General features: G+C 69.9%; 48 protein-coding genes and 2 pseudogenes (2 of these 50 running past the window's edge). 23 read left to right on the top strand and 27 right to left on the bottom strand.

Annotation, left to right across the window (positions count from 1 at the left end):
* Positions 1-147, top strand: the end of a protein-coding gene (locus tag DJ017_RS06275; protein WP_111527903.1) for a PepSY domain-containing protein. The gene continues 576 nt to the left of window position 1, outside the view; 147 of the gene's 723 nt are visible here — the last part of the coding sequence; its start codon lies off the left edge, out of view; it ends in the stop codon at positions 145-147.
* Between the two features lie 100 nt (positions 148-247).
* Entirely contained in the window at positions 248-562 is a 315-nt protein-coding gene (locus DJ017_RS06270) for a copper-binding protein (protein WP_111527902.1), read from the top strand.
* On the opposite strand, the gene DJ017_RS06265 is transcribed toward DJ017_RS06270, so the two are convergent.
* Positions 555-956, bottom strand: a complete 402-nt coding sequence (locus DJ017_RS06265; protein ID WP_111527901.1) for a MerR family DNA-binding protein — start codon at positions 954-956, stop codon at positions 555-557. The two genes, DJ017_RS06270 and DJ017_RS06265, sit on opposite strands and share 8 nt — an antisense overlap.
* A 446-nt stretch (positions 957-1,402) precedes the next feature.
* Here DJ017_RS06265 and DJ017_RS21030 point away from each other — a divergent pair.
* The 4 genes and pseudogenes from DJ017_RS21030 to DJ017_RS06245 all read left to right on the top strand — a co-directional run.
* Positions 1,403-1,570 (top strand): annotated as a pseudogene (locus DJ017_RS21030) (DUF305 domain-containing protein); the annotation flags it as partial.
* Between the two features lie 72 nt (positions 1,571-1,642).
* On the top strand, positions 1,643-1,933 hold the full coding sequence (locus tag DJ017_RS06255) for a hypothetical protein (RefSeq protein WP_111527899.1): 291 nt from the start codon (positions 1,643-1,645) through the stop codon (positions 1,931-1,933).
* Positions 1,930-2,370 carry a Spy/CpxP family protein refolding chaperone gene (locus tag DJ017_RS06250; protein ID WP_111527898.1) on the top strand — a complete coding sequence of 147 codons (441 nt, stop codon included), beginning with the start codon at positions 1,930-1,932 and terminating at the stop codon, positions 2,368-2,370. Before DJ017_RS06255 ends, DJ017_RS06250 begins: the two co-directional genes overlap by 4 nt.
* Entirely contained in the window at positions 2,367-2,948 is a 582-nt protein-coding gene (locus DJ017_RS06245; protein WP_111527897.1) for an RNA polymerase sigma factor, read from the top strand. Before DJ017_RS06250 ends, DJ017_RS06245 begins: the two co-directional genes overlap by 4 nt.
* 42 nt (positions 2,949-2,990) lie before the next feature.
* Here DJ017_RS06245 and DJ017_RS06240 read toward each other — a convergent pair whose 3' ends face one another.
* Together DJ017_RS06240 and DJ017_RS06235 are read right to left on the bottom strand one after the other, a co-directional pair.
* A complete protein-coding gene (locus tag DJ017_RS06240; protein ID WP_111527896.1) occupies positions 2,991-3,347 on the bottom strand; it encodes a hypothetical protein in 357 nt (118 codons plus the stop codon).
* Positions 3,348-3,449: 102 nt separating this feature from the next.
* Complete coding sequence (locus tag DJ017_RS06235) at positions 3,450-3,725, bottom strand: metal-sensitive transcriptional regulator (RefSeq protein ID WP_111527895.1); 276 nt, start codon at positions 3,723-3,725, stop codon at positions 3,450-3,452.
* A 103-nt stretch (positions 3,726-3,828) separates the two neighbouring features.
* Here DJ017_RS06235 and DJ017_RS06230 point away from each other — a divergent pair, with 103 nt between their 5' ends.
* A complete protein-coding gene (locus DJ017_RS06230) occupies positions 3,829-6,198 on the top strand; it encodes a heavy metal translocating P-type ATPase (RefSeq protein WP_111527894.1) in 2,370 nt (789 codons plus the stop codon).
* A gap of 514 nt (positions 6,199-6,712) precedes the next feature.
* Here DJ017_RS06230 and DJ017_RS06220 read toward each other — a convergent pair.
* The 9 genes from DJ017_RS06220 to DJ017_RS06185 all read right to left on the bottom strand — a co-directional run bounded on the left by DJ017_RS06220 (position 6,713) and on the right by DJ017_RS06185 (position 14,332).
* On the bottom strand, positions 6,713-7,735 hold the full coding sequence (locus tag DJ017_RS06220) for a hydroxyacid dehydrogenase (protein WP_111527893.1): 1,023 nt from the start codon (positions 7,733-7,735) through the stop codon (positions 6,713-6,715).
* A 10-nt stretch (positions 7,736-7,745) separates the two neighbouring features.
* Positions 7,746-7,991 carry a hypothetical protein gene (locus DJ017_RS06215; protein WP_111527892.1) on the bottom strand — a complete coding sequence of 82 codons (246 nt, stop codon included), beginning with the start codon at positions 7,989-7,991 and terminating at the stop codon, positions 7,746-7,748.
* A 16-nt stretch (positions 7,992-8,007) separates the two neighbouring features.
* Entirely contained in the window at positions 8,008-8,457 is a 450-nt protein-coding gene (locus DJ017_RS06210; protein WP_111527891.1) for an MgtC/SapB family protein, read from the bottom strand.
* Positions 8,454-10,448: an ATP-dependent zinc metalloprotease FtsH gene (gene ftsH / locus DJ017_RS06205; protein WP_227000045.1), complete on the bottom strand. Its 1,995-nt coding sequence runs from the start codon at positions 10,446-10,448 to the stop codon at positions 8,454-8,456. Before ftsH (DJ017_RS06205) ends, DJ017_RS06210 begins: the two co-directional genes overlap by 4 nt.
* A gap of 137 nt (positions 10,449-10,585) precedes the next feature.
* The gene (locus DJ017_RS06200) at positions 10,586-11,935 is read right to left on the bottom strand and encodes an NRAMP family divalent metal transporter (RefSeq protein WP_111527890.1); all 1,350 of its coding nucleotides are present in this window, start codon (positions 11,933-11,935) and stop codon (positions 10,586-10,588) included.
* Entirely contained in the window at positions 11,932-12,243 is a 312-nt protein-coding gene (locus DJ017_RS20250; protein WP_165830541.1) for a hypothetical protein, read from the bottom strand. Before DJ017_RS20250 ends, DJ017_RS06200 begins: the two co-directional genes overlap by 4 nt.
* Positions 12,215-12,907 (bottom strand): TPM domain-containing protein, encoded by a 693-nt coding sequence (locus DJ017_RS06195; protein ID WP_111527889.1) that lies wholly within the window; start codon positions 12,905-12,907, stop codon positions 12,215-12,217. The genes DJ017_RS20250 and DJ017_RS06195 overlap by 29 nt, the downstream gene beginning before the upstream one ends.
* A 1-nt stretch (position 12,908) precedes the next feature.
* Entirely contained in the window at positions 12,909-13,691 is a 783-nt protein-coding gene (locus DJ017_RS06190) for a TPM domain-containing protein (protein ID WP_111527888.1), read from the bottom strand.
* Entirely contained in the window at positions 13,688-14,332 is a 645-nt protein-coding gene (locus tag DJ017_RS06185; protein ID WP_111529994.1) for a LemA family protein, read from the bottom strand. Before DJ017_RS06185 ends, DJ017_RS06190 begins: the two co-directional genes overlap by 4 nt.
* 246 nt (positions 14,333-14,578) lie before the next feature.
* Here DJ017_RS06185 and ppk2 point away from each other — a divergent pair.
* A pseudogene (gene ppk2 / locus DJ017_RS06180) lies at positions 14,579-15,357 on the top strand (polyphosphate kinase 2).
* Positions 15,358-15,476: 119 nt separating this feature from the next.
* On the top strand, positions 15,477-17,408 hold the full coding sequence (ftsH, locus tag DJ017_RS06175; protein ID WP_227000044.1) for an ATP-dependent zinc metalloprotease FtsH: 1,932 nt from the start codon (positions 15,477-15,479) through the stop codon (positions 17,406-17,408).
* A gap of 160 nt (positions 17,409-17,568) precedes the next feature.
* Here ftsH (DJ017_RS06175) and DJ017_RS06170 read toward each other — a convergent pair whose 3' ends face one another.
* Positions 17,569-18,297 carry a lysophospholipid acyltransferase family protein gene (locus DJ017_RS06170; RefSeq protein WP_165830540.1) on the bottom strand — a complete coding sequence of 243 codons (729 nt, stop codon included), beginning with the start codon at positions 18,295-18,297 and terminating at the stop codon, positions 17,569-17,571.
* Between the two features lie 227 nt (positions 18,298-18,524).
* On the opposite strand from DJ017_RS06170, the gene DJ017_RS06165 reads away from it, so the two are divergent.
* A complete protein-coding gene (locus DJ017_RS06165; RefSeq protein WP_111527886.1) occupies positions 18,525-20,189 on the top strand; it encodes an isovaleryl-CoA dehydrogenase in 1,665 nt (554 codons plus the stop codon).
* A gap of 24 nt (positions 20,190-20,213) precedes the next feature.
* Here the strand turns inward: DJ017_RS06165 and DJ017_RS06160 are convergent, their stop codons facing one another.
* The gene (locus tag DJ017_RS06160; RefSeq protein WP_111527885.1) at positions 20,214-21,236 is read right to left on the bottom strand and encodes a class I fructose-bisphosphate aldolase; all 1,023 of its coding nucleotides are present in this window, start codon (positions 21,234-21,236) and stop codon (positions 20,214-20,216) included.
* A 142-nt stretch (positions 21,237-21,378) separates the two neighbouring features.
* On the bottom strand, positions 21,379-21,813 hold the full coding sequence (locus tag DJ017_RS20030) for a hypothetical protein (protein ID WP_133255392.1): 435 nt from the start codon (positions 21,811-21,813) through the stop codon (positions 21,379-21,381).
* 238 nt (positions 21,814-22,051) lie between these two features.
* On the opposite strand from DJ017_RS20030, the gene DJ017_RS06150 reads away from it, so the two are divergent.
* The 7 genes from DJ017_RS06150 (at position 22,052) to DJ017_RS06115 (ending at position 29,484) form a co-directional block, all read left to right on the top strand.
* A complete protein-coding gene (locus DJ017_RS06150; RefSeq protein WP_227000043.1) occupies positions 22,052-23,614 on the top strand; it encodes an ABC1 kinase family protein in 1,563 nt (520 codons plus the stop codon).
* A 129-nt stretch (positions 23,615-23,743) separates the two neighbouring features.
* On the top strand, positions 23,744-24,370 hold the full coding sequence (locus tag DJ017_RS06145; RefSeq protein WP_111527882.1) for a c-type cytochrome: 627 nt from the start codon (positions 23,744-23,746) through the stop codon (positions 24,368-24,370).
* A 292-nt stretch (positions 24,371-24,662) separates the two neighbouring features.
* A complete protein-coding gene (locus DJ017_RS20245) occupies positions 24,663-24,890 on the top strand; it encodes a hypothetical protein (RefSeq protein WP_165830539.1) in 228 nt (75 codons plus the stop codon).
* Between the two features lie 134 nt (positions 24,891-25,024).
* A complete protein-coding gene (locus DJ017_RS06130; protein ID WP_165830538.1) occupies positions 25,025-26,254 on the top strand; it encodes an MFS transporter in 1,230 nt (409 codons plus the stop codon).
* A gap of 28 nt (positions 26,255-26,282) precedes the next feature.
* On the top strand, positions 26,283-27,674 hold the full coding sequence (locus DJ017_RS06125; RefSeq protein ID WP_319417941.1) for a cyclopropane-fatty-acyl-phospholipid synthase family protein: 1,392 nt from the start codon (positions 26,283-26,285) through the stop codon (positions 27,672-27,674).
* Complete coding sequence (locus DJ017_RS06120; protein ID WP_111527878.1) at positions 27,661-28,761, top strand: type II glyceraldehyde-3-phosphate dehydrogenase; 1,101 nt, start codon at positions 27,661-27,663, stop codon at positions 28,759-28,761. The genes DJ017_RS06125 and DJ017_RS06120 overlap by 14 nt, the downstream gene beginning before the upstream one ends.
* Before the next feature lie 42 nt (positions 28,762-28,803).
* A complete protein-coding gene (locus tag DJ017_RS06115; RefSeq protein WP_111527877.1) occupies positions 28,804-29,484 on the top strand; it encodes an RNA polymerase sigma factor in 681 nt (226 codons plus the stop codon).
* 466 nt (positions 29,485-29,950) lie between these two features.
* On the opposite strand, the gene cls is transcribed toward DJ017_RS06115, so the two are convergent.
* Positions 29,951-31,411: a cardiolipin synthase gene (cls, locus tag DJ017_RS06110; RefSeq protein ID WP_111527876.1), complete on the bottom strand. Its 1,461-nt coding sequence runs from the start codon at positions 31,409-31,411 to the stop codon at positions 29,951-29,953.
* Positions 31,412-31,488: 77 nt separating this feature from the next.
* Between cls and DJ017_RS06105 the strand changes: the two genes are divergently transcribed.
* Both DJ017_RS06105 and DJ017_RS06100 read left to right on the top strand, forming a co-directional pair.
* Positions 31,489-32,211: an endonuclease/exonuclease/phosphatase family protein gene (locus tag DJ017_RS06105; RefSeq protein ID WP_111527875.1), complete on the top strand. Its 723-nt coding sequence runs from the start codon at positions 31,489-31,491 to the stop codon at positions 32,209-32,211.
* 456 nt (positions 32,212-32,667) lie between these two features.
* Entirely contained in the window at positions 32,668-33,507 is an 840-nt protein-coding gene (locus DJ017_RS06100; protein ID WP_165830537.1) for a universal stress protein, read from the top strand.
* Positions 33,508-34,083: 576 nt separating this feature from the next.
* Here the strand turns inward: DJ017_RS06100 and DJ017_RS06095 are convergent.
* The 4 genes from DJ017_RS06095 to DJ017_RS20765 all read right to left on the bottom strand — a co-directional run bounded on the left by DJ017_RS06095 (position 34,084) and on the right by DJ017_RS20765 (position 44,464).
* Positions 34,084-34,299, bottom strand: coding sequence for a hypothetical protein (locus tag DJ017_RS06095; protein ID WP_111527873.1), 216 nt, complete (start codon positions 34,297-34,299; stop codon positions 34,084-34,086).
* A gap of 97 nt (positions 34,300-34,396) precedes the next feature.
* On the bottom strand, positions 34,397-36,061 hold the full coding sequence (pgm, locus tag DJ017_RS06090) for a phosphoglucomutase (alpha-D-glucose-1,6-bisphosphate-dependent) (RefSeq protein WP_111527872.1): 1,665 nt from the start codon (positions 36,059-36,061) through the stop codon (positions 34,397-34,399).
* A gap of 11 nt (positions 36,062-36,072) precedes the next feature.
* Complete coding sequence (locus DJ017_RS20770) at positions 36,073-40,815, bottom strand: GH36-type glycosyl hydrolase domain-containing protein (RefSeq protein ID WP_227000205.1); 4,743 nt, start codon at positions 40,813-40,815, stop codon at positions 36,073-36,075.
* A gap of 1,000 nt (positions 40,816-41,815) precedes the next feature.
* Positions 41,816-44,464 (bottom strand): hypothetical protein, encoded by a 2,649-nt coding sequence (locus DJ017_RS20765; protein WP_165830536.1) that lies wholly within the window; start codon positions 44,462-44,464, stop codon positions 41,816-41,818.
* 509 nt (positions 44,465-44,973) lie between these two features.
* Between DJ017_RS20765 and DJ017_RS06080 the strand changes: the two genes are divergently transcribed.
* From DJ017_RS06080 to DJ017_RS06070, 3 genes are all read left to right on the top strand, one after another.
* Entirely contained in the window at positions 44,974-45,186 is a 213-nt protein-coding gene (locus tag DJ017_RS06080; protein ID WP_111527871.1) for a hypothetical protein, read from the top strand.
* Between the two features lie 266 nt (positions 45,187-45,452).
* Positions 45,453-46,127, top strand: coding sequence for a methyltransferase family protein (locus DJ017_RS06075; protein WP_111527870.1), 675 nt, complete (start codon positions 45,453-45,455; stop codon positions 46,125-46,127).
* A gap of 119 nt (positions 46,128-46,246) precedes the next feature.
* Positions 46,247-47,305, top strand: a complete 1,059-nt coding sequence (locus DJ017_RS06070) for a ParB-like protein (RefSeq protein ID WP_165830535.1) — start codon at positions 46,247-46,249, stop codon at positions 47,303-47,305.
* Between the two features lie 279 nt (positions 47,306-47,584).
* Here DJ017_RS06070 and DJ017_RS06065 read toward each other — a convergent pair whose 3' ends face one another.
* Genes DJ017_RS06065 through DJ017_RS06050 form a run of 4 tightly spaced genes read right to left on the bottom strand, consistent with a single transcriptional unit; the run spans position 47,585 to position 52,456 of the window.
* Positions 47,585-48,688, bottom strand: a complete 1,104-nt coding sequence (locus DJ017_RS06065; protein WP_111527868.1) for an ABC transporter permease — start codon at positions 48,686-48,688, stop codon at positions 47,585-47,587.
* A 2-nt stretch (positions 48,689-48,690) separates the two neighbouring features.
* Entirely contained in the window at positions 48,691-49,788 is a 1,098-nt protein-coding gene (locus DJ017_RS06060) for an ABC transporter permease (RefSeq protein WP_111527867.1), read from the bottom strand.
* Positions 49,785-51,485, bottom strand: coding sequence for an ATP-binding cassette domain-containing protein (locus DJ017_RS06055; protein ID WP_111527866.1), 1,701 nt, complete (start codon positions 51,483-51,485; stop codon positions 49,785-49,787). Before DJ017_RS06055 ends, DJ017_RS06060 begins: the two co-directional genes overlap by 4 nt.
* A 5-nt stretch (positions 51,486-51,490) precedes the next feature.
* On the bottom strand, positions 51,491-52,456 hold the full coding sequence (locus DJ017_RS06050; protein ID WP_227000041.1) for an HlyD family secretion protein: 966 nt from the start codon (positions 52,454-52,456) through the stop codon (positions 51,491-51,493).
* Between the two features lie 294 nt (positions 52,457-52,750).
* Here DJ017_RS06050 and DJ017_RS06045 point away from each other — a divergent pair, with 294 nt between their 5' ends.
* The gene (locus DJ017_RS06045) at positions 52,751-54,250 is read left to right on the top strand and encodes an efflux transporter outer membrane subunit (protein ID WP_111527864.1); all 1,500 of its coding nucleotides are present in this window, start codon (positions 52,751-52,753) and stop codon (positions 54,248-54,250) included.
* Positions 54,251-54,460: 210 nt separating this feature from the next.
* Here DJ017_RS06045 and DJ017_RS06040 read toward each other — a convergent pair whose 3' ends face one another.
* The 3 genes in view from DJ017_RS06040 to DJ017_RS06030 are tightly spaced (at most 9 nt apart) and all read right to left on the bottom strand, a layout consistent with a single transcriptional unit that may run on beyond the window.
* Complete coding sequence (locus tag DJ017_RS06040; RefSeq protein ID WP_111527863.1) at positions 54,461-55,696, bottom strand: MFS transporter; 1,236 nt, start codon at positions 55,694-55,696, stop codon at positions 54,461-54,463.
* A 9-nt stretch (positions 55,697-55,705) separates the two neighbouring features.
* Complete coding sequence (locus tag DJ017_RS06035; protein ID WP_111527862.1) at positions 55,706-56,986, bottom strand: ATP-grasp domain-containing protein; 1,281 nt, start codon at positions 56,984-56,986, stop codon at positions 55,706-55,708.
* A protein-coding gene (locus tag DJ017_RS06030; RefSeq protein WP_111527861.1) for an acetate/propionate family kinase crosses the window boundary here: on the bottom strand, positions 56,983-57,039 show its 3' end. 1,155 nt of this gene lie beyond the right edge of the window; the window shows 57 of its 1,212 coding nt (coding positions 1,156-1,212); its start codon lies off the right edge, out of view; its stop codon occupies positions 56,983-56,985. The genes DJ017_RS06035 and DJ017_RS06030 overlap by 4 nt, the downstream gene beginning before the upstream one ends.

The raw sequence follows: 57,039 nt of genomic DNA, 5'->3' as shown, positions 1-57,039 counted from the left end.
GACTCGCGGACCTACAATCACCCGGTGATCGTGATCGCGGCCGGCCTGACGCTCGTGATCGTCCTCACGGGCGTCGTCCTGCTGTGGATCCGGCTCTCGCACGACGTCCGCCGTGTGCTTGGGCGACGCCCGACCACCAGCGGCTGAGACGGTCGTTTGGGCGGGCCGCCCTTCCGAGGGATTTCCGCGTCTGCGGCGTATACCATTTGACCCGCGCCAGCTTGGCGCGCTCGCGACCCGAGGCCCCATGAAACTCCTTGTCTCCCTGCTGACTGCGCTCTCATTGGCGACGCCGGCGCTGGCGCAGCATGCCGATCATGACCACGGCGCAGAGGCCGCCGCCGCGGCTCCGGCCGGCCCGCAAGGGACCGGCGTCGTCCAGGCCGTAGACGCCAAGGCCGGAACCGTCACTATCCATCATGGCCCGATCGCCGCCCTGAAGTGGCCCGCCATGACCATGACGTTCAAGGCGACGCCGGACCTGCTGAAGGACGTGAAGAAGGGCGCCACCGTGACCTTCACGCTGAACGCGGCCGGGGATCAGGTCCTGGCGATCAAGTAGCCGGTGGCCGGGGCGGCGACGGCCCGAGCACCGGGTGTTGCGGCCGCTCGCCCTGGGCGCAGGAGGCGGCCAGGGCGCGCAGCGCCTCGGCCATCTGCGTCATCCCGGCGGCGCGCTCCTCGAGCTGCTGGACCCGCGCATCGGCCATCGTGCGCACCGCCTCGGCGTCGCGGCTCGGATCGCGCCACAGGGACAGGAGTTCGGCGATTTCCGGCACGCTGAAGCCCAGGCTGCGCGCGACGCGGATGAACCGAAGCTCGTGGATGCTGCGTTCGTCGAAGTCGCGATAGTTCGCGGGCGTGCGTCCGGCCGGCCGCACGAGGCCGATCTCCTCGTAATAGCGGATCAACTTGGCGGTGACGCCTGAGGCGGCGGCCGCCCGGCCGATATTCATCCGATCCTGTCCCCGTCTCCTCCTGGCAATACGGACGAGGTGGCGCTCTTCCCTCAACTTGTTGCGTCGGGCCTGTCTGCCGACAGGGCAGGCAACACTCCGGCGGCTGGAAGGCAGTCGATTTTCCGGAGCTGTTCCGCAACTATCAACGGGCTCAACGCTTAAGAACACACCTGGGCCGCCTCCGGCGGGTCCTGCTCAACCAGTTGAGGATTTCAGAAGATGAGGCCGACTTTGACTGCACTCGGCATGGCCTCGGCGCTGTGCGCAGGCGTCGGAGCGGCGTCCGCGCAGCCGCCGATGGATCACAGCAGGATGAGCGGCGCGCACGCCATGAAGGGCATGGGCGGCTCGCCCATGGCGATGGCCGACAAGGACTTCATGGCGTCGATGCAGAAGATGAACACGGAGATGATGAGCGCCAAGGGGGGAGCGTCGACGCGACCTTCGCCAAGAAGATGATCGCCCACCATGAGGGCGCCATCGAGATGGCGAGAACGGTGCTGCAGCATGGAGCCGACGCCCAGGCCAAGCAGATGGCTCAGAAGACCATCGAGGAGAACACGAAGGGTATCCAGGACTTGCGCGACTGGTTGCGACAACACGGCGGCTAGCGGCTCGCCGTCGCAGTTGCGGGAATTCTCCGCGCGCCGCGTATAAGCAAGAGGCAAGGCGCGAGGAACGCGATGTCGGACGACCTGGACCATCTGCTTGGACGGCTATCAGCGGCTGAGGTCTCCATACCTCCGGGCTTCGCTCGGACGGTGCTCGCAGGGATTGCGACCCAGCGCGAGGAAAGTCGCCGGTCCAGAACCTTGGCGCCGGTCCGCCTCGCCTCCGTGAGCTTTGCGGTGGCCATCGGCCTCACCGCCGGCGGCATGGCGGCCGTGACCGCCGCTGCGGAGCCGCGCCAGTTCAGCACCTTCTCCGCCGCCCCGCATCTTGCCCCATCGACGCTGCTCGAGGGGCGCGGGTGAGCCTCGCCCGCAGCCTCGTCCTCACGATCGTCCTCTCCGCCCTCGCCGCCGGGGCCGGCGCATTCGGGGCGGCCAAGTACGTGACGGCGCGGATGCACCCCGCGCCGCCCCTGCACCAGCTGATCCACGACAAGCTCGACCTCACGGCCGAGCAGAAGCAGCGCATCTCCGGGCTTGAACAGACCTACGCCGTGCGGCGAAAGGCGCTGGAGGCCGAGATGCGGGCCGCGAACGCCGATCTGGCGCGCGCCATCCAGCAGAGTCACGCTTATTCGCCTGACGTTCAGCGGGCGATCGACCGCTTTCACTACGCCATGGGCGAGCTGCAGAAGGAGAGCATCCTGCACGTGCTCGCCATGCGGCAGGTGCTGACGCCGACGCAGGCGGCGGTGTTCGACGACACCGTGTCAAGGGCGCTGACCGAAGACCCGTCGTGAAGCCGGCGGGCGACCGTACGGATCCCGAGCTCGCGCGGCTGGCGGCGGACGGCGACGATCGTGCGTTCGCAGAACTGGTGCGGCGCCACCAGGAACCGCTGTTTCGGCTGTTGCGGCGCTACCTGGGCAGCGCCGACGAGGCGCAGGAGGCCGCGCACGAGGCCTTTGTGGCCGCCTGGGGCGCGCTGCGCCGATATGATCCCGAGCGACCGTTCGGCGCCTGGCTGCGCACGATCGCCATCAACAAGGCGCGGGACCGCGGACGCCGGATCGCGCTGCGGCGGCGGCTGTTCGGGGAATCCCTGCAGGAGCAGGCGGCCGAGCCGACCTGGCGCGACCCGGCGCCGCTCTCCGACGACGCGCTCATCGAACGGGAAACGCTGGCGATCCTCGACCAGGCGATCGCGCAGCTCCCGCGGAGCCTGAAGGAACCGCTGCTGCTCACCGTGATCGAGGGCCTGTCGCACAAGGAAGCCGCCGATGTTCTGGGCCTGTCGGCCAAAAGCATCGAAACCCGCGTCTATCGGGCGCGCAGGCGCCTGGCCGAACAACTCTCGCGCCAGGCCGACAATCGCTGAACCCCCGCGCGAGGGCCTGGAGGCCCCGCGCTCCCGATCGGCCTACTTGGGCGGCGCGGCCGCGTGCTCGTCTGACATCATGGCCGCGCACTTCTCATGCATCGCAGCCATTTCATCCTTCGACAGCGGCTTGCCGTTCGGCCCCATGGCCATGCCGCTCTTTTCACCGCTGTGCTCGTGGACCGCCTTAGGCGCCATGTCCTTGCCCATCATGCCCATGCACATCTTGTGCATGTCGGCCTGGCTCATGCCCGCCATGCCGCCGCCCGGAGCGGGCGCTGCCGCGGCGGGCTTCGCGTCCGTGGCGGGGTGGTGGGCGTCATGGTCTGGCTGGGCGAAGCCCGGGCCGGCGACAAGGGCCGCGGCGGCGGCCAGGGCGACGAAAACAGTAGGGCGCATATCCAGATCTCCAAGAGAAAAGTGATGGTGCAGAAGGAATGACGCGCGCGCCCGACAACATTACGGCGAGACGACAAAGTCCCGCTCCATCACCGCCTGCGGCTAGGTCAGCGCCCGGTCCAGCACGGCGATGAGCTCTGCGGCCTTGGCTCGGCGCTCTGCCTCGTCGCCATCCACCAGCGCGCCGGTCACGCAGTGGTCCAGGTGGTCCTTGAGGACTTCGGCCTCCACCCGCCGCAGCGCGGCGCGGACGGCCTGAAGCTGGGTGAGCACGTCGATGCAGTAGCGGTCCTCGTCGACCATGCGGGCGACGCCCCGCACCTGCCCTTCAATGCGGCTGAGGCGATTGAGCAGCTTCGGCTTATCGTTGTGGTCCAAGCGCGGCCTCCCTCGTGGGCGGGATTATACCCTCCTCCGGGTATTTGACAATATGCCCTGAGGGGGTATACCTGACGCCACTCGTTGCGGAGCACCTGCGGCCATGCCGAACACCCCTTCCTCGCACCCCGCTCATGGCCACGGCCACCATCATCCTGCGGCCGACGACCACGCCCCTCAGACTGGCAAGGTCCTCGACCCGGTTTGCGGCATGACGGTGGACCCGGGAACGACGCCACACCGCGCCGAGTTCGGCGGCGCACCCTACTTCTTCTGTTCCGCCGGCTGCCGCACGAAGTTCGTGGCCGAGCCCGCGAAGTATCTCGCCAAGGACAAGGCACCCGCGGCGCCTGCCCCGGCCGGGACCATCTACACCTGTCCCATGCACCCCCAGGTCCGCCAGGTCGGACCGGGGTCGTGCCCGATCTGCGGCATGGCCCTCGAGCCCGAGCTGGTGACGGCGGAGCACACGCCAAACCCGGAGCTGACCGACTTCACGCGAAGGTTCTGGGTCGGTCTCGTCCTGGCGGCGCCAGTGCTCGCCCTCGAAATGGGCGGGCACCTGACCGGCCTGATGATGCGCCTGAGCGGCCAGACCTCCGCCTGGATCCAGTTCGCGCTCGCCACGCCCGTCGTGCTCTGGTCCGGTTGGCCGTTCTTCGAGCGCGGCGCCAAGTCGCTCGTCACCCGCCATCTGAACATGTTCACCCTGATCGCGATGGGTGTCGGCGTGGCGTGGACCTACAGCGTGGTCGCCACGCTCGCGCCGCACCTGTTCCCGCCGGCCTTCCGCCGGGCGGACGGCAGCGTACCCATCTATTTCGAGGCCGCAGCGGTCATCACGGTCCTGGTCCTGCTGGGCCAGGTTCTCGAGCTGCGGGCCCGAGAACAGACCTCCGGCGCGATCAAGGCGCTGCTGGACCTCGCGCCGAAGACCGCGCGCCGGGTCACAGCCGACGGGTCCGACGAGGAAGTGACCCTCGACACGATCCTGGTCGGCGACCGGCTGCGCGTCCGACCCGGCGAGAAGGTGCCGGTGGATGGCGAGATCCTGGATGGGCGGGTGGCGATCGACGAGTCGATGGTGACCGGCGAGTCCATGCCCGTCACCAAGGAGGCCGGCGCCAAGGTCATCGGCGGCTCGATCAACAAGACCGGCTCGTTCGTGATGCGCGCGGACAAGATCGGCGCCGACACCCTGCTCTCGCAGATCGTACAGATGGTCGCCCAGGCGCAGCGCAGCCGCGCCCCTATCCAGCGGATGGCCGACCTGGTCTCCGGCTGGTTCGTGCCGGCCGTCATCCTGGTGGCCGCGGTCGCCTTCGCGGTCTGGGCGATGGTCGGGCCCGAACCGCGATTCGCCTTCGGCCTGGTCGCCGCGGTGTCGGTGCTGATCATCGCCTGTCCGTGCGCCCTCGGCCTGGCCACGCCGCTGTCGATCATGGTGGGCGTGGGCCGTGGCGCTCAGGCCGGTGTCTTGATCAAGAACGCCGAGGCCCTGGAGCGCTTCGAGAAGATCGACACCATCGTCATCGACAAGACGGGCACCCTCACGGAAGGCCGTCCGGCCGTCACCGCGATCCGCCTGGCTCCGGGGTTCGAGGAGACTGAGCTTTTGCGGCTCGCGGCCAGCTTGGAGCGCGGCAGCGAGCACCCCCTCGCCGACGCGATCGTGCGCGCCGCTGCGGACCGGAAGCTCACGCTTTCGGAGCCAAGTGACTTCGACTCCCCTATCGGCAAAGGCGTGCTCGGCGTCGTCGATGGCCACCGGCTCGTGCTGGGCTCGGGCAAGTTCTTCAAGGAGCAGGAGATCGATACCGCGGCCCTAGAGGCGGACGCCGAGGCCCTGCGGGGCGAGGGGGCCACGGCCATCTTCGGCGCCGTGGATGGCAAGGTGGCCGGCGTGTTCGCGATCGCCGATCCGATCAAGGCGACCACACCGGACGCGGTGCGAGCGCTCAAGGCCGAGGGCGTGCGCCTGGTGATGATGACCGGCGACAACCGCACCACCGCGCTGGCGGTCGCGCGCAAGCTCGGCATCGACGAGGTCGAAGCCGAGGTCCTGCCGCAGGACAAGGCCTCCGTGGTCGAGAAACTCCGCCGCGAGGGGCGCAAGGTGGCGATGGCGGGGGACGGAGTGAACGACGCCCCGGCGCTGGCGGCCGCCGAGGTGGGCGTGGCCATGGGCGCCGGGGCCGACGTCGCCATCGAAAGCGCCGGCGTCACCCTGCTGAGCGGCGACCTGCAGGGCATCGTCAAGGCCCGGCGGCTGTCGCGCGGCGTGATGCGCAACATCCGCCAGAACCTGTTCTTCGCCTTCTTCTACAATGTGGCGGGCGTGCCGATCGCTGCTGGCGTGCTCTATCCGGTCTTCGGCTGGCTGCTCTCGCCCGCCATCGCGGCCGCCGCCATGGCGCTCTCCAGCGTCTCGGTGGTCAGCAACGCGCTCAGGCTGCGGGGCGTTCGCCTCTGAGGGGGCGGCCGTTGGGTCGAGACGCCCGAAGGCGGTAACGGCGTCGGCGACCATCTGGCCCACGCACCACTGCGCGTAGCCGTCGCCGAGGCTGGGCAGGAACCGACCGATTCCCCTGGGCGGGAGATCGTAGTCGATCCAGACCTTCAGCGCGGCCCCACCGGCCACCGGGCGCACCTCGAACCCCATCTCGTAGGGGCCGATGATGACCAGCCTCGGCTGCCCTTCCGTGCGCCAGACCTTGCGCTGCGGCGGCGCCCGCTCAGTCACCATTTCGTCCAGGGAGAGCTTCAGCCCGAACGCGCTGCCGCCCATGCGGATGTGCGATCCGACCGCCTTACCCTTCTCCGCGTCGAACGCATAGGTCATGCGCCCGCCGCCCATCATCAGCGAGGGCTTCTCCATGTGGCCCCCGAGCCGCGTCTGGTCGTCCAGCCGCGCGAAGACGGCGGCAGGCGGCGCCCGCACCTGGGCGATCGCTTCCTTGTGGCGCGTCATCGTCCGATCTCCTCCTTCAAGGTGCGGCGCTGGGCAATCGCACAAGGTTGGTCGGGGCGCCGTGGGCGAAAGCTTCGATGTTGCTAAGCGTGGTCGCCAGGATGCGGTGTAGCGCCTCTTGCGTGTCGTAGGCGATGTGCGGGGTGACGACGACGTGCGGCTGCCGGATCAGCACGTTCGCCGCCACGAGCTCGCGCAGTTGGCCCGGCGACAAGGGCGCATCCAGGCGGAAAATCTCCGCCTCCTCGCGCAGCAGGGGCTCCTCGGACAGCACATCGAGGCCCGCGCCGGCCAGGCGTCCACCCTTGAGGGCGCGCAACAGGGCGGACGCGTTCACCACGCCGCCGCGCGCCGTGTTGATCAGCACCGAACCGGGCTTCATCTGTGCAAACTCGGCGTCCGAGATCAGGTCACGGGTTGCGGAGCCGCCGGGGACATGCAGGCTGACCACGTCGGACCGGCGAAGGAGTTCGGGAAGGCTGACGTATTCGAAGCCCAGGCGCGCGGCGGCCTTCGCGTCAGGCGTGGCGTCCACCGCCACAGCCGTCATCCCAAAGCCTCGCCCGATCTGGATCACCCGGCGGCCGATGCGGCCCGCGCCGACAACCCCGATCGTCCGGCCCGCGAGGTCGAACCCGCGGAGCCCCTCCATCCCGAAGTCGCCGGCCCGAGTCCGGGTCGCCGCCTCGACGATCCGCCGCGAGACGGCCAGGAGCAGGGCGAAGGCGTGCTCGGCCACGGTGGGGTCGCCATAGTCCGGCACGTTGCAGACGGCGACGCGGCGCCGGGCGCAGGCGCCCAGGTCGATGTGGTCGTAGCCGGTGGAGCGGGTGGCGATGAGCTTGAGGTCGGGGAGCGCTGCGATCACCGCGGCGGTGAGTTCGGACTTGATGAAGGTGGTCACCACCTCGGCGTCGGCGTACTGGCGCGCGAGCGTCGGCGTCAACCGCTCCGCCGTGCAGCGGACCTGGTGGTTCGGCTCAAGGCGCAGGCAGGCGTCGCGTTCCCACTCGGCGGCTTCGAAGACGACGAGCTTCATCGCCCGCCTCTCAGGTCTTCGCGGGCGGGCGATCGCAGCAGCAACCGGCCGCGGCCTCGGCCGGGTCCGGCCGCCGGCCCTCGGTCCAGGCCGGCGGATCGCTGGCCGGAAAGGACTCGACGCCGGCTTCGGCCACGGGATCGCACTTGGCGCGCGAGCAGCCGCCTGCCGTGGACTCATCTGGGCGGGTATGGGCCATGATCGCCTCCGATAGGATTTCAGCATCGTCCCCGCCAATCGGCGAGGCCTTGATCAAGCGCAACGCCCTCCGGTCAGCCACCCTGGTCAGCCCTCGGCGCGGCCTTGGATCGCCCGCCCGCCTGCAGGGGCTCCGGAAGCATCAGGAGAAGGATCGACAGGACCGCCGCGCCGACGAGGAGCGGCCAGTCCGCAAGGCCGGCGGCGAACCCGACCAGGGCGGCGACCCAGATCGCCGCGGCGGTGGTCACGCCGTGTAGCGATTGCCGGCAGGCTCGGTGCATGATTACGCCGGCGCCCACAAAGCCGACGCCCATCAGCACGCCCTGCAGCACGCGTCCGAGCAGGGCGGGATCTGCGCCGCCGTAGTGAACCGAGGTGAGCGCCGCCGTCGCACCCGCCAAGCCGATCATACCGAAGGTGCGGGCCCCCACGGACGGGATCCGGCGCGACCGTTCCAAACCCATGAGGAAGGTCACGCCCACGCCGGCGAGCAGGCGCAACGGGGTATCGACATCGATCATGCGGGATGATCCTCCCGCTGGCGCCCAGCGCGGCCGCCGGGGATCGCCTTCAGCGCGGCCGCCGAGGGCTCCGGCGTGACCGTCTTGCGGATCGCCTCGATGTCGTCCTTGCCCAGCGTCTCGCGTGCGAGCAGCTGCTGGGCGGCGATCTCGAGCGGCTTGCGGTTCGCCGCCAGGACCTTCATCGACCGGTCGAAGGCCTGGTCGACCAGCGCCTTCACAGCATGGTCGATGGCCTCGGCCGTGCCGTCACCGTAGTTCCTTGGCCGCCACGTCGGCGTCTGCGGATTCAGGAATGTGGTCTGCTCCGGCTCATAGGCGACCTGGCCGAGTTCCGCCGTCATCCCAAAGCGCGCGACCATGTCCCGGGCGATGTCGGTCGCCCGCGCCAGGTCGTCGGACGCGCCGGTCGAGACATCCTCGAAGAACAGGCGCTCGGCCGCCCGACCGCCCAGCAGCACCGACATGCGCGACAAGAGCTCGGAGCGGCTGATCAGGAAGCGGTCCTCCGTCGGCCGCTGGATCGTATAGCCCAGGGCGCCGACGCCGCGGGGAATGATTGAGACCTTGTGGACCGGGTCCATGCCCGGCAGCGCCATGGCCACGAAGGCGTGGCCGAGCTCGTGGTGGGCCACGATCTCCCGCTCGTGAGGGCTCAGGATCCGGCTCTTCTTCTCCAGCCCGGCGACCACGCGTTCGATGGCCTGGTTGAAATCCTCGAGCGTGGTGGTCTCGCCGCCGCGCCGGGTGGCGACCAGCGCGCCCTCGTTCACCAAGGTGGCGAGGTCTGCGCCGGTGAAGCCGGGGGTCAGGGCCGCGATGGTGTCACGGTCCAGATCCGCCGCCGTGCGGATCTTCTTGAGGTGGACGGCCAGGATATCCGAGCGGCCTTTCTTGTCGGGCCGATCCACCAACACCTGGCGGTCGAAACGTCCGGCGCGCAGCAGGGCCGGATCCAGGATTTCCGGCCGGTTGGTCGCCGCCAGGACCACGGTGCCGCCGGTAGGATCAAACCCGTCCATCTCCGCGAGGAGCTGGTTCAGCGTCTGCTCCTTCTCGTCGTGCCCGCCGCCGCCGATCGCGTCGATACCGCGGGCGCGACCCAGCGCATCCAGCTCGTCGATGAAGATGATCGAAGGGGCCTGGGCGCGGGCCTGCTCGAAGAGGTCGCGGACGCGCGCGGCGCCGACGCCCACGAACATCTCGACGAACTCCGAGCCGGTGATCGAGAAGAACTTCACGCCGGCTTCCCCGGCGACGGCGCGGGCCAGCAAGGTCTTGCCCGTGCCGGGCGGACCCACCAGCAGGATGCCCTTGGGGATGCGGGCGCCCAGTCGGCCGTAGGTCTGCGGGTCCTTCAGGAAGCCGACGATCTCCGTCAACTCCTGCTTGGCTTCATCGACGCCGGCCACGTCGGCGAAGGTCACCTTCACCGCGGTCTCGGCGTAGACCTTCGCGTGGCTCTTGCCGACGCCCATCATGCCGGCGCCGCGGGTCATCATCGGCCGCATGACGAAAAGCCAGAGGAGCACGAAGCCCGCCATCGGCATCAGCCACGAGATGAGGGTTTGCAGCGGGCCCGGCTCCGGCTGTCCGGAGAACTTCAGGTTCTTGGCGCTCAGCTCCTGGGCGACCTGCGGGTCCACCCGGATCGTGGTGAAGTGCTGGGTCGCGGCCTTGGGATTCGTCTTGGCGAACTCACCGGTGATCCGGGTCGGCCCGACCACCAGGTTGGTGACGGCGCCCTTGGCGACCAGCTGCCGGTACTCGCTGTAGGGGACGACCTTTTCATGGCTCTCCCCGCCGCCGAAGAACCGCTGCATCGAGATGACGGCGAGGCCCGCGAGAAGGAAATAGGCGATGTCGATCGCCAGCCTTCGGCCGAAATACGGACCCTGCGGCTTTTCCGGCGTGGGCGTGCGCTTGGGCGGCGGCGAACCGCCGTCCGACGGCGTGCGGCTGGTCTGCATCGGATCGTCGCTGGCGCTCATGGCTCGCCCCTCTGTGTGTGCAAGACCCTCGCGCAAACCGCGGGCCTGCGAATTGACCTAGCGCAACAGGCGCCCCGTTCCGGCGTCCGAACAGCGCCCGGCGGACGGTGACCGTCCGAGAGGCGCCGAGCCGAACACTAGCCGGCCACGAACATGCCGATCGCCACCGCACCCATCACCAGGGTGGCGGCCCATCCCAGGATTCGCTGAGGAAGGCTGGCGGTGAAGTCGCCCATGACCGCGCGGCGGCTTGCGACGATCATCAGGGCGACGAGGATCGGGACGGCGATCAGCCCGTTGAGGACCGCGCTCCAGAACAGCGCCTTGATCGGATCGAGCGGCGAGTCATGCAAGGCGAAGCCGAGCGCCGTGGCGAGTCCGATCACCGCGTAGAAGCCGGCCGCCGCCTTGGGCTTATGTTCCAGGCCCGTCTTCCAGCCGCGCGCCTCGGCGACGGCGTAGGCCGCCGAGCCCGCCAGGACCGGGATCGCGAGCAGCCCTGTGCCGATGATGCCCAGGCTGAACAGCATGAAGGCCAGGTCGCCCGCGATCGGCCGAAGGGCGGCCGCGGCCTGTTCCGAGGTCTGGATGTCGGTCCGGCCGGCGTGGTGGAGCGTCACGGCCGTCGTCAGGATGATGAAGAAGGCGATCAGGTTGGAGAACGCCATGCCGACCAGGGTGTCCCACCGAATGCGCCTGAGCGCCGCCGGGGCCTGCGCGGGCTTCTCGATAAGCGGGGCGGCCGTCGCATCGGCTTCGAGATCCTCGACTTCCTGGGAGCTCTGCCAGAAGAAGAGGTAGGGGCTGATGGTGGTGCCGAACACCGCGACCACGACGGTCATCAGCCCCCTGTCCAGGGACACCTGCGGCAGCAAGGTGCGACGGGCCACCTCGATCCAGTCGATGTGGACGGCGAACACGACCCCGACATAGGCGAACAGCGCGAGCGTCAGCCACTTCAGGAAGCGGACGTAGCGATGATAGGGCACAAACACCTGCAGAAGCAGCGAAGCCGCGCCGAAGAGCAGGGTGAACGTGTGCTGTCCCCAGCCCAGCACGAGCCGGCCCGCGGCGCCCATGGCCGCGAGGTCCGCGCCGATATTGATCGTGTTGGCGACGAACAGCAGGCCCACCAGGGCGGTCACGGTCCATCGGGGGAACACGCGGGCCAGGTTGGCGGCCAGCCCGCGCCCGGTCACCCGGCCGATCCTGGCGCTGATCATCTGGACCGCCGCCATCAGCGGCAGGGTGAAGGCCATGGTCCAGAGCATGTTGAGCCCGAATTGGGCTCCGGCCTGGCTATAGGTGGCGATGCCGCTCGGGTCGTCGTCCGCCGCCCCGGTGATGAGGCCTGGGCCAAGGGATGCGAGCAGGCCGCGCGCTTCCCGCCCCGAAGAGGCTGAAGGCGCTCCGGCGCTCGTCCCGGGCGGCGCTGAGACCTCGGGCGCCGTTCGCGCCGTGCCCCTGGCGTCGGCGTCAAACGTCATGGACGCCGTTCCGCGCGGGCGCGTTCCACGGCCACCCTCAGCGCCGCCGCCGAGGTCGCGCCTTCGCCAAATTCGTAGAACAGCCGACCGTGGGTCAGGTTGGCCCGCCAGCCCGCGCCGATCTCAAATGGGTTGTTGGTCCTCAGGCCGCGCGCGTGGGGCGTCGCGATCAAGGCCTCCAGACCGGGCCGACAGGCAAAGGCCGGCCCGGCCAGCCCGGAGCGCGGCTTGCGCGATCCCTGCCGCCCTGGCGCTTGTCGGACACCCGCCATGAGCCGCTCAGCTTGCCGGAAGCTCGACGAGCCCATCGGGGAGCTCGTTCGGGTTGTCGCCCCGCGCCGGAAAGTGCCGGCTGAGCAGCCGCCCGGCGCGCTCGATCGCCGCGATGAACCCGTCCGCCGGCCGGCCGGCGCGAACGCCGGCGGTGAGGTCGGAGACGACCTCCGTCCAGGCCCCGACGTCAGCGCGCGCGTCGATCCCGGTGTCAGCCAGGATCTCCACCTGGCGATCCTTCAGCGACGCAAAGATCAATACCCCGGCCCGTTCGGCGGTCCGGCCGAGGCCGCGCGCGACGAACTGCTCCAAGGCGCGCGCCCGGACCTGCGCCTGCTTGATCGCCCTCGGCGTGAGAACCCGCCGGATCGCCGGGATCGAGGCGATGGCGAAGGCCGCGATGAACAGCGTGCACTGGACGAACACGAAGCCGGTGACGGCGGTGACCACGTCGAGGTGGACGCCGATGAGCGGCCGGGCCCAGCCGGGCGCCGGCAGGCCGGCGTGTCGCAGCGCGCCCAGGGCGGCGAGCGGCAGCAGTGGCAGGACGAGCGCGACGATGGCCGCCCAGGCCAGCGGGACCTCCGCGTAAGTCGCCGCTTCCTCGGTTACGGCGCAGACGATCTCGCCGCGGGTGGTCGCCTCGGCGGCCGCGATGGCGCGCTCGATCCGCAGATGATCTTCCGGGCTCAGCAACATCCTACCAGCTCCCTGAGGCGCCGCCGCCGCCGAACGAGCCGCCGCCGCCGCGAAAGCCCCCGCCACCGCCACGACCGCGCCGTCCGTGGCCGCCGCCGCTCATGAGCAGCAGGAGCGGCAGCAGCCAGAGATCCATCCGGTGCCCCGGGCGACCGGTGATCGTCCCGAACAGGCCCAGCACGACCCAAAGACCAAGCAGCACAAGGACAATGATGGGGACCGAGGTGGCGCCGCCCTTGGGCTCGGGCTGAGCCGCGGCGGCGACCCGAGCCCTCGCCTGATCGTCCGGCAAGGAGAGCTGGTCGATCAGGGCGTCCGCGCCAGCGACGACGCCGCCCTCGACGTCCCCGGAACGGAACTTGGGCAGGACGCGCTCCTGCAAGAGCACGCTCGACAGGGCGTCGGTCAGGACGCCCTCCAGGCCATAGCCCACCTCCACGCGAACCCGGCGTTCGTTCGGCGCGACGATCAGCAGCACGCCGTTGTTCCGGCCTTTTTCGCCGATGCCCCAGGCGCGTCCGAGCTGGTAGCCATAGTCCTCGATCGAATAGCCCTGCAAGGAGGGCACGGTGACGACCACCAGCTGACGCGAGGTCTTGGTCTCCAGCGCCGCCAGCTTCACGTCGAGAGACGCGCGCGTCTGCGGCGACAGGGCGCTGGCGTCATCGACCACCCGGCCGGTGAGCGCCGGGAAGCTTGGCGCCGCGCCGGCGCTCGCCGCCAGGACGAGGCCGGCGAAGAGCGCCAGCGCCGACGCGAGGATCGCACGCGCCCAGGCGGTCATTTGGTGGGCGCGTTCGGCGGCGCCTGTCCGGCGGGGCCGGCGGGCGCCGGAGGCGCAAATCTCACCGTGGGCGCGGTCTGCGCGGTCGCGGTCGCCTCGAACAGCTGCATCGGCTTGGCCGACGAATAGGCGGTCTTGGCCCAGAAGATGGTGGGGAAGGTGCGCAGGGTGGTGTTGTAGTCGCGCACGGCGTCATTGTAGTCGCGGCGGGTGGCGGCGATGCTGTTCTCGGTGCCTTCCAGCTGCGACTGAAGCGCCAGGAAGTTCTGGTTGGACTTCAGGTCCGGGTAGTTCTCGCTGATGGCCAGGAGCCGCCCGAGCACCCCGGTGAGCTGGTTCTGCGCCGCCTGGTAGCGCTGGAAAGCAGCCGGGTCGGTGATGGTCGACGCATCGACCTTGATCTGGGTGGCCGAGGCGCGGGCCTGGGTGACTTGGGTGAGGACCGTCCGCTCCTGCGCGGCATAGCCTTTCACCGTCTCGACCAGATTAGGGATCAGGTCGGTCCGGCGCTGGTACTGGGCCTGCACGTTCGCCCAGGCCGCCTTGGCCGCCTCCTGCTTGGTGGGAATGGCGTTGATGCCGCATCCGGCGAGCAGGACCGGGAACAGGAGGAGCGCGCCAAGGCGCGTGAAGCGTCGCATGAAGGTGGTCACGTCTCTCTCCCGTGGTTTGGCCGTCGATGTCAGAGACGCGCATCGGCGCCGCGCATTACAGCCCTGTACAGCCGCCGCCGATCGGCGAACGTCGCGGAGCGCCTTCTCTCCGCCGCGACGAGATCGCCCGCGACCTCCAGGCCGATGACGCCATGGCCCTCGCGGCGCGTCGAGGCGTAAGACTCGCGACGCTGCCGCGTCCTTCCAGAAGCGCCCCTCGACCAGGAAAGACCTATGCCCGGAAAGCGCCATCCGAACGATGACGGCGACTACCGCGCCGGCCTGCACGCGCTGCAGGTCGAGCTGGTCAAGCTGCAGCGGCACTTGATCAAGTTCGACCACCGCCTGCTCGTGATCCTCGAAGGGCGCGACGCCGCGGGCAAGGATGGGGTGATCAAGCGGATCGTGCAGCACCTGAGCCCGCGCGAGACCCGCGTGGTGCCCTCGGCAAGCCCTCCGACCGCGATACCCAGTCCTGGTATTTCCAGCGCTATGTCCCGCACTTGCCGTCGAGCCAGGAAATGGTTCTGATGAACCGCAGCTGGTACAACCGCGCCGGTGTCGAGCGGGTCATGGGGTTCTGCACGCCCGAAGAGTACGAAGACTTCATGGCGATGACGCCCCCTTTCGAGCACATGCTCGTCAAATCCGGCATCCAGATCCTCAAATACTACCTTGACATCTCCAAGGACGAACAGCGCCGGCGCCTGAAGGATCGCCGCCGAGATCCGCTGAAGCAATGGAAGGTGAGCCCGATCGACCGTGTCGCGCTCAAGCATTGGGACGCCTACAGCGCCGCTCGCGACGAGATGCTGGAACGCACCCACAACGAGATCGCGCCCTGGTACGTGGTGCGCGCCGACGACAAGAAGAGCGCACGCCTGAACCTGATCCGCCACCTCATGTCCCGTGTCGAGTGCCCCGACAAGGACGAGCACGCCGCGCGGCCCGACGAGGAGGTTGTCTTCCCCTACGGCGAGCGATCGCTGAAGCGCAGCCTGCTGGCGCCGTGACCCGCGCGCGATCGCCCTGGCGGCGATCCGTAAGCAACGATGTTCCCGCGCGTCATCAATGGATCGGTGAGGCCCGGCCTTCGCCGGCTCGCGCCGATGCCGGCTCGGGAGCAACCATCATGTCGAGACAGTCCATTATGGGCGCAACCGCCGCCCTCGCCCTCGCCGTCACGGTCGCCGAGTTCGCGCCGGCGGCGCGCGCCCAAGCCGCGGTGAGCGACGCCGGGCCGGCCGCCGCGGGCGGTTATCGGGTCGGCTCGCCAGCCCCAACGAGTGCGCCCATCGCCGAGATCGCCTATTCGGACTTCATCGGCCGCATCGACCGGGACGAGATTCGCGAGGTCACGATCGCGGATCGGACCGTGGACGGCAAGCTGGCCAACGGATCGGCATTCCGCACGACCGCGCCGGAGGACCCCGGCCTGATCGCGCGGCTGCTCGACCACCGCGTGCGGATCACCGTCGCCCAGCCCGGCCAAGCCTCAACCTGGATCGGATGGCTCACGCCGGGCCTTTCGCTGCTGATGCTGGTCGGCATGGTGGGCTACGCCATGTGGTCGTCGAAGCGCCAGGCCAAGGGCGGCGGCCGCGTCCTCGGCATTGGGCGGTCTCCGGCGAAACAGGCCGCCGCCGACGCACAGCGCGTCACCTTCCAGGACGTGGCCGGGATCGAGGACGCCGAGGTCGAGCTGCGCGAAATCGTGGAATTCCTGAAGGGGCCGGAGAAATTCCGCCGGCTTGGCGGCAAGATCCCCAAGGGCTGCCTGCTGGCGGGTCCGCCGGGGACCGGCAAGACGCTGCTGGCGCGGGCGATGGCCGGCGAGGCGGGCGTGCCCTTCTTCTCGATCTCCGGGTCGGCCTTCGTGGAGATGTTCGTCGGCGTGGGCGCGAGCCGCGTGCGCGACATGTTCGAGCAGGCCAAGAAGAACGCGCCCTGCATCATCTTCATCGACGAGATCGACGCCGTCGGCCGCCACCGCGCCACGAGCCTGGGCGGCGGCAACGACGAGCGTGATCAGACGCTCAACCAACTGCTGGTCGAGATGGACGGCTTCGACGCGAACCAAGGCGTCATCGTGGTCGCAGCGACCAACCGGCCGGACGTGCTCGATCCGGCGCTGCTCAGGCCCGGCCGCTTCGACCGTCAAGTGGCGGTGTCCGCACCCGACGTCGCCGGCCGCGAGAAGATCCTGCGCGTGCACCTGCGCGGCGTTCCCCTGGCGCCGGAAGTGGACCCTAAGCTCATCGCCCGGGCGACGCCCGGCTTCTCCGGGGCGGACCTCGCCAACCTGGTCAACGAGGCGGCGCTCCTGGCGGCGCGGCATGACGCCGAGCGCCTATCGCCAGCCGACCTGGAAGACGCGCGCGACAAGGTGCTCATGGGCGCCGAGCGCCGCTCGCTGGTCATGACGGCCGGCGAGAGGCTCACCACGGCCTACCATGAGAGCGGCCATGCCCTGGTCGCGCTCCATACGCCAGGCTGCGACCCGCTGCACAAGGTCAGCATCGTGCCGCGTGGGCGCGCCCTCGGCGTCACCATGTCCCTGCCGGAGCGGGATCGCTACGGGCTTGCCCGCATCGAACTCGAGGCCAAGATCGCCATGATGTTCGGCGGCCGCGTCGCCGAGGAGCTGATCTTCGGCAAGGAGCGGATCACCACCGGGGCCAGCGACGACATTCGCCAGGCCACCGCCCTCGCGCGGCGGATGGTCACCGAGTTCGGGTTCAGCGACCGGCTGGGCCCGCTGAGCTATGGCGAGGGCGACCAGCACGGGTTCCTCGGCCATGGGAGCTCTGGCCGCGGCAATGTCTCCGAAGCCACCGCCAGGATCATCGATGAGGAGACCCGGCGCCTCGTCGAGGACGGCGAGGCCAGGGCGCGCAGCGTGCTTGCAGAGCATGCGGACCAGCTCCGTCGCCTGGCGGAAGCTCTGCTCGAACACGAGACCCTGTCGGGTGAAGCGATCCGCGCCCTCCTCGACGTTGCACCCGCGGACTTGGCCGCGGCGTGCGCGTCGGAGCTGGCCCTGGCCGCGGCGGTCGCCGGCTGACTTCACGGCTATGGCGCGCGCTCTTCGCACATGAGCCGCGCGAGGTCCGGCCCCGCGAGCCTCGCTCCTGTGCTGCGTCATTCCTGCACGGCGTCCCTGCGGATAGGAAGTTCGGATGCGGCTTGTGGTCTCGGCCCTCGCGCTCGCCGCGCGCGCGATCCTACGACTCGATGCTCGAGCCAATCGCCATCACCGCCGTCTCGGCTTCAATCGCTGCCTCCGCCATGCGGACGAACTGCGCCGCGCTCATGCCGGGCTCGATCGGCGTCAGCATCGAAACCGTAACCGTCCCCGGCGCCTTCGCCCAGGCCCCCGGGCCCCAGAACCGACCGGCGTCCAACGCGACCGGAAGGACGGGGATCGCTAGCGAGCGGTAGAGCAACTCCACGCCGCGCTTGAACCTGACCGGGATCCCGACCGGCGTCCGGGTCCCTTGCGGGAAGATCAGCACCGAACGGCCTTCTGCCAGCGCGACGCGGCTCGCGTGCGTCATCTGGCGCAGCGCCTTGGTTCCTTGCTCCCGATCGATGATGATCATTGGCGAGTGCTTGAGATACCAGCCCATGACGGGAATGCGCAGCAGTTGCCGCTTGGCGACGATCGCCACATCGGGAAACAGCACCAGAGCGGCCAGGGTCTCCCAGGTGGATTGATGGTTGACGACGATCAGGCAAGGCTGGGGCGGTCGATTGTCTGCGCCGCGGACTACGTAGCGAAGGCCCACAATGGCGGCGAGCAGGGCGAGAACGCCGCGCGCCCACGCCCGGGATAGCTTGCGGATCATCCTGGGTGGCGAGCCGCCCAGCCAAAGCAGCGGGATGGCGACTCCGAAGATCGCCGTCCACCCCGCCCACAGGACGTTGAAGGCTAATGGCCGCAAGACGCGCACGCCCGGTCCTTCGCTATGGATGCGCCGCGCCCGCGCGGCGTCATAGACTTAGACGGCCCCCGTCCCGCCGCATTACAGGGCGCGGCTGAGACGAGCTCCCAGCTCGCGTCCCTCTGGATCGCGGGCGCGCCCTCCGGGAATTGTCGCCTCGACCGCGCGACCGGAAGAGGGTCGGGCTGACGGGATGCGCCGCAGGGCTATACTGGCCCGTCCGAGGGAGCCGTGACATGGATACGCTTGGCCAGCCCGCCGCATTCGCGACCCATGAGGTGTGCAACCAGCCGCCCCCGCTGGCGGGCTACAACGTCTTCACGTCGGATCTGGCCCTCGGCGAAGCGGCGACCCGCGAGGGGGCCGCCTGGGCGCTGACGGACCTGACCGCCTATGGCGCGAGGCTCGGCGCGCCGGAGACACTGGCGCTCGGCGCGGCGGCCAACCAGCATCCTCCGCAGCTGCACGTCGTCGACCGCTACGGACACCGCCAGGACTGGATCGAGTTCCATCCGGCCTATCACGCGCTCATGGGCCTGCAGGTGGCGCAAGGTCTTCAGGCCTCGCCCTGGTCCGAGGCGCGCCCGGGCGCCCACGTCCACCGCGCCGCAGGCCTCTACATGAGCGGACAGGTGGAGGCGGGCACGAGCTGTCCGATCTCCATGACCTATGCCGCCATCCCGGTGCTGCGCCGCGCCTCGCGACAAATCCAGGATGACTGGCTGCCCAAGCTGGTTTCCCGCAGCTACGACCCGGCGCACCGGCCCGTCTCGGAAAAGGCGGGCGCCCTCGTCGGCACGGGCATGACCGAAAAGCAGGGCGGCAGCGACCTGCGGACCAACGCCACCCGGGCCGAGCCTCTCGCCAGGAGAGGCCCGGGCGAAGCCTACCGTCTGGTTGGCCACAAGTGGTTCCTGTCCGCGCCGATGTGCGACGCCTTCCTGGTGCTGGCCCAGGCGCCTGGCGGGCTGTCCTGCTTCTTCATGCCGAGGTGGGCCCCCGACGGCGAGCTGAACGCGCTGCGATTCCAGCGGCTGAAGGACAAGCTCGGCAATCGCTCGAACGCCTCCGGCGAGGTGGAATTCGAGGGCGCGCTGGCCTGGCTGATCGGGGACGAGGGCCGCGGCGTGCCCATCATCGTCGAGATGGCGACCTACACCCGGCTCGACAATGTCGTGGCCTCGGCCGGCGTGCAGCGTCAGGCGCTCGCCCAGGCCATCCATCACGCCGCCCATCGAACCGCGTTCCAGAGACGGCTCGTCGACCAGCCACTGATGACGGGCGTACTGGCTGATCTCGCGCTCGAGGTGGAGGCGGCCACCGCCCTGGCGTTCCGGCTGGCGCGCGCCTTCGACGCCCAGGACGACGAAGCCGCGACGCTGTTCCGGCGACTGCTCACGCCGGCCGCCAAGTTCTGGATCTGCAAACGCGGGCCGGCCCTCGCCGCCGAGGCGCTCGAGGTCCTGGGCGGCAACGGCTATGTGGAGGAGAGCGGAATGCCGCGGCTCTACCGCGAGCTGCCCGTCTATTCGATCTGGGAGGGCTCCGGCAACGTGATGTGCCTCGACGTATGGCGGGCGCTGCAACGGACCCCCGAATGCCTGGAGGCGCTGGAAGGCGAGCTGACGCCGGCGCGCGGCGCAGACGCCCGCCTCGACGTCGAGATCGACCAGGTCCTCGCGAACGCCCGCCGCGGTCCAGCGGAAGCGGACCTGCGGCGCCTCTGCCGTCAGCTGGTGGTCACGACCCAGGCGGCGCTGCTCGCACGGCATGCGCCGCCGTTCGTGGCGGACGCGTTCATCGCCAGTCGCCTGATGGGCGACGGCGGCGCCTTTGGCCTCCTGACGCCGACCGTCGATTCCACGGCGATCGTGGCGCGCGCCGCCCCAGGCGCGCCGTAGGGGAGGAAACCTCCACCTCGCCATTCACATGGCGTCCTCGAGCGAACCGTCCCATCGGCCGAGGCTGGCGAGACTGTTCATCCGCGCCCGATGCGCGAACGCCCGCTGGGCTGCGGCCGCGTTTTCCTGTTTGCCGGACCACGCCTTCTGCGGCGCAACCTGCAGCGCCCGGCCGTAGGAGAAGGTCATCCTCCAAGGCGCGCCACCCAGCCGGTTCAAGGCGTCCAAATGCGCCGTGGCCGCCGTGTCGGACTGGCCGCCGGACAGGAAGGCGACGCCGGGCACGGCCGATGGGACGGTGGCCTTGAGGGTCGCCAGCGTCCGCTCGGCCACGTCCTCGACGGCGTCCTCGCGGCCGAACTGCTTGCCCGAGGTGATCATGTTGGGCTTCAGCACCATGCCTTCGAGCGCAACGCGCTGCTCGAATAGCTCCTGGAACACGGTGTGCAGTGTGAAGCGGGTGACCTCGTCGCAGCGGGCGATGTCGTGCCCGCCTTCCATCAGAACTTCGGGTTCGACGATCGGCACGGTTTCGCAGGCTTGGCAGAGGGCGGCGTAGCGGGCCAGCGCGTGGGCGTTGGCCTTCACGGCCGCGGCGGTGGGAACACCGGCCGAGATATCGATCACCGCCCGCCATTTGGCGAAGCGTGCGCCGCGCTCGCGATAGCCCCTCAGCCGCTCCTCCAGGCCATCGAGACCCTCGGTGACGGTTTCGCCTGGGAACAGGGGCAGGGGCTTGACCCCCTTATCGACCTTGACCCCGAACAAGACTCCGGCGGCGGTGATCAGTTCGACCAGGGGCCTGGCGTCAGCGGCGGCCTGCCACACGGTCTCGTCATGCAGGATCACGCCGGAAATATAGTCGGACATCGCGCCAGCCGACCGGAAGAGCAGCTCACGGTAGTCACGCCGGCTCGCTTCCGTCGACTCCACGCCGATCGCGTCAAAGCGCTTCTTGATCGTGCCCGGGGTTTCGTCGGCGGCAAGCAGGCCCCTTCCGGGCCTCACCAACTGCTCGGCGACGGCGTTGAGCGCGACCAGGTCCATCGTCACCCTCCCTGTTCCCACACGCGCGGCCAAACCCGGACGCGCCCTTGGACCGCGCGCAGGCGCCTGAACGCGCCGTCGCCGCGGCCGGCGACGGTGATCCGTTCGCCGATTTGACGCCCCCGCCCCTTTGGGGCCTCGGTCACGACCGCTCAGCCCTCGGGCCCGCCGGCCTCCCATCGCATCCAACCTGACCATCTGGGTCCGCCGCGGCGTCGAAGCGGACACAGTCCGTCTGGATACGCGTCACCAGATCGGACCAGACCTTCGCGTTTCCGGCGGCGGCGTCCGCGACGCACTGGATGATCTCGGTCTTCAGGATGCGGAAGGCGGCGGGTTCGACCGCCGTCCGTGACCGCCGCGCCAGCTCGGCCAACCGAACCTCCGAGTTGGCTAAGCTCTCGCGCTGGCGCTCGGCAGCTTCTGCAAATGCGATGCAAACCTCTATGCTGAAGACGCTGAGAATGGATTGGACCGAAGCTGTTGCCCGGAATCCGTCGCGTGTTTCGCCTTGCGGGCCGGCGTCACCTGAGCAAGCGCGCTTACGGATGTGTTTGCTCGTCTTCACGTCGATCACTCTGAGCTGACCGCATTGCGGAGCGGCCTCGCCGGCCGCTCCGCACCTCAAGACGCGGACTGCGGGCGGCTCTTACGGCCGCGGGACCTTCCGCGGCTTGGCTCACGTCCGGAAGATCCCAACGCCGTAGCTGAAATCATGGCCTTGGTGCTGCGTCCAAACCCCTGGCGCCGCGCTGGCCGCCCAAGGGAGCGATCCGTTGCTCATTCTACGAACACTTCAGATCGGCCGGGCCGCTGTGCGTCTCGCCGTCACGGCGATGGAGGACCGCTTCCGGCGAGACGCGACCGCGCCCGCTCTGCCGGTCGCGCTCCGGCGGGCCCTGGAGGGGCTGGGCCCCACCTTCGTCAAGCTCGGCCAGGCGCTCGGCCAGCGCCGCGACCTTCTGCCCGCCGCCTGGATCGTCGAGCTGAGCCGCTTGCAGGACGCGGCCGCCCCGTTTCCGGGCGAGGAGGCCAGGCGCCTGGTGGAACGCGCGCTCGGCCGGCCGATCGACGACATGTTTGCGCGCTTCGAGGTCCAGCCTCTCGCGGCGGCGTCGGTCGCCCAGGTGCACCGGGCGCAGCTGCGGGACGGCCGCGATGTCGTGGTCAAGGTCCTCCGCCCCCACGTTCGGGCCCAGATCGACCAGGACATGCGCGTCCTGCTCAGCCTCGCCGGCCTGGCCACGACGCTGGTTCCTCGCCTGCGCGAGCGGCGGACGGTCGAGCTCGTGCACGAGCTCTGGCGCAACCTACGCAAGGAGACCGACCTCAAGGAGGAAGCCCGCAACATCCGCCGCTTCGCCCGCGCGTTCGCAGGATCGCCGACCGTCTTCATTCCCGACGTCGTCGACGGCCTCTCCTCAGCCGACGCGCTCGTCCAGGCGATGAGCCAGGGGCGGCGCCTCGAGGATCCGGACCTGAAGCCGCAAGCCGACCGCCTCGCGCGGGGCTTTGTCGACTTCTACATGGCGCAGTTCTTCGGGGTCGGTCTGTTCCACGCCGATCCGCACCCGGGCAACATCTTCGTGATGGAAGATGGCCGGCTCTGCTTCCACGATTTCGGCGCGGTCGGCTGGCTCGACCGCCGCTCGCGTCAAGCGCTGATGAGCTTCGTCCAGGGCTTCATCCACCAGGATCCCGAATGGCTGACCCAGGCCGCGATCGACCTCGGCCTGATCGCCGCGTCGGCCGATCGGGCCGCCGTCGCCCAAGGCGTGGAGGCGATCCTGGCCGATCTCACCGGCGCGCCGCTCGAGGAGTGGTCGATCGCCGCGGTCATGCTCGCCGTGGCGCGCCTGGGCGGCGGCGGCGCCGTGGCCCTGCCGCCGCATCTCGCGGCGCTGGTGCGCACGGTGTTCACCGCTGAAGGCTCGCTGCGCCTCCTCGACCCGACCCTTGACGTGGTGCAGGCGCTGACGGCGAGCGGCGAAGAATTGTTCGTCGGCAAGGCCGGCGCGGCCTTGACCGACGACAGCGGTCTGGTGCGGCTGAAGTGGGAAGTCGCCGCGGCGGCGCGGGCCGCGCCCAGCCTGGCGGCGAAGGCGCTTCACCGCGTGCAGGATCAAGCGGGCCTGGCGGTGCCGATCCGCCTGCCCGAGGTCCCCGACGCCGTACGCCGGATGAGCCTGGGGGCCGATCGGATCGCCCTGGCCCTGGTGACCCTCGGCCTCTATGTCGCCGCCTCGCTGCTGATGCAGCACAGCATCGGCCCGCGGATTCTCGGCGACCTGCCGCTGCTCGCCGCCCTCGGCTACGGCCTGGCCCTCTGGTTCACGCTCAAGCTTGTACGCGGCATCGGCCGCAGCGGCGGTCCTTAGGGAAGGACATTCGAGGCGCGTTGCGTCGTCGCCGCCAGTCTGGCGTGAGGGCCGGCCGCCGGGTGGCGCGTATCCTCGATAGGAGGGCGTCGTTCAAAGACGCCGAAACCTGCGCGCCGGGGAGCCACCATGTCCAGAGAGCCGTTGTCCAGAGAGCCGTTTGACCTTCGGCGACATCTGCCGAGCACCGCCTTCGTGATCCTCATTGTCCTGGTGGTCGGTGGGTTCATCGGCGCCTTCGTCTTTACAGGCGCCTACAACATCGGCGCAGACGCGCCGCACACCAAGCCCGTCTATTGGGCGATGCAGACGCTGCGCGACCGATCCATCGCGGTGAGGGCCCGCGCAATCGCCCTTCCGCGAGATTTGAACGACCCGGGTCGTATCGGCAAGGGCGCCGGGCTCTACGCCGAGATGTGCAGCGGCTGCCACCTGGCGCCGGGTATGGAGAGGACGGAGATCAGCCAGGGCCTCTATCCGGCGGCGCCCGAGCTCAGTGGCCGCCTCCCGCGCGCGCCGCAGCAACAGTTTTGGATCATCAAGCACGGTGTGAAGATGACGGCCATGCCGGCCTGGGGCCGCACCCACAGCGACGACCTGATCTGGGACATGGTCGCCTTCGTGCGGACGCTCCCATCCCTCTCCCCCGCCCAATATCAGGCGGCCGTCAAGAGCGCCCCGGAAGACCACGACACGATGATGCGCGACATGCCCGGCATGGCCATGCCCGAAGACCACTCTGCTCACGCCCACTGACCACCGTCGTCCCTCTGCCCGAAGGAGGCTAGCTTGGCTTCACCGAGCCTTCTTCCGAGGCCGGAAGCTCGCCCGATGAGATTGATGCGGATGTCACAGAGATTCCCGCAACCCTCGTAATCCCAAGGCGCCACCTGCGTCCTTAGCCACAGATCAACCGCATCGACGTCCACGCCGGTCGCGATGACAAGCGGCGGACGCTCGTACAAGGAGCGGGACATGGGATGGCTTTCGAACAACTGGATCTGGATCCTGCTCATAGGCGGGTTCGTCGCCGTGCACCTCTTCGGCCATGGCCACCGTCATGTCGGTAACCGACGGGCGCAAGGTCAGGAAAAAGGCGGCGGCGCCGACGGTCATGCCGGCCATGCGGCGGTTCCGGCGGAGAGCGGCCAGACCAGCGACCCACGCCGGCGGCGGCGCGGATGCTGATCTGATCCCACGATCATCAGTCCATCTCGAAGCCAGGGAGGATTATCGCCATGAGTTGCCGCCGACCCAGGTCATCCTAAAACCCTGAAGCCGGCCGGGCCGAAGCCGAAGACACTCGGCGCGGCCTGAGTTGGGCGACCTCACTTAGGCGGGACTGCAGACCGGCGAGGGCGAGCGTCGTCCGTCGCAGAACACGAGATGGGACCGAGACGTGAGAGACCCGTGACGCCCTCGGCCGCACCGCCCTTCGGGCCCCGCCGCTTCGTCTTTCCCGCCCTGCTTGTCGCCGTATTCACGGTCTCGGCCGGCTACGGGCTGGTGCTGCCGCAAATCCCGAGCCTCGTTCGCGGCGCGCCTGGAGGCCACATCGACGACGTCGCGTTCCATGCTGGGGGGCTCACCGGCCTCTACATGTTGGCGGTCGCCGTCTTCGCGCCCTTATGGGGCCGGCTGAGCGACCGGATCGGTCGAAAGCCGGTGCTGCTCGCGGGCCTGGTCGGCTTCGCCCTGAGCATGTTGATGTTCGCCGCCGCGCGAACCCTGGCCCAGCTCTACCTCGAGCGCATGCTGAGCGGCCTGTTCGCCGCCGCCGTCGCCCCCGTCGCCGCCGCCTACGTCGCCGACCTTGCGCCCACCGACCAATGGCGCGCACATCGTCTCGCACGGCTCAACATGGCGGCCATCGCCGGCTTCGTCCTGGGTCCGATATTCAGCGCCGCCGTAGCGGCCGCGGGCAAGATCACGTCGCCGCTGGCGGCGCCCCTCGTCGCCACGGGCGCGCTGGCCCTGGGCGCGGCCGCCCTGCTCGCCCGCATCAGCACCGCGCCCAGCGCCCCGGCCGGCGCCACTCAGCTCGGCCGCTCCGCCAGCGCGAGCTCGGCCGTCGTTCTGCTGGGGCTGAGCTTCGCAGTCGCCTTCGCGGTCGGCACATTCGAAGTGGGCCTCGCGGCGCGTTCGACCGAGGCGAACGCCCGCGAGCTCGCGGTGATGTTCTCAGTCTGCAGCCTGGTTATGTTCGGGGCCCAGGCGGCGGTGTTTTCGCCGCTCACAAGAGCGGAACGGACATCGAAGCTGCTCGGCCCCGGTTTCCTTCTGATCGCGATCGCTCTGGTCCTGGCCCCCCGCGTCAGCGGCTTCGCTCCCGCCTTGGCGGTCGTCGGGCTGCTCGCGGCCAGCGCGGGGGCGACCAGCCCGGTTCTGGCCTACTGGCAGTCGATCGTCTCGGGTCGCCGCCAAGGCTCCGGTCTCGGCGACCAGACGGCGCTCGCAAGCCTGGGCCAGGCCCTGGGCTCGGCGACGGGCGGCGTCCTGCTCGGCTCCAGGCTGGCCGATCCCTTCCTGATCGCCGCGGCGGTGGCCCTGACGGCGGCGCTGGTGGGCGCGCTGGCTGCGCCGCGACTGTCTAGCGCCGTGCCCAGCCGGGCGCCTTCGAAAGCCTCGGCGCGTCTGTAATGGAGCCCGGGCTTGGACGTCCATTCGGATGACCCGGCGCCCAGCCGCCCATGCGCATCTGAAAGGCACGATCATGATGCAGGACGTGAAGGAAGCGCTCGGCGTGGTCCTGCCGAGCCGGACGGCCTTCGGGCTCCTCGCCGCGCTGCTGCGGCGAACCATCCATTATGGATCTCTGGTCGTCATCGATCCCTGGGACGAGCGGCACGCCTTCGGCACGGGCGAGGCCCCTTTCGCCACCGTGCGCATCGCCGACCCGCGCGAGCCGGCGCGGCTCTTGGCCAATCCGAGCCTGCGCGTCGGCGAGGCCTACATGGACGAGGGCCTCATCATCGAAGAGGGCACGCTACGCGACTTCCTCCTGATAGCGGTCGCCGCCGGCGGAGAGGTGGCCAAGGACGCCCAGGCCGTGCGCGACCTCGCCGCACCGATCAGGCGGATCACAAGGCTCAATTCCATCGCCCGGGCGCGAGCCAACGTCGCCCACCACTACGATCTTTCCGAAGCGCTCTACCGGACATTCCTGGACGAGGACCTGCAATACTCCTGCGCCTACTTCCCGGACGGCGACGAGTCGTTGGAGCAGGCTCAGGCCAAGAAGAAGCGCCACCTCGCCGCCAAGCTGCGGCTCCGCCCCGGCGCGCGCGTGCTCGACATCGGCTCGGGCTGGGGCGGGCTGGCCCTTGAGCTCGCCCGGCGCCACGGCGTCGAAGTCGACGGGGTGACCCTTTCGCAGGAACAGCTGAAAGTGGCCCAGGCGCGTGCGGCTGAGGAAGGGCTGCAGGATCGCGTCCGCTTCCATCTGCGGGACTATCGGCAGGAGGCGGACTCCTACGACCGCATCGTCTCCGTCGGCATGTTCGAGCATGTCGGCGCCCCACACTTTATAGAATTCTTCGACACGGTGAGCCGACTGCTTGCGCCCGACGGCGTCGCTGTGATCCACGCCATCGGTCGCAAGGAGCCGCCGGCCGCAGCCGATCCCTGGATCGACAAGTACGTCTTCCCGGGCGGCTACTGCCCCTCGCTGTCGGAAGTCTTCGCCGCGGTCGAAAAGTCCGGGCTCTGGGTCGCCGACGTGGAGATCCTGCGCCTGCACTACGCCGAGACGCTGCAGCGCTGGTCCGAGCGGTTTCAGGCGAGCCGCGCGAAGGCGGCGGCGCTCTACGACGAGCGGTTCTGCCGGATGTGGGAATACTATCTCGCCGTCTGCGAAGCCGCCTTCCGGGTCGGGGGCCTGATGGTGTTCCAGATCCAGCTCGCTCGGGATATCCGAGCGCTGCCCTTAAGCCGGGACTACATGGTCGACGACGAACGCCAGCCGGCATCGCGTGCGTCCGCATCCGATGTCGCGGTCGCTGATCCCGCTCGACCGGCGCGCCCAAGGGCCTCAACGGAACAGATCCATGCCTCAGGCTGACAACATCCGCGTCGCCGTCGTCGGCTATGGCGTCATCGGCAAGCGCGTGGCCGCCGGCGTCGCCTTGCAGGACGACATGACCCTGGTCGGGGTGGCGGACGTCGCCACCGACTGGCGGCTGCACGCCGCGATCCGAAAGGGCGTCGCCCTTTATGGGGCGACCGCCGAGGCGGCCGAGGCCATGGACCGGGCCGGCCTGCCGGTGGCGGGCGGCCTCGACGCCCTGGTCGGCGCGGCCGACGTCGTCGTCGACTGCACGCCCAAGCATGTCGGCGCCGCCAACGCCGAACTCTATCGGCGGACGGGCAAGCCGTTCATCGTCCAGGGTGGCGAAAAGCATGCGGTGACCGGCCATTCCTTTGTCGCCGAGTCCAGCTACGCGGGCGCCGTGGGGCGGCCGGCGACCCGGGTGGTCTCCTGCAACACCACCTCGATCGTGCGCACCTTGACGGCCCTGAAGCGGGCGGGACTGCTGCGCCGGGCCCGCGGAACCTTGCTCCGCCGCGCGACCGATCCCTGGGAGAGCGATCACAGCGGCATCATGAACACCCTGGTGCCCGAACCGGAGATCCCGAGCCACCAAGGCCCCGATGCGCAGAGCGTCGATCCGGCGCTGGACGTGGTCACCATGGCGGTCAAGGTCCCGGAGACGATCGCCCACCTGCACTACTGGTCGGTGCAGATGACCCGCGCCGCGTCAAAGGACGAGGTGATCGCCGCCTTCCTGGCCTCGTCGCGGATCGCGCCGATCCAGACGAGCGATGGGCTCGTGGCGCTCAACACGGTGAAGGAGATGATGGCCGATCTCGGCCGGCCGCACGACAACCTCTACGAGGTGGCCCTTTGGACCGACATGCTGAAGGTGCAGGGCGATGAGCTGTTCTACGCCTATATGGTCGACAACCAGGCCATCGTCATTCCCGAGACCCTCGACGCCGTCCGGGCCTTGTCGGGGCGCGTCGACGCCGCCGCTTCGATCGCCAAGACCGACGCGAGCCTGGGTGTCGGCGAACTGATCCGGCCAAGGCCGTCGGACCGCACCGGGGCGGCCGCCCAGGTGCGGGGCTCCGCCGCGGCGAAATCTTGACGAACCGGCCCCCGTGACAGCGCCGCGCGGACGGTCACATCGATGAGCCGGCCCAAACGCGGCGGCGCGACGCCCCCGGCGGGCGGCCCGCCCCCGCCCAAGGATGGGGACTCGGCGGTGAAGCCTGCCGACGCCGCGGTGCGCCGCGTGCTCGTCGAGTGTCATCGGGACATGCTCTGGTTCCTGCAGCGGCGGCTCCGCAACCGACAGGACGCCGAGGACGTACTGCAGACCTTCGTCGCCCGCGCCCTCGATCGGTCCGACGACTTGCGGGAGATCCGTTCCGTGCGGGGATGGCTCAGCCGCATCCTCGCCAGCACCCTGGCCGACCACCAGCGCCGGACGGCCCGCCGCGGCGGGCGGGAGACGGCGATGGACCCGGCCGACCTGGAACAACTTCTCGTCGAGCCCGATGAGGAGCTCGACAGCCAGGTCTGCGCCTGCCTTTACCGGCTCCTGCCGACATTGAAGCCCGCCTACGCGGAGGTGATCTGGCGCATCGACCTGCTCGACGAGCCCAGGGACCGCGTCGCCGCGAGCCTGGGACTGACGCTCAACACCATCAACGTGCGGCTGCACCGCGGCCGCCAGGCCCTTCGTCGCCGGCTGGAGGAGATCTGCCTGACCTGCCCGGTGCATGGCTTCCTGGACTGCCGGTGTGAGGAGGCCGAGCGCGGCCGCGAGCTTCGGGACCGGTTGCGATCGCACAGCAGCTCGGCCTGACCCTTGGGCGAACCTTCGCTGGACCCTGTCGGAGCCCGCATTGGGCTTCGCCAACGAGAACGCGTTGAAATGAGCCGGCGCTGCGGGCTGACTGCCAACGAAACCTTCGCCGCCGAGCACCCGCTGGGCATGCTCCCTCGCCGCGCCCGCGCCGCCGCAGACGCGCGGATCGCTCTGGACCCCGCCTCCGCCGAGAGTGTGGCGCGCCGGCGTGCGCATTTCGCCCCGCTCGTCCACGCGATCGCAACGACCCCGCCGCCGCCCGGGCGCTGGCCCCGGACCGCGGCGGCCGGCGATCGTGGTCCTCAGCCCCAGCCCTTTCGGCAGGCTCTGGGCCAAGCGGACTTCGGAGCGGAGCGGCTGGGCCCCCGGCCGCCGCCTCGAGGATCGCGATGCTCTTGAGCGCGTCAGTCCGGCGCTGACGGCGCCTCGCCGACCCGCACCCGCTCATTCCGGGATCGCACGTCTAGAGAAGGGGGGCGGCGAGCCGCATGAGGTTTTCGAGGAAGCGCTGTGTCGACCCGCGCGCGGCCCATGCGTCAGGATCGATGACGTCGCTGCGGCCGACATAGGCGTCTAGGACGGCGCCTAAGGCGTTGTTGATCCGCGGGTCATACATAATGAGGCTCAGCTCCAGGTTCAGATAGAAGCTCCGCAGATCCATGTTGACGGTGCCGAAGATCGTGATGTCGTCGTCGACCAGCACGGCCTTCGTGTGTAGCAGCCCACCGGTGAAACGCCGGATGTCCACACCCGCCGCAAGCAAGTCATCGTATGAAGCTTGGCTCGCATACTGGCCGATCCGCGTGTCGAGCCGCTCAGGAACGATGATCTGAACCCTCACGCCACGTCTTGCCGCTGACGTCAGGGCGAGCAGCACCGCCTGATCGGGAATGAAGTAGGGCGTGACAACGCGGACCCGGCGACGCGCGTTGAAGATCGCGGCGACAATGAAGCCGTGGATGGTCGGGTGCGGCATTTCCGGACCGGATGGCAGAAGCTGCATCAAGGCGCTTCCGCGAGGACGGCGGCCCTTCTGCGCCTCAAGAGGAAGCGGACGCAGGAGGGCGCCGCCAAGGTCCGCCCCCTTCTGTTCGAACAGGAAATCTGCATTGAAGACGCAGGTGAGCGCATCCACCATCTCGCCTTCGATGCGCATCATGACATCGATCCACGATCCGACATGTCGATCCGACTTGAACAGCGCCGGATCAACCAGGTTGAAGCTGCCGGCGTAGGCCACCGTCCGGTCGCAGATCAGCAGCTTGCGATGATTGCGCAGGTCAGATCGTTTCGAGACCGACTTGAGCACGCCGACCGGGAGCGACCGTACGATCGAGACGCCCGCGGCGCTGAGACGCCTCGGCCACGGGCTCCGGAAGAACCGCTTGCTTCCGTAGTCATCGGCCAGGATTTGGCAGGACACGCCGCGCGCGGCCGCCTTCCGTACCGCCTCGAGGACGGCCTCGACGCGCCCGCTCGGCTCGACGATATAGAACTCCAGGCGGCACGAGGTCTGCGCCGCGTCGATGTCCCGCCGCATCCTGTCGAGGATCTCGCCTGGATCGGTCAGGATCGCGTAGCCGTTGCGGGCAAGCACCGGAAACCCGCTCTCGACGGTCATGGATCTGGCCAGCGATGCAAAGGGCTCGGGAATGGATTGGAGGGGCGCTTCGTCGGCGCCTCCAACCCCGTAGGCGTTCTGGTAGAAGGTCCTGATACGGCGCCCAAGCTTCAGTCGTCGTCCGCCGAGACTGCGATCGCCGAAGAGGAGGTAGAGGACCGGCCCTGCGATCGGCATGGCGACGAGCATGACGATCCAGGCGAGCGCGGTATTGACCTCAAGCTTGCGATACAGAATCCGGAGAGTGAGCCCGCCTGCCAGGACAATGTGCGCGAGGAGCGGGATCGAACCGTGAGAGATCAATTCGAATCCTGTACGAATGTAAGGGCCCTAGCCTCGGCGCTACTGCACGATCGGCCGAGCCCGGAAAGCTTAAGCTCGTGAATCTGCTGACTTGGAACATCCAGGCGGGCATCGGAACAAGCCGGTACCGCGACTACCTCCTCCGCGCGCACCTGCAGATGTTTCACGCGCCGTCGAAGATGGCCACCTTGCAGAACATCGCCAGGGAGATTGCACCCTACGACGTCGTCTGTCTGCAGGAGGTGGATCTCGGCGGAAGACGGGCGGGCTATCGTTCGCAGGTGGACGAGATCGCCCAGCAGTCGAGACACGCGCACGTCGCCGTCCAGGAGAACCGGACCATTCCGGGCATATCCCGGCACGGCAACGCCATTCTCAGCCACTGGCCGCTGGCCCATGTCCGGGACTTGAAGCTTCCCGGGCGGTTCGCCGGACGGGGCTGCCTTGTCGCCGACGTCGAGGGCGAGCGCTCGCTGACGATCGCTTGCCTGCATCTCAGCCTCGGCGCCTCAGATCAGATGCTTCAGCTGGCCCATGTGGCGCAGGCCTTGCGGGGCGCACGCGCCTGGGCGGCCATGGGCGATTTCAACTGCGGGGCGCGCAGCACGCCGCTGGAGGCCTTCTGCCGGACTACGGGAGGTCAGCTCTCGGGCGCCGCACCGATGACGTTCCCCGCCTGGCGCCCCCGCCGGGATTACGATCATATCGTGATCGGTGGTGAACTGTCGGTGACGCACTACCGGTGCGAGCCTGCGACGTTCTCTGACCACCTCGGCCTCTCGGCGCGCGTCGCGGTCTGAGGTGCGCGTCGCGAGCGGATCCTTGCTTCGCCGCCGGGGTCGTCGGGAAGGTCGCCTGCGGCGCGGATCCAGCCGGAGACTTCGACCGGGCGCATGCGATGGAACACGGGTGATCGCCCCGGCCTGGGCGAGGAAAAGGGCGCGCCCGAGAGCTAATGCCGGGACGAAGCGAAGAAGGCTGAGCAAGCCGCTAAAGAAAGCCGCTACCAAGGCCGTGCGGGCCATCTATCTCCATATCGCGGAGAGTTGCGGGCTGCACCGCTCTGCGGTCTTCGGGGCGTCGATCGGGTTCTTGTCGGCTGGCCGCGGCGTCCCCTGTTTCATCGCGGCGGGCGCTTGGGTGGCGCCGCAAGCCACCTAGCCGATTGTAAGGCCTTTGAGCGAGCCGCGTCTGTTTCAGCCGAGCGTAGCCGGGCGCGTCCGCACGCGATGCGCAAGCGCCGGATGAGGGAATCGATGAGTTACGTCACCCTGCTCGTGCCAGTCGACACGCGCCCCGCCACAGATGCGCGACTTGCCCTGGCGACCGCGCTTGCCAATCGCTTTGACGCGTCGCTCATCGGGGTCGCCGCGGAGATGTGGCGAGTTCCGGTCATGACAGACCCTCTTGATGGGGGCTACGCGACGGGGGTCGTGATCGGGCTCGAACAGGCCCAGATCGAGGCCCGTCTGAGCCAGGCTGAGGCGAAGTTCAAAGCCGCCACGAGCGCCGTCAAGGCGGGCTCAGAGTGGCGCCAGGCGATGCAGCCTCCCTTGACCGCGGCGGCCGCCGAGGCCTGCTGCGCGGATCTCATCGTCATGAATCACCGGGTCCACGACGACGGCTCGTCCATGTCGACAGTCGTTCCCGCCGCCCTGGTGCTGGCGGCGGGCCGTCCCGTGCTCATCGCGCCCCCGGAGATGACGAACCTCAAGCTGCAGACGGTCCTCGTCGCCTGGAAAGACGTTCGCGAAGCCCGTCGGGCCGTAGTCGATGCGCTACCCATCCTGAAGGTCGCCGACGCCGTGGTCGTGGCGGAGGTTTGCCCGCACGACGAGGAACGGGCGACGGAGGCGCGGCTGGCTCGGGTCACGGCCTATCTCCAGCGCCACGGCGTCCGCGCGGCGAGCAAGATCAGCGTCGAGGAGAAAGACGTCAGCGCGGCCGACCAGCTACTGGCACTGGCCGAGGACGTACGGCCAGACCTTATCGTCGCCGGCGCCTACGGCCATGCGCGACTGCAGGAGTGGGTGTTCGGCGGCTTCACCAAGGCGCTGCTGGCCCAGAGGTCGCGGGCCGTCCTGCTCAGCCACTGAGGCGAACTTGCGGGCCGACGTGCGCGACGCCGCCGCGCAGCCTCGAGGCGACAGCTACGGCCAGAGGCCAAGAACGGTTTGCCGAACCACCCTGACGCAACGAGGCGGGCACTGCACCTTGAAGCCTCAATACCGCGATGCGACGAGGTCTGGCGGGGCGTCGCGTCGCAAGGCGCCTCGCTGTTCCCCTGCGACCGAATCATCCGCGGCAACCGCTTCAGCTGCGCCAGCGATCTTAGCCGCCGTAAGGTTCGGTGAACACGGCCGCGAGAAAGGGGGCGTTGCGATGCGGCCGAGCGGCGAGCCGCTCACGCCGCCGAGGCGTCGACGCCGCACAGCACGTGCCGAGCCCTCGTGGGCGATGGCGTTGCGGCGCCAGCGTCGGCGAAGCCGCACAAATTCATGCAAGTCATCGTCCGCGGGGCCGTCCGACCGGTTCGCCGACGATGTTGATCCAAACCTCAACCGTAGCCCAACAGCCAGCACCCAACGGCTCACATGCACATCGCCGGTCATCGTTCGAGGGTGCGCTGTCCGGCCGCGCGTTGCGCGTCAGGCGGGTGACGCATCCTTGTCTTATTCCTCGATCCAAACCTCAGCCAGTTCACCGTGCCGGCGCAGGGCGTCCGCCATGCGCTGCGCCTCCTCAACGGCGAAGGCCTTGCACCAGGCCGGCCGCATCATCTGGCGGCCCTGGCGGATCGCCCAGCCGTAGGGCTCCTTCACCACCTGAAAGGTGATCACGCCTTCGGTCGGGGCGGAACAGGCTGGCGCGCATTCGATGTTCGTCATGACTCAGCCCTCCATCCGGCTGGGGCCTGTGCGGCGCCTCGCGGGCGCGTCTTGCCTTAGAGACGCCACGCGCTCGTAAATCTTACCGACAACAAAATCACCGGGGTGCGCCTTGCGGTGGATCAAAACCGGCGACCAGGGCCTGCGCCTCGGCCTGGACGCGCCGCAGGTGCTCAGGGCCCTGAAAGCTCTCCGCGTAGATCTTGTAGAGGGGTTCGGTGCCGGAAGGGCGGACCGCAAACCAGCCGTTCTTCGCCCGCACCCGAAGGCCGCCGAGCGGCGCGCCGTTGCCCGGTGCGACGGCGTCCACCGCCAGCACCGGCTCGCCCGCCAGCTCGACGATCGCCGGCGGACGGGCCGCGAGGATCGCAAGGCGCGCCTTGTCGGCCGCCGTCGCCGGCGCGTCGAGGCGCTCGTAGACGGAGGCGCCGAGATCGGACGCCAGCTCGCGGAAGAGGCCGCCCGGGTCGCGGCCGGTCTTGGCGGTGATCTCGGCGGCGAGCAGGCCGAGGGAAATCCCGTCCTTCTCGGTCGTCCAGACCGAGCCGTCGAACCGCAGGAAGGCCGCGCCGGCGCTCTCCTCGCCGGCGAATCCCAGGGATGCGCCGAGCAGTCCCTCCACGAACCACCGGAAGCCCACCGGCGTCTCGATGAGCCGGCGGCCGAGCTTGGCCGCCACCCGGTCGATCACGGCGCTGGACACCATCGTCTTGCCAATGGCGCTGCTTGGACCCCAGCCGGGGCGATGGGTGAACAGGAAGGCGATGGCGGCGACCAGGAAGTGGTTGGGGTTCATCAGCCCATCCGAGCGGGTGACGATCCCATGGCGGTCCGCATCCGGATCGTTGCCGACCGCCACGTCGAAGGTGTCGCGCAGGCCGACGAGCCGCGCCATGGCGTAGGGCGAGGAGCAATCCATCCGGATCTGGCCGTCCCAGTCCCGGGTCATGAAGCCGAAGGTGGGATCGACGGACTCGTCGACGATCTTCGCGGCGATCCCGTAGCGGTCGATGATCGCCGCCCAGTAGTCGAGGCTCGCACCGCCCAGGGGATCAATGCCGAGCCGCACGCCCGAACGCCTGATCGCCTCCAGGTCGACGACGTTCGGGAGGTCGGCGACAAACGCCGACCGGAAGTCGTGCCGGCGCAGGTCGGACGAGTTTCGCGCCCGCTCGTAAGGGATGCGGCGAACGTCCCTCAGACCCATCGACAGCAGAAGGTTGGCGGTCCTCTCGATCCACCCGGTCGTGGCTGGATCGGCCGGCCCGCCGTGGGGTGGGTTGTACTTGATACCGCCGTCGGCCGGCGGATTGTGCGAGGGCGTCAGGATGAGGCCGTCCGCGAGCCCCCGCTCCCGGCCCCGATTGTAGCCCAGGATGGCGTGCGAGATCGCCGGAGTGGGCGTGTACCCCTCCCGCGCGTCGATCATCACCGTGACGTGGCTGGCCGCCAGGACCTCGAGCGCCGTGGCCATCGCCGGCGCCGAGAGGGCGTGGGTGTCCCGGCCGAGGAACAGCGGCCCGTCGATGCCCGACCGGCGCCGATGCAGGCAGATGGCCTGGACGATCGCTAGGATGTGGTCTTCGTTGAACGAACCCCGCAAGGCCGAGCCGCGGTGGCCGGAGGTGCCGAACGCTACCCGCTGCGACGGCTCGCCCGGATCGGGGACGCCGGTCCGGTAGGCGCTGAGCAGCCCCGGGACATCCACCAGGCTCTCCGGGCCGGCCGGGCGGCCGGCGTTGGGATCGATGTTCGCCGCCATTGCGCTCGCCTCTAGGCGATCTGCCGCGCCGGCGCGGGGCCGAGGCGAACAGCAACATGATGACCTTGGCCATCCTGCAGCAGGTGCAGCCGCACCGGTCGACCCTCGATCGGGACGCCGTCGCAGTCAGCGTGCGCCACGCCACGGCAGACGCCGTCGGGGTTCTCGACGGCGATCTCGTAGCGCGTCGTCCCGTGATGGAAGACGGCCTTGAAGCCCGGCCACGCCTTGGGAATGCAGGGATCGATCAGCAAGCCCTCGCCCTCGCGCCTGAGGCCTAGGAGATGCTCCAGGATCGCCCGCTGCATCCAACCGGCGGCGCCTGTATACCAGGTCCAGCCGCCCCGCCCCACGTGCGGCGGCAGCGAATAGACGTCCGCGGCGACCACATAGGGCTCGACCTTGTAGCGATGCGCTTCCGCGCGGGTGCGCGCGTGATTGATCGGATTGAGCAGGGCGAGCAGATCGGCGGCCTTGTCGCCCTCGCCCAACTTGGCGAAGGCGATCGCCGCCCAGAGCGCGGCATGGGTGTACTGACCGCCATTCTCGCGGACACCCGGCGGGTAGCCCTTGATGTAGCCGGGATCGCGGGCAGTCTGGTCGAAGGGCGGGGCGAACAGCAGGGCGAGCCCGGTTTCGGGCGAGATCAGCTCCCGTTCCACAGCGGCCATGGCGCGCGCGGCGCGCGCGGGGTCCGCGGCTCCGGAAAGCACCGCCCAGGACTGGGCGACGGAGTCGATCCGACACTCATCGTTGCTCGCCGATCCCAGCGGCGTTCCGTCGTCGAACCAGGCGCGCCGATACCAGTCCCCGTCCCAGGCCTCGCGCTCGAGCGACTCGCCGAGCACGCTCAGGGCGGCCGCCCAGGACTGGGCCCTCGTGCGGTCGCCGCGGACCTTCGCCAACGGAACGAAAGCCGAGAGCGTCGCATGCAGGAACCAGCCCAGCCAGACACTCTCGCCCTGGCCGCCCCGACCGACCCGGTTCATGCCGTCGTTCCAGTCGCCGGCGCCGATCAGCGGCAGGCCATGCCGGCCGAGCGTCAGGCTGGCGTCCAGCGCCCGGGCGCAATGTTCGTAGAGGCTGGCAGCCTCATCTGCTGTCCTGGGCTGGAAGAAGGCCTCGTGCTCTTGCTCGGCCAGGCTCGGCCCTTCCAGAAAGGGAACGGCCTCGTCGAGCACGGCGTCGTCGGCCGTGACGCGCACATAGTGCGCAGCGCAATGGGCGAGCCACAGCCGGTCGTCGGAGATCCGGGTGCGGACCCCTTGGCCAGTGTGCGGCAGCCACCAGTGCTGGACGTCGCCCTCCGGGAACTGCCGGCCCGCCGCCCGCAGCAGATGCTCGCGCGTCAGCGCAGGCCACACCGACGCCAGCGCCATGGCGTCCTGCAGTTGGTCGCGGAACCCATAGGCGCCGCTGGCCTGATAGAACGCCGAGCGCGCCCACAGCCGGCAGGCCAGGGTCTGATAGAGCAGCCAGCCGTTGGCCATCACGTCGAGGGCGCGGTCCGGCGTCTCGATCTGGACCTTGCCGAGCAGGTCCGCCCAGAACCCTCGGACCTCCTCCAGGACCGCATCGAGGTCGGCGGCGCGGTATCGCGCGACCAGGCGGCGGGCCTCCACCTCGTTCTCGGCCTCGCCGAGCACAACCACCACGTCCGCGGTCTCGCCCGGCTCGAGCTCGATCGTGCTCTGCAGCACGCCGCAGGGATCGAGCCCAGCGCCCACGCGCGCGGAGAGGGGCGTAGTCGCGAAAAGCGCCTCCGGCTGAGCGAGCGTTCCGTTGCGGCCGAGGAATTCGCGCCGGTCGCCGGTCCAGGCGGTCTGCCGCCCCCCCAGGTCGAGGAAGGCGACGCGCGCGGCGAAATCGGCCGCCCATCGGTTGCGGGCGAACAAGGCGCCCGTATGGGCGTCCATCTCGGTCACCGTGAACGGCGCAGCCCGCGCACGGGACGGACCGAGCACCCACTCCACATAGGCCGTCGCCGAAAGCCGTCGGCGATGAGGCGATGTGTTGTGGATCCGAAGGCGCGAAATCTTCACCGGATCGGCCAGCGGCGCGTATTCCAGAAGGCTCAGGTCGAGCCCGCGGAGCGAGGCCTCGAAGCGGCTATAGCCGAAGCCGTGCCGCGCCAGGTAGGTAGCCCCCTCGTCCCGGATCGGTGTGGCGGTCGGGCTGAAGACCTCGCCGGTGTCCTCGTCGCGCAGATAGAGCGCGTGGCCGGGGCGGTCCGTCACCGGGTCGTTGGACCAGGGCGTCAGCTGATGTTCGCGGCTCGATCCCGACCAGACATAGCCGGAGCCCTCGGCGGAAACCTGGAACCCGAACCGGGGATTGGCGACCACATTGATCCAAGGGGCCGGCGTCGTCTGGCCCGGCCCAAGCACCGTCACATATTCCCGCCCGCCCTCGGCGAAGCCGCCGAGGCCGTTGAAGAATTCGAGGGCCGGCGGCCTCGGGGGCGGAAACGGTGCGGCGCGGTCGGCCACTCTCCAGGGCGCGACCCCCTCGTCGCCGCGTCCCTCCGGGATCCGATCGAGCTGCTCGATCAGCCCGCCGCGCTCGGCGACGAGCACGACGCGCGCCACCGACATCAGGAGCGCCCGCGTCGCCTCGGGCGTGAGATCGGCGCGGACGATGAAGACCCCGCCGGGCGGCGCCTCGCCGGGAAGCTCCTGGCGGCTGGTCCGCACCAGGTCTTCCAGGGCGGCCTGGAGGTCCTGGACGTAGGACGACGACCGCTCGTTCAGGACGACGACGTCGACGGCCAGCCCCTTCAACCGCCAGAGCTCGGCGGCCCGCAGAAGGTCGCGGGCGACGTCCAGGCGTTCCGGATCGCTGATCCGCAGCAGGGCGATCGGCAGGTCCCCGGAGATCCCGAGCGACCAGAGGCCCGCCTGGGCGCCGGCCCCGGCCGCGATCACCTCGGACGGCGGCCGCAGCGTCGGAGCCGCATAGATCAGGTAGCCCGCCAGGCGCTGGAACTGGCCCGCCTCGCCAGCACTGAGCCCGAGATGGCGAAGTTGCACCTGCGCCTGGGTCCAGGCCAGCGCCGCGGCGCGATCGTAGGCGGCCACGTCGTGGTGCTTGTCGACGAGATCCAGGACGGCTTCGCGGGACGCCGCGACCATCGTCCAGAAGGCGATGCGCACCGTCGCCCCGGGCGCGATCCTGACCCGCCGGCGTAGGGCGAAGATCGGATCGAGCACCGCGCCGGTCGATCCCGTCAGCGGCCGGCCCTCGACCACGGCGGCGGGCGCGCTGAGGTCGCGGCCGCGGCCGACGAACCGCATCCGATCCGTCTCAAGCTCCAGCTTGCCCATGCCTTCGCCCTCGAGCACCGCCGGGTGAGCGGCCCAGACCTGCGGCTCGTCGGGCGCGCGGCGGCGGCGATGGGCCAGCAAGGCGTTCGTCCCGGCGACGAACTCGGTCTCGACGAAGAGCTTGGAAAAGGCCGGATGGGCCAGATCCGCCGCGGCCGGCGCGAGCGCGAGCTCCACGTAGGAGGTGATCTCGATCTCCCGGGCCGCCTCGCCGGCGTTGGTGATAGACACGCGCCGCACCTCGGCGTCGTCCTCGGCCGAGACCAACACGTCCAACACGGTCGTCAGATCACCGTCGCGGCGCGTAATCTCGGCGCGGTCCTCGTTCAGCACGACCTCGTAGGCCTCGGCCTCCGCCCTGGTCGGCTGCAGGCCGGCAGACCAGACCGCCCCGCTCCGGACATCCCTGAGATAGACGAAGACGCCGGCATCGTCGCAGGTGGCGTCCTCGCGCCAGCGCGTGACCGCCTGGCCCTGCCAGCGGCTGAAGCCCGCGCCGGCCACCGTCAGCATCGCCGTGTATCGGCAGTTGGACAGGAGATGCGTCGCCGGCGTCGGCCCGTGTGGGCTGGCGAGCCGCCGCCCGACCGGCGGGGCGATCTGGTGAAGGCGGACCGGGGCCGTTCCATCGGCGCTCCATTGTGGCGGGGCGGCGACCTCGCGCGGCATGCGCTCCTGCAGCAGGAGCTCGGTGGCCTGCACCATGGGCTCGGCGTGGAACCGCGCGCGCATGAGGCCGTCCAGCACCGTGTCGGCGAGAGCGACGATCGTCATGCCCTGGTGGTGGGCCATGAAGGCGCGCACGATCGCCGGCGCCTTGCCGTCGGGAACCCGCGCCGGCGTGTAGTCCAAGGCCTCGTAGTAGCCGTAGCGGCCCTGGGCGCCGAGCCCGGCGAGCCGGGCGAAGTTGCGGACGGCGGCTTTGGGCTCCAGCATCGCCGCCAGCGCCGTGGCGTAGGGGGCGATGACCGCATTGTCGCCGAGGCCGCGCTTGAGCCCCAGGCCCGGCACGCCGAAGTTGGAGTATTGATAGGTCAGCTCCAGGTCGCGGGCGTTGAACGCCGATTCCGAGACGCCCCAGGGTGCGCCCAGGCCCGCGCCGTAGGCGATCTGGCGCCGGACCACGGCGTGGTTGGTGCGGTCCAGCAGGCTCCCGGGCGGCGTGCGCATCACCAACTCGGGCATCAGGTACTCGAACATCGAGCCCGACCAGGAGATCAGCGCCGCGCCGTTTGGCAAGGCGGTGACCGCATGACCGAGGTGGAACCAGTGGCGGGCCGGGACGTCCCCCTTGGCGATCGCCACGAAACTGGCCAGCCGGGCTTCGGAGGCGAGCAGGTCGTAGCAGTTCTCGTCCCGCTCGCTTTCGGCCGGACGATAGCCGATGGACAGCAGCTTGCGGTCCGGGTCGAGCAGGAAGCTGAAATCCATCTCCAAGGCCATCGCGCGGGCCGCCGCCTCCAAGGCGGCGAGCCGCTTCGCGATCGGCCCCTCGATGCGGGCGTCGAGGTCCCGATGGTGGCTGGCCAGCGAATCGCGCGCCGCCCCGACCCAGTAGAGCAGCTCCGCGCGCGCCGCGTCGCGCGGTTCGACCGCGAGGCCTTGGAGATGAGCCGCCAGGGCGTCGGCCAGCGCCGCAACGTCGGCGATCTGCCGGGCGTCGAGGTCGGCTGCTGCGGCCGGCGCCCGGACGCTCGCCATGAGCTTCGCCAACGTCTCCTCGATCTGCCGCCAAGGCTCGGCTGGAACGCCCCCGTCGCCCTGCAACGCCTCGGCCGTCTCCTGCGCCAGCGTCAGGACGTCCTCCACGCCGCAGAGCCGCGCGCGCGGGCTCGGTCGCAAGCCGGCGCCCCATTCCCGGCATGCATTCGCCAGCGCGATAAGGTGGCCGGCGAGATTGCCGCTGTCGACCGAGGAGACATACTGCGGATCGAGCGGGCGCAGATCGGTCGTGTCGTACCAGTTGTAAAAATGGCCTCGGAAGCGGGCGAGCCGGCCCATGGTCGCCAGCGTCGCCTCGAGCCGTTCGACCGCCTCCAGGGTCCCGATCCAGCCGAAGTCGCGGGCGCTCACCACCGAGAGCAGGTAGAGGCCGAGATTTGTCGGTGACGTCCGGTGCGCCAGCGCCGGAGCAGGATCCTCCTGGAAGTTGTCCGGCGGCAGCATATGGTCCTGAGGCGTTACGTGGACCTCGAAGTAGCGCCAGGTGCGCCGGGCGATCCGGCGCAAGGCCTGGGTGTCCGCATCGGCGACCGCCGCGCGGGCGCGGACCGGACGGGGCAGGCTCAGCCACAGGGCGCCGGCCGGCGAGGCGATCCAGAGACCGGAGACCAGCCCGGCGAGCGGCCAAGTGCTCCGCCAGATGGTCCAGGCGAGCGCCGCCGCGGCGAGGACCAGCGCGCCGGCCATCCGCCGATAGAAGCTCGGTAGCTCAAGGTGGCGGCCGTCGGCCAACTGCGCCGCCGGGGTCCACTGGAGCAGGTTGCGCCGGCTGACCAGCAGCCGCCACAGGGTGCGGACCACCGCATCGCCCATCAGCCAGGCCTGGTGCGCCAGGAACACCACCGTCAGCGCGGATCGGAGAAGCGCCAGGCGCAGGTCCGCGCCCCAAGCCGCGAGCCGGCCGCGCGGCCGGGGTCCGCCGCGCCGGAACGGAAATTGGCCGATCACCGGGATGATGGACGGCGCGGCGAGCGCGACGATGACAAACCCTGTCCACACCGAGGCTGCGCCGAGGGGCAGAGTCCAGCCGGCCAAGAGCGCGAACACCCCGGCCGGCGCGTTCAGGGTGCGGCGCAGGTTGTCCAGCATCTTCCACCGGCCGGCCGTCGGCACGCGCGCGGCCACGCCGGATCGGCCGAGAATCCACGGCAGCAGCTGCCAGTCGCCTCGAGCCCAGCGATGGTGGCGCAGGGCCGCGACGTCGTAGCGGGCCGGATACTCTTCCACGACCTCGACGTCGGAGACGAGCCCGGCGCGGGCGAACACCCCTTCGAACAAGTCGTGGCTCAGGAGGGCCGACTCCGGCACGCGGCCGGCCAGCGCCGCCTCGAACGCATCGACGTGATAGATGCCCTTGCCGGCGTAGGAGCCTTCGCCGAGCAGGTCCTGATAGACGTCGGAGACGGCGGCGGCGTAGGGATCGATGCCGCCCCGGGCCGGAAAAGATGCGCTGGAAGCGGGTCCCCGCGTCCGACGTGGCCAGCGACGGCGTGACGCGGGGCTGCAGCACGCCGAACCCCTCGACCACCCGGCTGCAGGCGGGGTCGAAGCGCGGCCGGTTCAGCGGATGGGCCATCTTGCCGATCAGCCGCCGCACCGTCTCGCGCGGCAGCTTGGTGTCCGCATCCAGCGTGACGACATAGCGGACGTCGGTGGGGACGGCGGGCGGGTGACCGCCCAAGGCCTCGAAGGTCGTGTCGCCGTCCCCGCGCAGCAGCCGGTTGAGCTCCTGCAGCTTGCCGCGCTTGCGCTCCCAGCCGATCCAGCGCCCTTCGCTCTCCGTCCAAACCCGCCGCCGATGCAGCAGCCGGAACCGGGCGCCCGCGGGGCCTGGCCCGTACTTGCCGTTCAGCGCCGCAATTCCGGCGACGGCGGCGGCCAGCAGCGCGTCGTCGCCCTCGACCCGTTCGGTCGCCGCGTCGGCCCAGTCCGATAGGAGCGCGAAGTAGATCTCTCCCTCCGGGCTGGCCAGGGAGTGGATCTCCAGGCCCTCGATTTGCTCGGCGATCGCCTCGTGGCTGGTCAGGAGCATGGGCACGGCCACCATGGTCTGCAGCGACGACGGCACGCCGCCCTGTAGCTCCAGCGCGGGCAACGGGGTCGGGCGGCAGCTGTGCGTGACCGCGCAGTTCGCCAGGGCGACCGCCGCGTCCAGCGCCGGGATCGCCCCCAAGACCGCGAGCAGGCCGAGCCAGGCGTCGCCAACGCCCAGGGCCGCAAGGCCGAGGAGCGGAAGTGCGAGGAAGCCGGCCGCCGCGCCGACGATGCCGGCGCCGTAGCCGCGAAGCCCCAAGGCCCGCCCCAGGCGCTCGGGCCACGCCGGCAAGGCGGGTCGGTAGCCAATGTCCGCCTCAAATGCCGGCCGGCCGGAGGACAGAAGATAGTACCCGGGATCGGCCCGTCCGTCCTCGGGGCCGTGGGCCCGGTTTCCCGCCTCGGCGAGGGCGAGCGCGCGCCTGCCGATGTCGAGCTCCGTGCGGCCGGATTGCCGAGCCAGTTCCTCGATGGCGCTGCGGTAGAGATTGCGCGTCGCAAAATCCAGGTCCCGGAAGCTGCTGCCTGCATTCAGCAGCGCATCGACCGGGCTGACCTGTTCGAACAGGTCTATCCAGTCGACGTCCGAGATCAGCCGCACGCTGGTGATGACGTTGCGCACCGTCGCGGTCGCGGCGACCTGGCTCTCCTGTTCCGCCTGGACGATGGCGTGCGCCGTGTCGCCTTGCGTCGCCAGGCATTCGTCGAGCCAGGTCAGCGCCGGCGCGATGCAGGAGTCCTGGTCGCGCAGCCGATGGACCAGCTGCGCCACGAAGGCGCGCGCCAGCGGCCGGCCCTGCCAGGTCGCCAGCACCGTCTCGGGCGGTTCCGCGGCCGTCTCGCTCACGCCGAGAAGGCGGTCGGCGAGTTGGTCGGCCTGACGGCGGGCGTCCTGGCTCCTTTCAATGGCCTCGGCGAGGCGGCGCAGGTTTTCGATCAGCAGGATGCGCAAGGTGATCGGGACCGCCCAGAGCTCGCCGATGGTCAGCGGCTGGACCTCCTGGTAGGCGCGCAGGTACCGGCGCAGCATCTCGGCGTCGAAGCGGCTGTCGGTGTGGGCGACGTAGGCCCAGGCGGCCCCGAAGATGCGCGGGTAGCCCTCGAGCGGCCCGGACGCCAGCTTGGGCAGCTCGCGGTAGAACCCCGGCGGCAGGTCCGTGCGAATCTCCCGTACCTGCCGCTCCACCAAGTGGAAGTTGTCCAGCAGCCACTCGGCCGCCGGCGGTATGGCTGCACCCGCCTGGGCCGCCCGCAGGGTGGTGCGATAGGCGTCGAGCAGCTCACGTTCGTTGTCGGCCAGGCGCGCGGCGAAGCCGTGGCCCACGATCCGCCGGGGGGTGGTCGCCTGAGCCGCCGCAAGGCTTTTCGCATGAGCTTCCAGACGTTCGACGCTGAACAGCTCCGCCCGAATCGGCTCGCCGCTGTCCCACGGAGGCCGCCACCTGGCGGGCCCCCACCGAAGTCCGCCTCGGAGCAACCGCCGCAGCCCGCCGCCTGTATCCGGGCGCGGCTCCGCGACCAGGCGCGGCCGCGGTGTGAGGTCGTCGTTTCGGGCCCGGATATCCACATTCCTACGGACGCAGGCCGCGACCTCCGATTACAGGCGCGGCCAGTCTTCCGAACGCGGTCGTGGCCCGCTGACAGGACGCGGCCTCATGCGCCAGGGCCGCCGGCCGCAAAGCCCGGACCGGGAGGCCCCGTCATCATCCGCGCGGGGGCGCATCGTTAGGGCAAGCTCGGCGCTCCGAGCCCCCCGTTTGAGGGCGTGGCCAGGACCACACCGGGGAGTCTTCGGGTCGGCAACCGCCGAGCGATGGATCAAGGGGCTCTTCCGTGACCTATGCGACCCTTCTCGTGCACGTCGAGGCGGATGAAGCGGCGGACGCCCGCCTGGCGCTGGCCGTGGACCTCGCCAACCCGTTCGACGCCCGCCTGACCGGCGTCGGCGCCGCGTCACGCGCCGGACGAGTGTCGCGGTCGAGGCGAAGGCCGCCGCGGCGGCTGATCGCCTGCTGGACATCGCCGGGCGGCAAGAGGCGGACCTGACCGTGGCCGCCGGCTATGGCCACACCCGCTTGCAGGAATGGGGGCTAGAGGCTTTGCCTGGGCGCTGTTGGCGCGGGCCTCGACAGCGGTGCTGTTCAGCCATTGAGATGAACCGTCGATCGAGGGGCCGGCGGCCCCACTGGCGTAATGTCGGCGCGATGGGCGCGTCATGAGGGGATCGGGCCGGTTCGATGCGGTTCGCCCGATCGCGGAGCGTCAGTCCCGCGTCTCTCTTCGAATCTCTTCGAAACACGCGCGAGGATCGCATGTCCCACTCGTCATCGTCCGCCTACGGCCTCTGGTCGCTGGTGATCCTGAACTCGGTGCTGTTCATCTTCTTCGCGCTCAGCTTCTTCAAGCCGCAGAGCCAGCGGGATTGGCGCTCCTTCGGCGCCTTCAGCGGCTTCCTGGTGGCGCTGTTCACCGAGATGTACGGCTTTCCGCTGACCATCTATCTGACGCTGCCCTGGCTGCAGCGCTACTTTCCGGGGGTCAACTGGCTCACCCACGATTCCGGCCACCTGCTCGAAGAGATGATCGGCTGGCGCGCCAACCCCCACTTCGGGCCGTTTCACATCCTGAGCGACATCCTCATCGGCGGCGGATTCTGGCTGTTGGCGGCATCGTGGCCGCCGCTCTATCGGGCGCAGAAGGAACATCGGCTGGCGGACACCGGCCCCTACGCCAGGATCCGTCACCCACAATACGTGGCCTTCGTGGTGATCATGTTCGGCTTCCTGTTGCAGTGGCCGACGCTGATCACCTTGGCGCTCTTCCCCATCCTGGTGTTCATGTACTGGCGGCTCGGCAAGGCTGAGGAGCGGGATTCGCTGGCCGCCTTCGGGGACGGCTATCGGGCCTATATGCGTTCGACGCCGGCAGTCATCCCGCGCCTGTCCCGGCGGCGGGACGCCCAAGCCCGTCCGGACGCCACCTCTTGACCTGCGCCCGCCCTCGCGAAAGCTGCGATCGGCCGTCGGATGACGCCCGGCGCTCCTGGCCAGTTCGCCGGGACACGCGGGTGGCCTCTGCCGAGGGCCCGGCGTTGCTCCGCGATGTCTTGATCGCCGACCTGTATCCGACCCAATTCGCGGTCGGCTTTCGCGAGGTCGCGCACAAGCGTTGGCGCTATCGGCAAGCCAGCCCCGCCGAACGGGCTGCCTTGATCAGCGGCCGGGCCGTCCCGGTCGTGCGCGGGCCCGGCGGGCGCACGTTTGTACTCGACCGACACCACTGGCTCTGCGCTCTGCAGGCGGAGGGGGTCGCGTCGGCGCCGACCTTTACCGTCGGCGACCTCAGCGCCTCGGGTCCGGATCGATTTTGGCGGACGCTGCAGGATCGCGGCTGGTGTCGGCTCTACGACGCCGAGGGCCGTCGGCGGAGCCACGAGGACATGCCACAGTCGCTCTCGGCGCTGCAGGACGATCCTTTCCGCAGCCTGGCGAGCGCGCTGAGACGGCGCGGCGGGTTCGACAAGATCGACGTGCCGTTCAGCGAGTTCCATTGGGCCGACGGGTTGCGCCGCAGCCTGGACCCTGAGTTGCTCGCCCAGGACTTCGAGGCCGCCCTCGAGCGGGGGCTCCTGCTGGCGAGCTGCTGGGCGTCCAGTGCGCCCGAGGCCAATCTGCGGGATCGTTGGCTAGAGAAGGGACGCGCCGGCGCGATCGATCAGACCGGTCGTGATCAAGGCGAGGCCGAAGACGATCAGGTTGGCGGCGACGAACAGGGCCAGGACCATCACCCCCGCGTGCGAGCTGGCGCGGAGGAGAAGCATGCCCAGGCCGAGGGTGAAGATCGCGCTGACGACCAGCCAGTCCCAGGCCAAGCGACGGTGAAGGCCCCGCAGCTGAACCTGGGCCGCAGCCACAGCCGCCAGGGCAAGCGACCCGATCCCGACGACCCACGGCAGCGACAGGCGGCCGGTCCAATGATGATAGAGCACGGCCAAGCCAGCCAGACTGGAGACAGCGACCCAAAGCGCGCGCCAGACGAACTCTGTCTGGCGCGCCGAGGTCAGGGCCAGCGCGCCAACGGCGCCCGCGGCCAAGAGGATGCCGGCGAAGGCGATGGCGGCAAGCGCCGGCGCCAGGAGCGGCGCCACAAAGGCCAGGCCGCCTAGAAGCACCATCGCTGCGCCGCAGACCTCGACCGGGACGCCCGAGCGGCGCCGGAGCTGGTTGGTCGAGTCGTCCCTCATCTCCGTCATCGCGACCGCTCCTGAATGTTCGCAGCGCACGGCCGCGTAACCATTGGACGCGGCTCGCGTCCGAGCGTTACGCTCCCGCCGTCAGTCCAGGGCGCGCACGCCGGAGGCCCTGCCGCCGCCCAACCTGGCGCGCTTCACATCAACGACGACGGAGTAAGACGTCCGTCTCGCCGGACCACGTCGCTCGCCGGCTCACCATTGCCGCCGGAAGAGCAGCCAGCTGCCCGCGAACAGGGGCGCGCCGATCAGCCCGAGCGCCGCGGCGTGCGGCCAGAGCTCGCCCATCCCCGCACCCTTCAGGAATAGGCCGGTGACGATGGCGATGCCGTGGCGCAAAGGGCTCGCCTGGGAGGCGATCTGCAGCCATCCGGGCATGCTTTCGATGGGCGTGACGCTGCCGGACAGGAACAGCAATGGGAACAGGCTGAAGAAACTCGTCAGGAGCGCCTGCTGCAGCGTGTTGGTCACGGTCGCCACGAACACGCCGATCGACACGGCGCTCAGCAGGAACACCAGGTTGAGGGCCAGGAAGGTCAGGGCGCCGTCGCCCACCGGCACATTCAGCAACCGGGCGACCAGCAGCGAGGGGAACATCGCCCCCGTGCTGATGGTGACGGGCGGCAGGATCTTGCCGATAAACATCTCATGGGCCCGGATGGGGGTCACCCGGATCTGCTCTAGCGTGCCGTTCTGCTTTTCGCGCACCATGCCGGCGGCGGGCAGGACGACGGCGAGCATGAAGCCGGCCTGGGCGATCATGGCCAGGGCGATGAAGTTGGTGTTGGTCAGATTCGGATTGTACCAGACGCGCACCGCCGGCTGCACGCCGGCGCGCATCGGCATCGACCCCATGACCCGTTCGCCGGCGAACCGGGACGTCATCTCGATGATGTAGGCCCGCGCGCGCGAGGCCACGTCGGCGTTGGAGCCGTCGACCACCACGCCGATCGACGTCGGCCGCCCCGCGGCGACCCGCGCGCCAAAATCCGGCGGGATCTCCACGACCGCGTCCAACGCGCCTTTGCGCAGACCGGCTTCCGCCTGGCGTTCAGAGGCGAAGGCGCCGGCCTCGATGAAGGTGTCCGCGGAGGTCAGCTCGCGACTGAAGGCGCGGCTTGTCTCGGTGCGGTCATTGTCGATCAGGCCGAGCTTCAGGTTCTTGACGTCCATGCCCACCGCCATGGTGCACATGGCGACCTCCGAGGTGGTCAACCAGAAGATCAGGAACAGCATGACCGGGTCGCGCAGCATCTGCGCGAACTCCTTGCCGATGAGGCCGTAGAGCCGTCCCCACATGGTCAGGCGATCCGCTTCTTGAGGAGGAAGGTGGCGAGGACCAGGACGACGGCCGTGTAGACGACCAGGACGGCGACGTTGGGCCACAGCTCAGCCAGCCCGGCCCCGCGCATGACGATCCCGCGGGAGATGTTCACGAAGTACATGGTCGGAATCCGCGCCGAATAGCCCTGGAAGAACTTCGGCATGGTGAAGATGGGATAGATGAATCCCGAGAACAGGAACGAGGGCATCAGCGTCAGGACGAGGGTCACCAGCATGGCGGCGACTTGCGTGCGCACCAGGGTCGACACAAGCAGTCCGATCGAGACCGTGGTGAGGACGTAGATCGCGCCCAACCCGACGAGCAGCGCGAGGCTGCCGTGCATGGGAACCTTGAACAGGAGGAAGCCTCCGGCCAGCACGATCGCCAGCTGCAGGAAGGCGATGGCGGCGTAGGGCAGCAGCTTGCCGACCACGAACTCGCTCTTGCTGAGCGGCGAGGCATAGATCTGGGCGATGGTGCCCAGCTCCTTCTCGCGCGTGACGGCCAGCGCCGTCAGCAGCGGCGGGAAGGCCATCAGGATCACCGCGAACAGACCCGGCACGATGAAGTCGCGGCTCCTGAGCTGCGGGTTGTACCAGACCCGCACCTCCGGCTGGATCGGCAGACGCAGCGAGCCGGCGGGGAAGGCGTAGATGATCGCCCGCCCGTAGGCGGAGACGATGGCGGCCGTCGAGGCATAGGTGCCGTCGACCACGAACTCGACGGGAGCGGGTTCGCCCTGCGCCAGCCGACGGGCGAAGCCCGGCGGGATCGACAGCACCGCGCGCGCCTGGCCCTTCATCAGCATGTGTTCCGCCATCCGCTCGTCCTCGGGCGCGCCGGCCAGCCGGAAATAAGTCGTGTTGAGGAACTGGTCCGCCAGCGCGCGGCTCGCGGCGCTCTTGTCGTGGTCGACGACGACCAGCGGCGAATCCTTCACGTCGAACGACAGCGCCACCCCGAACAGGAACAGCATCACCAGCGGCATGAAGAGGGAGATCCAGACGGTGATCGGATCGCGGACGATCTCGAGCACCTCCTTGCGGGCGAAAGCCAGGATGCGCGAAAGCCTCATGCCGCCCTCGCCGCCTTGCGTTCGCGCTCGATGAACCCCAGGAAGACGTCCTCGACCCGGGCCACCTCGAGGCCCAGCTCCGTCTTCAGCGCCGAGAGGGTCCCCAGGGCGATCATCCGCCCGTCCATCATCAAGCCCAGGCGGTCGCAGTAGGTCGCCTCCTCAAGGTAGTGCGTCGAGACGATCACGGCCACGCCTTCGGCGGCCAGCAGCGAGATCAGCCGCCAGAAGCGGAACCGCGAGAGGGGATCGACGCCGGAGGTGGGTTCGTCGAGGAACAGCACCTTCGGCCGGTGGACGATCGCGCAGGCGAGCGCCAGGCGCTGGCGCACCGCGCTGGAGAGGTTGCGCACCAGGCTGTCGTCGCCGGGCGGGAAGCCCGCCCGCGTGCAGGCCCAGGCGATGCGGGCCTTCAGGTCGCGGCGCGGCACGCCGTAGGATCGGGCGAAGAAGCCCAGGTTCTCCCTCGAGGTCAGGTCGGTGAACAGCGAGACCTTCTGCGAGACATAGCCGATGCTCGTCCGGACCTGCTCGCTCTGGCGCGCCACGTCGAAGCCGGCGACCCGGGCCTCGCCCTCCGAGGGGGCCAGCAGGCCGCACAGCATGCGGATCAGCGTGGTCTTGCCAGCGCCATTCGGGCCGAGCAGGCCCAAGATCTCGCCGCTCCTGACCTCGATCGTCGCGTCGCTCACCGCGACGAAGTCGCCGAATCGCCGGGTCACGTGGTCGGCGGCCACCCGAACCTCGGCGTCCGGGCGCCGGTCCGGCGCCGCCTGCAGCGCTTCGGCCGGCGCGCCCTGCGACGAGACGACGGTGAACACGTCCTCCATGGTGGGCTCCACGGCCTTGAGCTCGCGGCAGTGCAGGCCGAGGTCCGGCGGCGCGTCCGCCTGGCTGAGCTGGACGCGGACCTCCTCGCCGGATCGTCGCTGGAAGCTGAGCACATGGGGAATCTTGAGCAGCGCCGCTTCGGCGGCGGCCGGATCGGCCGTGCGCACGGCGTACACGCGCCCGCGGGCGGCCTCGCGAAGCTCGCTCGGCGATCCGATCGCCAGCGGCCGTCCGTCCCGGAGCAGCAGCACCCGGTCGCTGGCGTCCGCTTCATCCATGTAGGAGGTGGCGAAGACGATGGAGCGACCCTCGGCCTTGGCGGCGTCCAAGATGCGCCACAGCTCGCGGCGCGACAGCGGGTCGACGCCCAGGCTCGGCTCGTCGAGGATCAGCAGCGGCGGCTCGTGGATGAGGTTGGCGCAGAGCGCCAGCTTCTTGCGCATGCCGCCGGAGAGCGCGCCCTCGCGCCGGTCCTGGAACCGCTCCAGTCCGGCCATCGCCAGGAGCTCGGCCTTGCGGGCCGCGAACGCAGCCTTGGGCACGTCGCGGATCGCCGCGGCGAAGGCGATGTTCTCGGCCACGGTCAGCCGGTCGTAGAGCGAGAACCCCTGCGACATGTAGCCGATCTGAGCCTGCACGCGAGCGGCGTGCTTGCGCACGTCCTCGCCGAGCACCCGGCAGCTGCCGAGGCTGGGCCGCAGAATCGCCGCCAACATCTCCAGCAGCGTGCTCTTGCCGGCGCCGTCGGGACCGACGACCCCGAAGACCTCGCCCTGCCGGACCTGAAGGCTGACGTCCTGCAGGACCGTGCGGCCGCCGAAGCGGCGGCCAAGCCCGTCCGCCTCGACGACGAAGGAAGCGGTCATAGCGGCTACTCCGGCGCCTTCAGGCGCACGGGCCATCCGGCCTTCGCGTCCCACAGCACCCAGGCGTCCGCGGGCATGCCGGGCTTGAGCAGGCCCTCGGGATTGGCGGCCTCGACGGTCACGCCGTAGACTGTGCGGCTGCGCTCGTCGGCCATGTGCACATCGCGCGGGGTGAACTGCGCCTGGGCGTCGATCCTGGCGACCCGCGCCGGAAAGTCTCGCCCGGGGAAGGCGTCGACGCGCAACCGGACCGGCGCGCCCAGACGGATGCGACCCAGGTCGCGCTCGCTGACGAACACCTTAAGCTTCACCCGCGAGAGGTTGGCCAGGACCGCCACCGCCTGGCCGGGCGCCATCACCTCGCCAGGCTCGACCAGCCGCTGCAGCACGGCGCCCGAGATCGGCGCGGCGACCCGGGTCTTGTCGATCTGCGAACGCGCCAGCGCCAGACTGCTCGCGGCGGCCTCGGCCTGGGCGGCCGCCTCAGCTTGCTGCGCCTCAAGGGTGCGCACCTGGTCCAGGGCGGCCTGGTTGGCGTTTCGCTGGACGTCCACTTCCTGCGCCGAGACGGCGCCGTCGCGCACCAGCGTCTCATATCGCTGCAGGTTGGTGCGGGCGGTCTGCGCGTGGTGCCTGGCGACCTCGAGCTGCGGCGCGATCTGGGCGACCGCCCGGAGGGCCGCCGCGCGCTGCGCCTCCGCCCGGTTGGCCTGAATCGCATAGTCGCCCGGATCGAGCCGCGCGACCAGTTGACCGGCGCTCAGGGTCTGGCCTTCGACGGCCGCGTTCTCCAGCACACGCCCTGGAATCTCGACGCCGAGGCGCACCTCGTCGGCCTCGATGCGGCCGCTGGCGTAGATCACCTGCTCCGCCTGAGGCTGTGGCTTCAGCTTCCAATAGAGCGCGGCCGACCCGGCGACGATGACGATCAATCCCAACGCCACCGCGTAGGTCGCTTGTCTGGCCCGCACCGCCACGGCTGTCTCCTGATCTGCCCGTCAAATCACAGCCGGCAACGCCCTGGGCAACCCGACCGCAGATCCATAGACGCACCGCGCGACTCGTCCTTACGGCCCCGGCGCGCATGCTCGCCGTGTAAGGTTTCCCGCCGACGCACGTCTTCGTCCCCACTGCGGAGGGCGGTTGAGTCGAATCAGCTCGAGGTCGAGAGCTTGACCGTTCGCCGCTCTGGAGCTTGTGGAGACCGGGACGTGAAGCAGCGGGTAGCGGCATGGGCGCGGCGGTCTGGGCGGCTTGGCCCTTGGGTGGGCGCCAGCGCCCGGGGAGCCGGGCTCGGCGTCCTCGCGGCGCTCGCCTTGAGCGGTTGCACGACCGTCGGACCTGACTTCCAACGCCCAAAGCCGAGCCTGCCCTCCGGCTGGTCGGCGGCGGTCAGTCCCGCGGCGCCGAGCCGCGCCATCGGGAAACCGCTTCGCGACGCCGATTGGTGGACGACCTTTGGGGATCCCACCCTGACATCGCTGATCGGGCGGGCGGCGGCGGCGAACCTGGACCTGCGGGCCGCCGCCCTGCGCATCTCTGCGGCGCGGGCGCAGCGCGCGGTCGTGGGCGCGTCGGCATGGCCCGCGGTCAACGCCAGCGGCGCGTGGGAGGGCCAGCGCCTGAGCGAGAACACCCCCACCGGCCGGCTCTTCAGCCTCCTCGGCGATATCCCTGGCCTCTCCAATCTCCCTGGCACGGCGATGTCCAATCCTTATGGCCTGTACCAGATGGGCTTCGACGCCGCATGGGAGCCCGATCTCTTCGGTCGGGTGCGCCGAAGCGCCGAGGCGGCCGAGGCCGAAACGGCCGGGGCGGTCGAAGACCGGCGCGGCCTCGAGGTCGCCCTGTCCGGCGAGGTTGCGAGGACCTACCTCGACCTGCGGGGCGCCCAGCTCAAGCGCGGGGTCGCCACCGAGAGCCTGGCCGCCGCGCGGGATCTTCTGCGCATCGCGCGCGAACGGCGCAGCCTGGGGCTTTCGACCGAGATCGACATCTCCCGCGCCGCCGCCCAGGCGAGCCTGATCGAGGCGCAGCTGCCGCTGATCGACCGTCAGATCACCGCCGACATCAATGCGCTCAGCCTACTGATCGACCGCGAGCCGGGCGCGCTCAGGTCCGAGCTCGAGGGTGTCAGGCCGGTCCCAGCGGCGCCGCCGGAAATCGCGGTCGGCCTGCCCGCCGAGCTTGTCTGCCGACGGCCCGACGTCCGCAGCGCTGAACAGCGCCTCCACGCCGCGGTCGCCCGCCAGGGTGTTGCGGTCGCCGACCAGTACCCCCGCCTGACCCTGACGGCGTCCGGAGGCTACCAGGCGCAGGACGTCGGCAACCTGCTCAACTGGGCGAGCCGGTTCGGTGTGGTCGGACCGCAGGTTCAATTGCCGATCTTTGACGCCGGCCGGCGGCGCGCCCGCGTCCGGGTCGAGGCTTATCGCGCCCAGGAAGCCGCCGTCGGATATGCCCGGGTCGTGCTCGGCGCCTTGCATGAGGCGGACGGCGCGCTCACGGCCTTTGGCGACGAACAGGCGCGCCAGGCCGCCCTGCAACAGGCGGTGAGCCAGGACCGGACCGCCGTCCGGCTGACACGCCTTCGCTACCAGAACGGCGTGGACAGCATCCTGGGTGTGCTCGACGCCGAGCGGACCTTGCATCAGGACGAGCTGCTACTGGCTGACAGCACGGTGGCCGTCCCCATCCGCCTCGTGGCGCTCTATAAGGCGCTCGGTGGCGGATGGAGCGGCGCCTCAGGCGCCTGCGGCGCCTGAGGCGCCGCCCTCTCGCAGCCCTGTGATCGCATATCCGAACCGTTCGTCCGCAAAGGCCGCCCGCCCTTCGCCTGCGGCGCGGCGACAATCCCGTGAGATATGCGAAGGTTGCAGCGCCAAGGCCCGACCTCACTGCGCCTTCGCGCGAGGTGAGGACGGTCACCGGACGCGGACCCAGGTGTCGTGAGATTGGGGGAAGACGGTCACCGGCTACCCCAGCGCATTCGCAGGCTCGGCGGTCGTGAGCCGCGCGTGCACGGCCGCGGCCAGCACGGCCGCCGCCAGGGGCGCGGCCGCGCCACTCCAGAGGGCCGCTCCCGTGGGTCCGAAGACATCGAACGCGATGCCGGCGAAAGCCGACCCCACGGCCTGGCCAAGGCCCGCCGCAGCGGTCTGGCGTCCCAGCTGGGCTCCCTGCGCGGGTCCGGCTTCACGGGAGACCCAGTAGGCCAGCACCGGCGCCAGCACGCCGCCGCTCGCCGCAAAGAGACCGACCGCCAGCGCGTAAACGGCGAACGAGGGCGCCCAGCCAGCCAACGCCATGGCGCCCGCGATGGCGGCGAAGGCGGGCGCAAGGACCGCCGCGGTCCTCGCGGGCTTCACCCAGCGGGAGAAGACCGCCGCCTGTGCGGCGAACATCACCACGCTGCAGCCGGTGAACAGCCTCCCCGTCTGCACGGCGGAGAGGCCGAGGGCCCGGCCGCCCCGGATGGCGATGGCCACCTCGAAGACACCGATGGCCAGGGAGACCACAAAGGTCAGGACGAGCAGCGGCCGCAGCGCCCTTCCCTTGGCGCGGGGCGCCGGCCGGGCGCTCGGCGCCGGCCGGCCCCGAGGCGTCCACGCCCACAGCATCAGCACGACGGGCACGGCCAGCACCGCGGTCGCCAGGAATGGGGTGACCAGTACGCCGGGCGTGATGTCACGCAGCAGCAGCCGGTCGGCGGCCGAGCCGGCGACCGGTCCCAGGATGAAGCCGGCCACCAGCGCCATGTTGAGCCAGGCCAGGCGGCTCGCCCGCCAGTGGTCGTCCGGCGCAAGGTCGGCCACGAGCGCCGAGGACACCGGCATCACCGCCGCGGCCCAGACGCCGCTCAGGAACTGTTCGCTATAGACCGCCGTCAGGCCTGGCGGACTGGCGAACACCGCCAAGGTGATCGCGAACCCGGCCATCCCGAGGACCAGCACCGCCCGCCGTCCGGTGCGGTCCGAAAGCGCGCCCCAGGCCGGCGCGGCGGCGCCGAGGGCCAGCGTGAACACGGCGCCCAGGAGACCAGCGTGCAGCGGAACCCTGGCGGCTCCGCTTGGCGACACCGCGGCGATGAGCGACGGCAACAGCGGCATGTTCAAGCCGAAGCTCGCTGAGATCACGAAGGTGGCGGCGATCAGCGCCACCACGACCCGCGACCGTAGGCCGGCCGTGGTCGCCCGAGGTGCTGCACCCATGCGCGGAGCCTAGACGACGAACAGCGGGGCGAACCCGCCGCCCGGGGTGCGGAAGTTGGTCGCCTGCCCCTGGTAAAGACGCGCGGCGGATAGCAGGACGTCGCCATCGTAGGTGTAGAGCCGGACGTCCAGCTTCCGCGTCTCCGGCCGTCCGTCGATGGCGATCTGGCGTTCGCTCGGCGGCGAATAGGCCTGGGCGACATAGTCGGCGGCGAGGATCTCGGCCCACACGCGGGTGGTCAGCTTCTCGCCGCGATAGACGCCCTTGCTGGCGTGACCGCGCGTGGGCTTGAAGAACCACCGCTTGCGCTCCCGCCAGAGCTCATCGGCATTGTCCGGCGTCACGCGGATCGTGCGCGGCACGGCCTTCAGCGCGTGTAGCGCCGGGTCGCTCACGCCCCATGCGGCGAGCGTCGTGAGGTCCGAGAACAGGATGAGGTCGCGCTTGTCGGCATAGAGCGCATGCAGATGCGGGTTGGGGGTGACCACCACGGCGCCGTCCAGGTAGGCGCTCCGCAGCGCCGCGTGGCGCGGCTCCTCGAAGGCGAAATCGACCAGGCGATTGTAGACGAGATCGATCGGTGCGCCGGCGGCGGACAGCACCCCGTCGCGGTGGGCCAGATCGGTGGGGTCGAGGACCAGCACCTCGACGGCGCCGACCGCCAGCATCCGCTGGGCGATCAGGAATTCGGGATAGAGGTGCTGCTCGCCGGGCGAGTCGTCGACGATCGCGATGCGCCCGAGCGGTCCGGTGCGGCCCTGGAGGGACCATTCGCGCGCGAACATCTCGCGCGCCGCCGTGGCGAACGCCCCGGCCTCGCCCGGCGCCAGGCCGATGCCGGCGTCGCCGCAGCAGACGCGCTGCGCCTGTCCGGCGAGCGCGTTCAGGAAGGCGCCGCCCGCGTTGGTGTTCACCTCGATCAGCCGGGGTCCCTCGGCCGTCAGATGGAAGTCGTAGCCCATGAAGGCCCCGCGCGGGCCGAGGTCGCGCCGGGCGATCTCCGGCGCCCAGGCGAGCGCAGCGCGCTGGTAGGATGGGTTGCGGACCACTTCCTCGATCGCCGCGACGACGGCCCGGAGTTCCACGACCTCGCCGGCCGACAGGAAGACCGGCGTGTGGGAGAACAGATGCGGTCGCGCCTCCAGTATCGGGGCGGCGAGATCACCGAGCGTCTCGCGGAGCGCAGCGGAGAGCGCGGCTTCATCGAGCGTGCGGCAGAAGCAGCCCGCGTTGAGCCGCCCGGCCATCGTGGAGGCCTCGGACGAGTTGTCTTCGCAGCCACAGCTCATGCGAGCCTCTCAGCAAAAGGTTGGCCGGCGGATTCCACGAGGGCGATCGCCTG

The sequence above is a fragment of the Phenylobacterium soli genome, from assembly GCF_003254475.1.
GTDB classification, from domain to species: domain Bacteria; phylum Pseudomonadota; class Alphaproteobacteria; order Caulobacterales; family Caulobacteraceae; genus Phenylobacterium; species Phenylobacterium soli.
The sequence above is the reverse complement of the archived record's forward strand: the minus strand, read 5'-3'. Positions and strand labels throughout refer to the sequence as shown.

Excerpts from the sequence above, each read along its gene's own strand:
- DJ017_RS06270 (WP_111527902.1), top strand. The coding sequence starts at position 248 with ATGAAACTCCTTGTCTCCCTGCTGACTGCGCTCTCATTGGCGACGCCG.
- DJ017_RS06265 (WP_111527901.1), bottom strand. The coding sequence starts at position 956 with ATGAATATCGGCCGGGCGGCCGCCGCCTCAGGCGTCACCGCCAAGTTG.
- DJ017_RS06255 (WP_111527899.1), top strand. The coding sequence starts at position 1,643 with ATGTCGGACGACCTGGACCATCTGCTTGGACGGCTATCAGCGGCTGAG.
- DJ017_RS06240 (WP_111527896.1), bottom strand. The coding sequence starts at position 3,347 with ATGCGCCCTACTGTTTTCGTCGCCCTGGCCGCCGCCGCGGCCCTTGTC.
- DJ017_RS06230 (WP_111527894.1), top strand. The coding sequence starts at position 3,829 with ATGCCGAACACCCCTTCCTCGCACCCCGCTCATGGCCACGGCCACCAT.
- DJ017_RS06220 (WP_111527893.1), bottom strand. The coding sequence starts at position 7,735 with ATGAAGCTCGTCGTCTTCGAAGCCGCCGAGTGGGAACGCGACGCCTGC.
- DJ017_RS06210 (WP_111527891.1), bottom strand. The coding sequence starts at position 8,457 with ATGATCGATGTCGATACCCCGTTGCGCCTGCTCGCCGGCGTGGGCGTG.
- ftsH (WP_227000045.1), bottom strand. The coding sequence starts at position 10,448 with ATGAGCGCCAGCGACGATCCGATGCAGACCAGCCGCACGCCGTCGGAC.
- DJ017_RS06200 (WP_111527890.1), bottom strand. The coding sequence starts at position 11,935 with ATGACGTTTGACGCCGACGCCAGGGGCACGGCGCGAACGGCGCCCGAG.
- DJ017_RS20250 (WP_165830541.1), bottom strand. The coding sequence starts at position 12,243 with ATGGGCTCGTCGAGCTTCCGGCAAGCTGAGCGGCTCATGGCGGGTGTC.
- DJ017_RS06195 (WP_111527889.1), bottom strand. The coding sequence starts at position 12,907 with ATGTTGCTGAGCCCGGAAGATCATCTGCGGATCGAGCGCGCCATCGCG.
- DJ017_RS06190 (WP_111527888.1), bottom strand. The coding sequence starts at position 13,691 with ATGACCGCCTGGGCGCGTGCGATCCTCGCGTCGGCGCTGGCGCTCTTC.
- DJ017_RS06185 (WP_111529994.1), bottom strand. The coding sequence starts at position 14,332 with ATGCGACGCTTCACGCGCCTTGGCGCGCTCCTCCTGTTCCCGGTCCTG.
- ftsH (WP_227000044.1), top strand. The coding sequence starts at position 15,477 with ATGTCGAGACAGTCCATTATGGGCGCAACCGCCGCCCTCGCCCTCGCC.
- DJ017_RS06165 (WP_111527886.1), top strand. The coding sequence starts at position 18,525 with ATGGATACGCTTGGCCAGCCCGCCGCATTCGCGACCCATGAGGTGTGC.
- DJ017_RS06160 (WP_111527885.1), bottom strand. The coding sequence starts at position 21,236 with ATGGACCTGGTCGCGCTCAACGCCGTCGCCGAGCAGTTGGTGAGGCCC.
- DJ017_RS06145 (WP_111527882.1), top strand. The coding sequence starts at position 23,744 with ATGTCCAGAGAGCCGTTGTCCAGAGAGCCGTTTGACCTTCGGCGACAT.
- DJ017_RS20245 (WP_165830539.1), top strand. The coding sequence starts at position 24,663 with ATGGCCACCGTCATGTCGGTAACCGACGGGCGCAAGGTCAGGAAAAAG.
- DJ017_RS06125 (WP_319417941.1), top strand. The coding sequence starts at position 26,283 with ATGACCCGGCGCCCAGCCGCCCATGCGCATCTGAAAGGCACGATCATG.
- DJ017_RS06120 (WP_111527878.1), top strand. The coding sequence starts at position 27,661 with ATGCCTCAGGCTGACAACATCCGCGTCGCCGTCGTCGGCTATGGCGTC.
- DJ017_RS06115 (WP_111527877.1), top strand. The coding sequence starts at position 28,804 with ATGAGCCGGCCCAAACGCGGCGGCGCGACGCCCCCGGCGGGCGGCCCG.
- DJ017_RS06100 (WP_165830537.1), top strand. The coding sequence starts at position 32,668 with ATGAGTTACGTCACCCTGCTCGTGCCAGTCGACACGCGCCCCGCCACA.
- DJ017_RS06095 (WP_111527873.1), bottom strand. The coding sequence starts at position 34,299 with ATGACGAACATCGAATGCGCGCCAGCCTGTTCCGCCCCGACCGAAGGC.
- pgm (WP_111527872.1), bottom strand. The coding sequence starts at position 36,061 with ATGGCGGCGAACATCGATCCCAACGCCGGCCGCCCGGCCGGCCCGGAG.
- DJ017_RS20770 (WP_227000205.1), bottom strand. The coding sequence starts at position 40,815 with ATGGATTTCAGCTTCCTGCTCGACCCGGACCGCAAGCTGCTGTCCATC.
- DJ017_RS06075 (WP_111527870.1), top strand. The coding sequence starts at position 45,453 with ATGTCCCACTCGTCATCGTCCGCCTACGGCCTCTGGTCGCTGGTGATC.
- DJ017_RS06065 (WP_111527868.1), bottom strand. The coding sequence starts at position 48,688 with ATGTGGGGACGGCTCTACGGCCTCATCGGCAAGGAGTTCGCGCAGATG.
- DJ017_RS06060 (WP_111527867.1), bottom strand. The coding sequence starts at position 49,788 with ATGAGGCTTTCGCGCATCCTGGCTTTCGCCCGCAAGGAGGTGCTCGAG.
- DJ017_RS06055 (WP_111527866.1), bottom strand. The coding sequence starts at position 51,485 with ATGACCGCTTCCTTCGTCGTCGAGGCGGACGGGCTTGGCCGCCGCTTC.
- DJ017_RS06040 (WP_111527863.1), bottom strand. The coding sequence starts at position 55,696 with ATGGGTGCAGCACCTCGGGCGACCACGGCCGGCCTACGGTCGCGGGTC.
- DJ017_RS06035 (WP_111527862.1), bottom strand. The coding sequence starts at position 56,986 with ATGAGCTGTGGCTGCGAAGACAACTCGTCCGAGGCCTCCACGATGGCC.